The organism is Streptomyces sp. NPDC050085 (assembly GCF_044460595.1).
Lineage (GTDB): Bacteria > Actinomycetota > Actinomycetes > Streptomycetales > Streptomycetaceae > Streptomyces.
The window spans coordinates 470,866-528,536 of the sequence record NZ_JBITJZ010000005.1 but is presented as its reverse complement, the minus strand read 5'-3'; the positions used below and the strand labels follow the sequence as shown (position 1 = coordinate 528,536).

Here is a 57,671-nt window from a genome sequence, read left to right as displayed (position 1 = left end):
GGCCGACCCGGCGCTCGCCGAGCGCACCACCGGCTACGTACGGGGCGGCATCTCCCCGCTCGGCCAGCGCAAGAAGCTGCGTACGGTCATCGACGCGTCGGCCGACGAGCACGCCACGATCTGTGTCTCGGCGGGCCGGCGCGGGCTCGAAGTCGAGCTGGCGCCAAGGGACTTGGCGGCGCTCACCGACGCCGTGCTCGCTCCCGTCGGACGTGCGTGACCCCTCGCCACCCCTCGACGGGGCCCCGCCCTTCGACTAAGCACCAAGGACATGTCGAAGAAGACGCGCAAGCGCAAGTGGCGGATCAAGAAGGGCAAGTCGAATCACGGGCGCAGGCCCGCCTGACAGGCGATCACCGGGGTCCGCCGCACCCTTGACGCCGCTGACCCCGGAGGGAGACGTGGACGTGGCGTCGGTGCGCGCGCTCGCCGAGCACCTCATCGGCGCCGGGGTGCACGGCCTGTTCCTGCCGGGTTCCAGCGGGGAGGCCGCCTGTCTCACGGACGCGCAGCGGCGCTGAAGGCGGGCGCGGACGCGCTCGTGGCGACCGCGCCGTTCTACACGCGCGCACGCATCCGGCCGGGATCGCCGACCACTTCCGGCGGCTGCGGGCGGGCGCCGGCCTGCCCGTGTTCGCGTACGACATCCCGGTCGCGGTGCACAGCAAGCCGAGCCGCGACACGATCCCGACACTGGCCGCCGACGGCACGCTCGCGGACCTGAAGGACTCCAGCGGTGACGAGGGCTCCCTGCGCCGCCTGCTCGCCCCGCTGCGCGCCGCCGCACCCGCCTTCTCGGTCCTCGCGGGGTCCGGACTCACGGTGGACGGCGCCCTGTTGGCGGGTGTCGACGGCGTCGTCCCCGGCCTCTGCAACGTCGACACCCACGGATACGCACGTCTCTACGAGGCCGCGCGCGCCCGTGACTGGGACGCCGGGCGGCGCGAACAGGACCGCCTGGCCTCCCTGTTCGCCCTCGTCGAGGCCGGTGACCCGGCCCGGATGGGCGGCTCGTCCTCGGCACTCGGCGCGTTCAAGGCGGCCGTCCACCTCCAGGGCATCATCGCCTGCCCGGCCACGGCGGTCCCCCAAGTCCCCCTGGGCGAGGCCGAGTTCGCGCACGTGCGGCGCCGTCTCGCCGAGGCGGGGCTCTACCCCTCGGAGCCCGTGCTCCGTACGCCCGGCCCGTAGTACCCGGCGTACGGATCGGGGTCGCGCGGCCCGAACAGGCCGGTGAGCCCCAGGTGGACGACCATCGCGGCCAGGGGCCAGGCAAGCAGCGCGCCCTTGGCCTTCAGCTCGAGGGGCGCGTCGAACACGACGCCCTTGCCGACCTCCTTGGCGTGGGCGGCGACGTCCTTGGTCGGCCCGAGCCAGATCCCGAACCGCCAGGCGATCACGCCGCCGAGCAGCGCGCCCAGGGCGAGCGCGACCACCAGCGGGATCCCGCCGCGCTTGCGCCACAGGAACACGGCGGCCCCGGTGACGACGCCGAACGCGAGCCCGAGCAGGGTGAACGTTCCGTCGACCCCGATCGCCTGCTCCCCCTCGGTGTCCTTGAGGTAGACGGCCGTGCTGTCCGAGATCAGCGGGATCCGCGGTGCGAGCCACAGCCACAGGGCGCCGAGCAGCAGCCCGACGAGCGCGACGCCGACGAACGCGACGGCGGACTCGCGCAGCTCGGTGCCGAGCCCGGGCCCGTCCTCCTGCGGCGCGGGCGGCACGGGCGGCAGCTGCCCGGTCATCGGGTCGGGTGCCTGCCAGGGGTCCCCGTGCCCGTTGTCGTTCGGGGGTTGATGAGGCGGCGGCGTCAGCGGTGCGGTCACCCTGACATCGTGCCAGGCATACCTGTCGGGCGCGTCACCGGACGGCTGCCCGGCGGTACGCCCACGTCGCCACGGCCAGCGAGGCGACCCCGACTCCGGCGCAGACGCCCAGGTCGAGCAGGACCGCGGCCCAGTCCGGGTGGTCCCCGAAGGTCCGCGCGAACGCCTCGACGCCGTAGGTCGAGGGCAGCAGATCACGCGCGTACTGCACGAACCCGGGCATCCGCTCGGCGGGCAGCACACCGAGCAGCAGGGCCGCCGACATGCCCAACTGGCCGAGCAGCGTGGCCAGTTCGGGCCGGGGTGCGAGCAGCCCGAGCGCGGCGCCGAGCCCGGACAGGGCGGCTCCGGCCAGCGGGATCACGGCGCCGAGCACCCACAGGTGCGCGAGCGGCAGATCGAACATGGCGCAGCCGACGACCGCGGTGACCACGGTGCCGGGCACGGTGAAGGAGGCGTACGCCCCGGCCGCGCCGAGCACCACGGACGCGGGCGGCACCGGCAGGGTCGCGTAGTGGTCGAGCCCGCCGGCCGCGCGCAGCTGCCCGAAGTACTGGGCCAGGAGGTTGAGCGCGACGAACGCGACGACGAGCACGGCGGACCCGGCGACGACGGCCTGCGCCTCGCGGCCGCCCTGGTCGACGACGCCCCGCATCAGGATCATGATCCCGATGGACTGGAAGGTCGCCACGAAGAGCAGCGGGATGCGGGCCACGCGGGCCCGCGAGAGCTGGGCGCGGTAGACCGCGGCGAGCGAGGGCAGGAACCGGGCCCGGGGCGCGAGCCCGTCGTCCATCAAGGCCGCCTCCTCGACCAGTCCCCGCATGGGTTCCGCGGATACGACACTCATGCCTTCACCAGGCCCTTCACGCCGCTGCGGCTCCCGCCGAGCGCCAGATACACGTCTTCCAGGCTCGGCGTGGCGAGCGTGAAGTCGTCGAGGAAGTCGAAGGCGGGGCCGCCGGTAACGGCGGCGACGGCGGCCCGGGCCTGGTCGGGTGCGAGCCGCAGCGACCAGCGCCGTCCCGACTCGACGGCGTGCTCGCGCAGGCGTGCCACCTCGGCGAGCTCCATGGGCGCCTTCTCCCGCCACACGAGCTCGACCCGCACCTCACCGGCGATGCGCTCCTTGAGCCCGGCGGGGGTGTCGCAGGCGATGACCCGGCCCTCGTCGAGCACGGCGACCCGGTCGAGCACGGTCTCCGCCTCGATCACGTTGTGGGTGACGAGCAGGACGGTCGTGCCGCGCTCGGCCCTGCGCCGGTCCACGGCCGCCCACACGGCCCGCCGCGCGACCGGGTCCATCCCGGTGGTCGGCTCGTCGAGCACGAGCAGCGGCCGCTCCCCGATGAGCGCGGCGGCGAAGCAGGCCAGGCGCCGCTGTCCGCCGGACAGCTTCTTGAGCGGCCGCCCGGCAAGCTCGGTGAGCCCCAGCTCGTCCAGTACGTCGTCGCGTGCGGCCCGCGCGTCCTTCAGGCTGAGGCCGCGAAGGCGTCCGGTGGTCTCGGCGGCGAGGGACACGGTCAGCTCGTCGAGGGCGGTCGACTCCTGGCCGAGATAGGCGAGGATCCGCGAGGCCCGCTCCGGGTGGCGCACGATGTCGTGGCCGAGGATCTCCACGCTTCCGGCGTCGGGGCGCATCAGGCCGGTGAGCTGGCGCACGAGGGTGGACTTGCCGGCTCCGTTGGGCCCGAGCAGCCCGAAGATCTCCCCGCGCCGGATGTCGAGCCGGACGTCGTCGGTGGCCCGCACCTGCGGCGTCGCGGGCGTCCCGCGGTGCCCTCGCGCGGCGGGATAGGTCTTGCTGAGTCCTCGCACGGCGCAGACGACAGCGTCCCGTCCATGGATCGGGGCGGCCTCGCCGGTGCGCGTACTCACGAGGAACGAGGGTACGGGGTCCGGGCTCCGCGATGTCGCGCGGGGCCGGACAAATGCGGCGCGCGGTGCCGCTGTGCCGGGCGGTTCCGCAGGTCGGGACGGGCGTCCCGACAGACGGAAGCGGGCACGGAAATCTCAGTCCCCCGCGGTGGCGTGCTCCGCGGAGGTCGTCACGTCGATCTCCCGCCAGAACCCGGCCCTGATCGCGTACCGGTCGTGCTCGTCGATCTGGTCGTCCTTGTGGGCCAGCAGCCCGAACCGCGCCGCGTACCGCAGCAGCTCCCCGTCGATCCGGTGCGGCACCCGGGGGTAGAGCGTCGACAGCTTCTGCAGCTGCACCTGGTCGCCGAGCCGCCCCATCCAGCGCCGGGCGAAGACCTGCCCCACCTCGTACGGGTCGCCGCCGACCGCCGTGATGTCCTCCTCGCGGTCGGCCCAGCGCTGCTCGGCCGTGGTGAGCTGCGCCAGCGTCGGCAGGGACGCCGCCTCCGCGGGCTCGGCGGTGCCGCCGGGGCGCTCGACCCAGCCCTTGTCGGAGGACCAGCGCAGCGTCGCGTTCGCCGGGTGCGCTCCCGTCGGCACCTGCTGCGCGCCGGGCCCGCGCAGCGCGGCCAGGTCCTTCGGCGTGGGCACGCCCTTGGCCGCGGCGGCCCGGTCGTCGGCGTCGCTCTCGGAGCGTGCGGCCGGGGCGTGCTGCACGGGCGCTCCCGCCCCGTCCTGGTCGGCGGTGCGGCCCGCGGCGGCGAGCGCCGACTCGGGCAGCGGCGCGGACAGGATCGCGGCGATCTCGGGCCGGGGCGCGGGCGGCGGGGCACAGATCCCGCCGTACTCCTTGGCACGCACGGCCTTGGTGATCCAGGTCCGGTCGAGGACGCGCCGCTCGTCGGCCTCGGCGACCAGGTCCTCGGACTGGTTGTAGTCCCCGTCGGCGGCCTGGACGGCCCACAGGTGGACGGCGACGCCGTGCTCCTTGGCGGCCATCATGCCGGGCAGCAGATCGCCGTCTCCGGTCACCAGGACAACGTCCGAGCAGGCCCGGTTGCGCGCGAGCTCGGTCAGTTCGGCGTGCATCGCGGCGTCCACGCCCTTCTGTGCCCACCGCCCGTCGCTGCGGGTCAGGGCGCCGAGCCGGACGGTGACGCGGGGCATCACGCGCAGCCTGCGGTGCTCGGGCTGCGGGACGCGGTCGGGGGCGCCGTCGAACCAGTAGATGCGCAGCAGCTCGCGCTCGGTCTCGGACTCGGCGCGCTCCCGCAGTCCCTGGATGAGGGCGGTGTGGTCGACATGGATGCGGGAGCGGGAGGGTTCGCCCGCGAGCAGACTCGCGGCGGCCCCCAGCAGATACCCGGCATCCACCAGGACGATGCAACGGTCCACGCGATCCACCCTCTTTCGCCGACGACGGCCGTGCGTTCGCTTCGGGTTTCCTTCGAGTCTGCCCGACGGCGCGGGGGTTAACGGCCCGAACTCGATCTTCGGCGTGGCGGATGCGGTGAAGGCCGGACGAATGCGCGCCGACACCCCTTGTCACGCAGGGTAATTCTCTGAAATGCGACCTTTCGCGCCATATGTGAATCTGAACGCGGCCCTGGCCCCTAGATCCCCCTCAGGAGGCAGATCACCATGGCCAAGAACAAGAACCGCAAGCAGGGCGCCCAGCAGAACCGCGCCTCCGCCGCCGAGCAGGCGTCCGAGCAGGCCAAGTCGGCTGCTTCGGAAGCACAGTCGACGCTGGAGTCGCAGGCACAGGGCAGCCCGGCGGATGTTGCCCGTAAGCACCAGCGCCGCTTCGGCCACAACTGAGGCCTGATGTAAGGCACTTGGCACACAGCGAGGGGCTCACCCGGAATTCCGGGTGAGCCCCTCGCGCGTGTCGGCCGGTGTCGGTCAGCCCGCCAGGCAGGACGGGCCGAGCAGCACCTTCAAGTCACCGAAGAGCGCCGGGTCGGGCTTGACCCGGTGCCGGTCGAGCCGCAGCACCGTGGTCTTGCGCGGGCCCTGGAGCCTGATGCGCACCTCGCTGTCGCCGCGGTGGTGGCTGAGGATCTCGCCGAGACGGCTGACCATCGGCGGAGTCACCTTGAGGGCCGGGATGGTGAGGATCACGGGCGCGTTGGTGCCCGCGTTCGACAGGTCGGGGACCTGCATCTCCATGGCGACCAGACGCGGCACGTCCTCGCGCTTGTCGAGGCGGCCCTTCACGAACACCACGGCGTCCTCGACGAGTTGGGTCGACACCAGCTGGTACGTCGCCGGGAAGAACATGCACTCGATGGAGCCGGCGAGGTCCTCGACGGTGGCAATCGCCCACGCGTTGCCCTGCTTGGTCATCTTGCGCTGCAGGCCCGAAATGATGCCGCCGACGGTGACGACGGCGCCGTCCCCGAAGTCGCCGCCCGTCAACTGCCCGATGCCCGCGTCGGCCTTGTCGCTGAGCACGTGCTCCAGGCCGAACAGCGGGTGGTCGGAGACGTACAGGCCGAGCATCTCCCGCTCCTGGGCGAGGAGGTACGTCTTGTCCCACTCGTCGGTGGAGAACTCGACGTCGAGCCCGAAGCCCGGCTCGTCACCGCCCTCGTCGCCGCCGCCGAAGAGGTCGAACTGCCCTTCCGCTTCCTTCCTCTTGACCGCGACGACGTTGTCGATCATCGGCTCGTACTGCGCGGTGAGGCCCTTGCGGGTGTGCCCCATCTCGTCGAACGCGCCTGCCTTGATGAGGGATTCGGTCGTCCGCTTGTTGCACGCGGCGGCCTCGACCTTGTCGAGGTAGTCGGGGAACGAGACGTACTTCCCCCTGGCCTTGCGCGAGCGGATGATCGCGTCCACCACGTTCGTACCGACGTTGCGGACGGCCTCCAGGCCGAAGAGGATCACGTCGTCGCCCTGGGCGGCGAAGTTGTGCACCGACTCGTTGACGTTCGGCGGGAGCACCTTGATCTTCATGCGCCGGCACTCGTTGAGGTAGACGGCCGACTTGTCCTTGTCGTCCTTCACGGAGGTGAGCAGCGCCGCCATGTACTCGGCCGGGTAGTTGGCCTTCAGGTAGGCGGTCCAGTAGGTGACCAGTCCGTACGCGGAGGAGTGCGCCTTGTTGAACGCGTAGCCGGCGAACGGCACCAGGACGTCCCACAGGGCCTGGATCGCCGCGTCGCTGAACCCGTTCTTCCGGGCGCCCTCCTGGAAGATGGTGAAGTTCTTCGCCAGTTCCTCGGGCTTCTTCTTGCCCATCACGCGGCGCAGGATGTCGGCCTCGCCGAGCGAGTAACCGGCGACGATCTGCGCGGCCTTCTGCACCTGCTCCTGGTACACGATGAGGCCGTAGGTGAGACCCAGCGTCTCCTTCAGGGGCTCTTCGAGCTCCGGGTGGATCGGCGTGATCTCCTGCCGGCCGTTCTTGCGCTCGGCGTAGTTCGTGTGCGAGTTCATGCCCATCGGGCCCGGCCGGTACAGGGCCGAGACGGCGGAAATGTCCTCGAAGTTGTCGGGCTGCATCTGGCGCAGCAGCGAACGCATCGGGCCGCCGTCGAACTGGAACACGCCCAACGTGTCGCCACGGCACAGGAGTTCATACGTCTTGGGGTCGTCCAGCGGGACGGACAGGAGCTCCAGCTTGACGCCCTTGTTGGACTCCACCATCTTCACGGCGTCGTCCATGATCGTCAGGTTCCTGAGGCCCAGGAAGTCCATCTTGATCAGGCCGAGCGACTCGCACTGCGGGTAGTCCCACTGCGTGATGGTCACGCCGTCGGTGTGCCGCGTCCACAGCGGGGCGTGCTCGACGATCGGCTCGCTGGACATGATGACGCCGGCGGCGTGCACGCCCATCTGCCGGACCAGGCCCTCGACGCCCTTGGCGGTGTCGATGACCTTCTTGACGTCCGGCTCGTTCTCGTACATCCCCCGGATCTCGCCGGCCTCGCTGTAGCGCGGGTGCGAGGGATTGGTGATGCCGTCGAGGTCGATGCCCTTGCCGAGGACGTCGGCGGGCATGGCCTTGGTGAGGCGGTCGCCCATCGCGTACGGGTAGCCGAGCACGCGCGCGGAGTCCTTGATCGCGTTCTTGGCCTTGATCTTTCCGTACGTGCCGATCATGGCGACCTTGTCGGCGCCGTACTTCTCGGTCACGTACCTGATCACTTCGACGCGCCTGCGCTCGTCGAAGTCGATGTCGACGTCGGGCATGGAGACGCGCTCGGGGTTGAGGAACCGCTCGAAGATCAGCCCGTGCTCGATCGGGTCGAGGTCGGTGATGCCCATGGCGTACGCGACGATCGAACCGGCCGCGGAACCACGGCCCGGGCCCACCGCGATGCCGTTGTTCTTCGCCCACATGATGAAGTCGGCGACGACGAGGAAGTACCCCGGGAACCCCATCTGGATGATGATGTCCATCTCGTACTCCGCCTGCTTCTGGCGGTCCTCGGGCACCCCGTTCGGGAAGCGGCGGAGCATGCCGCGGCGCACTTCCTCCTTGAACCACGTGGTGTTCGTGTAGCCCTCTTCGGGGATGTCGAACTTCGGCATGAGGTTCTTGGCCTCGAACATGCCGGTCGTGTCGATCTGCTGCGCCACCAGGAGGGTGTTGCGGCAGCCCTCCTGCCAGGCGTCCGAGGAGTCGACGGCGTACATCTCGTCCGTGGACTTCAGGTAGTAGCCCGTCCCGTCGAACCGGAAGCGGTCCGGGTCGGAGAGGTTCTTGCCGGTCTGGATGCAGAGCAGGGCGTCGTGCGCGGTCGCCTCGTGGGCGTACGTGTAGTGCGAGTCGTTCGTCACCAGCGGCGGGATGCCGAGCTTCTTGCCGATCTCGAGCAGGCCGTCGCGGACCCGGCGCTCGATCTCGATGCCGTGGTCCATCAGCTCCAGGAAGTACCGGTCCTTGCCGAAGATGTCCTGGTACTCGGAGGCGGCCTTGAGCGCTTCGTCGAACTGGCCGAGCCGCAGGCGGGTCTGGAGCTCACCGGAAGGACAGCCGGTGGAGGCGATGAGTCCCTCGCTCCACTGGGAGATCGTCTCCTTGTCCATGCGCGGCCACTTCTGCAGCCAGCCCTCGGCGTACGCGTCCGAGGACAGCTTGAAGAGGTTGTGCAGGCCCGTCTTGTTCGCCGCCCAGATCGTCTTGTGCGTGTAACCACCCGAACCGGACACGTCGTCGCGCTTCTGGTGCGGCTGGCCCCACTGGATCTTCCGCTTGTTGCGCCGCGACTCGGGGGCGACGTACGCCTCGATGCCGATGATGGGCGTGACGCCCGCCTTCTGCGCCGTGTGGAAGAAGTCGTACGCCCCGTGCAGGTTGCCGTGGTCGGACATCGCGATGTGGGTCATGCCCATCTCGTTGCACGCGTTGAACATGTCCTTCAGCCGCGCGGCACCGTCCAGCAGCGAGTACTGGGTGTGGACGTGCAGGTGCGTGAAGGGCGGCTTTGACACGGTGAGGGCCTCCATTGGCAAACGCGCGGCGACAGGTCGGGGACAGCTTGGAAGTCTACGACCGACCGCTGACAACCCGCGGGCACTCCGCTGTACGGTCGAGCGTTGGACAGGTCAGAACATCTGTCCTTCATGTCACACAAGCCCACGCACCACCCGCACCAGGAGGCACCCAGCGATGTCGGTCCCGCAGCCCACCGCTGAGCAGCGCGGCGAGGAGATCCTCGCCGTCTTCGACACCGCGTTCGGCGAGCTCCTTGCCGCGGACCCCGCCGCGTTCCGGGTCAAGTTCCGCAAGATGGCGGCCTCGGCGTTCGCGTTCTACCGGGGCACGGCCTGCCTCTTCTACAGCGACGTGGAGCGCGAGCAGCACGGCGGCCCGTACCTGGACGACCGCACCAGCCGGGTCTGGATCCACGGCGACCTGCACGCGGAGAACTTCGGCACGTACATGGACGCGACGGGCCGGCTGATCTTCAATGTGAACGACTTCGACGAGGCGTACGTCGGCCCGTTCACCTGGGACCTCAAGCGCTTCGCCGCCTCCGTGGCCCTCATCGGGTACGCGAAGGCGCTGAGCGACGACCAGATCACCGACCTGGTGCGCACGTACGCGGAGGCCTACCGCGAGCGCATCCACGCGCTCTCCACCGGCGCCAAGAGCGACGAGGTGCCGCCCTTCACGCTGGACACGGCCGAGGGCCCGCTCCTGGACGCGCTGCGCGACGCCCGCTCCCTGACCCGCTTCTCGCTGCTCGACTCCATGACGGAGATCCGCGACTTCGAGCGCCGCTTCGCGGCGGGCGGCGGCTCCATCGAGCTGGACGCGGCGACGCGCTACAAGGTGCTGGCGGCGTTCGACGGCTACCTGGAGACGCTGCCCGAGTCGTCCCTCACGCGCCCCGACTCGTACCGCGTGAAGGACGTGGTCGGGCGCCGCGGCATCGGCATCGGTTCGGCGGGCCTGCCGTCGTACAACATCCTTCTGGAGGGCAACAGCGACGCCCTCGAGAACGACGTGGTGATCTACATGAAGCAGGCCCAGACCCCCGCGGTCTCCCGGCACATCACGGACGCGGCGATCCAGGACTACTTCCAGCACGAGGGGCAGCGCACGGTCATCTCGCAGCGCGCCCTGCAGGCGCACGCGGACCCGTGGCTGGGCTGGACCGAGCTGGACGGCTCCGGGCAGCTGGTCGCCGAGGTGTCGCCGTACGCGGTGGACCTGGACTGGGGCGACATCGACGACCTGGAGGAGATCGCGGCGGTCGTCGCCGACCTCGGCCGGGCCACGGCGACCATGCACGCGGCCGCGGACGACCAGTCCGGCGAGTCGCTGGTGCCGTTCTCCACGGAGCGCGCCATCGACGCGGCGATCGCCGCCGACGAGGACGGTTTCGCGGGGGTCCTGATCGACTTCGCGCACGAGTACGGGGCACGCGCGCGTGCGGACCACCAGATCTTCGTGGACCTGTTCCGCAACGGCCGGATTCCGGGCCTGGCTGCATAGTCCCGGGGGACGACCCACGGACCCCCGGCCGGACACCCTCTTCGCAACGGGACGGCCGTCCCGCACTCCGATTCCGTAACGCACAGGCACCCTTTAGGCACCGCTTACAGGGAGCCGTGGGACACTCCTCCGCGATGGACGACATATCCGGGGCCATGTCCGGGGCCCAGCTCAGAGCCGTGCGCGCGGCACTCTTCACGGCACTCGTCGTGACGCTGTCCGCCGCGTCGCACGTCCTGCTGTCCCGGGTCCCGCTGCCGCTGACGACGGTCGCCGCGACCGCCGCGGCCGTCTTCGTGATCGCGTACGCGCTGGCGGGCCGCGAGCGCGGCTTCGGCCGGATCGCGGCGCTGCTCGTCCCGCTGGAGCTGGCGGCCGACACGGTCTTCACCACCGGCCAGCACATCTGTTACGGCGACGCGGGCGGCCCGGTCGCCGGGCCCCTGCGCGCGTTCGGCTTCGACATGCTGTGCGCGGGCAACGTGGGCACGCCGCTCGCCCGCATCGCGAGCGGCACCGACAGGACCGCCGCGCTGTTCGCCCACACCGATCCCGCGGCTCCCTGGCTGCTGCTCGGCGCGCACGTCACGATCGGCCTCCTGGCCGCACTCTGGCTGCGCCGCGGCGAGCAGGCACTGGCCCAACTGCTGCGCGCGGTGGCCGCGTGCACGTTCCGGCCGCTGCTGATCGCCGTTGCCGCGGTCGCGGTCCGCCTGGAGCCGGCCCTCGCCCGGCCGCTCCCCGCCGCCCGCGTGCGGGCGGCCCGCACCCGGCTCTGGGTGCACTCCGTGGGGCGGCGCGGACCGCCGTGCCTGGCTGCCTGAGCCAGCGACACGACAGTCCCCCGATCTTTTCTCACACAGCTACGGAGCACGAACATCATGAGCAAGCGCAACAGCCAGCAGGCGAAGACCGCGGCCCGCGAGCGGCTGCGCATCGAGCGCGAGCGCCAGGCCAAGAAGGACAAGGCGAAGCGGACGGCGATCGTCGCCGGTTCCATCGTCGGCGTCCTCGCGATAGCCGGCGTCGCCAGCTACCTCATCGTGCAGAACAACAAGCCCTCGTACTGGGAAGCCGCCAAGGACGACGCCCTGGTCGCGCCGAAGAACACCACCGGCAAGAACAACACGACGGTGACCCTCGGCAAGGACTCCGCCAAGAAGACGATCATCGCGTACGAGGACTCGCGCTGCCCCGTCTGCGCCGCCTTCGAGCAGACGGTCGGCTCGACGGTGAAGAAGGACCTCGACGACGGCAAGTACAAGATCCAGTACGTCGGTGCCACCTTCCTCGACAACAACCTCCAGGGCGAGGGCTCCAAGAACGCGCTGAGCGCGCTCGGCTCCGCCCTGAACGTCTCCAAGGACGCGTTCTGGGACTTCAAGGAGGCGATGTACTCCACGAAGTGGCACCCGGAGGAGACCGACGACAAGTTCAAGGACGACGCGTACCTCATCAAGATCGCGAACACCGTCCCCGCGCTGAAGAACAACGCCGGCTTCCAGAAGGACGTCAAGGACGGCACCTTCGACAAGTGGGCGCTGGAGATGTCGAAGAACTTCGACGACAACAAGTACGACGTCCAGGGCACCCCGTCCTTCGTCATGGACGGCAAGAAGCTCACCGGCTCCGACGGCAAGAACGCCCCGAGCACGGTCGCCGACTGGAACACGGCGGTGGACAAGGCCCTCAAGGGCTGACGTCCCACGGCGAGTTGAAGAGCGGGCGAACCTTTCGGGTTCGCCCGCTCTTCACATGTACTGATCAGTAATGTTCTCTCCGTGACCAGTCGATTCCTGTCAGAACCCTCAACTCCGCGCCGCCGTACGGTCGTCAAGGCCGCGGCCGCCGGCGCCGTGCTCGCCGCCCCGCTCCTCGCGGCCGCCACCGCCCACGCCGCCGAGGCGCCCGCCTTCCTGCACGGCGTCGCGTCCGGCGACCCCCTGCCCGACGGGGTCCTGCTCTGGACCCGAGTGACCCCCACCGCCGAGGCCGTGCCCGGCTCGGGCCTCGGCCCGGACGTGACGGTGGCCTGGGAGATCGCCGAGGACAAGGCGTTCGGCACGGTCGTCGCCCGGGGCACGACGACCGCGACCGCCGCCTCCGACCACACCGTGAAGGCGGATGTAAGGGGCTTGCACCCGGCGACCGCCTATTACTTCCGCTTCTCTGTGGACACGACGAGCGCCACCAGCACCACCAGCAGCAGCAGCAGCAGCAGCACGAGCGCCACATACTCACCCACAGGGCGCACCCGCACCGCACCCGCCGCCGACGCCTCCGAAGACCTGCGCTTCGGCGTCGTCTCCTGCGCCAACTGGGAGGCCGGCTACTTCTCCGCGTACCGGCACCTGGCGGCGCGCACCGACCTGGACGCCGTCTTCCACCTCGGCGACTACATCTACGAGTACAAGACGGGCGAGTACCCGGCGGCGAAGTACACCGTCCGGCAGCACCGGCCGACGCACGAGATCGTCTCGCTCGCCGACTACCGGATCCGGCACGGCCTGCACAAGACCGACGACGACGTGCGGGCCGTCCACGCCGCGCACCCGCTGATCGCGATCTGGGACGACCACGAGTTCGCCAACGACGCCTGGTCCGGCGGCGCCGAGAACCACACGCCGGGCACCGAGGGCGACTGGGCCGCCCGCCAACAGGCCGCCAAGCAGGCCTACTTCGAGTGGATGCCGGTCCGCGCGTCCACGGCGGGCACCGTCTACCGCCGGCTGCAGTTCGGCAAGCTGGCCGATCTGCACTTGCTGGACCTGCGCACGTTCCGCTCCCAGCAGTCGAGCGTCGGCAACGGGGACGTGGACTCCGCCGGGCGGACGATCACGGGCCGCGCCCAGCTCGACTGGCTGAAGGCGGGGCTCGCCTCCTCCCCGGCGCGCTGGAAGCTGGTCGGCACCTCGGTGATGATCTCCCCTGTCGCGTTCGGCTCACTGCCTGCCCATCTCCTGGGCCCGCTCGCCGAGTTGCTCGGCCTGCCGACCGAGGGTCTCGCGATCAACGTCGACCAGTGGGACGGCTACACGCACGACCGCAAGGAGCTCATCTCCCACCTGCGCGACAAGGGCATCCGCGACACCGTCTTCCTGACCGGCGACATCCACATGGCCTGGGCGAACGACGTCCCGGTGACGGCCGCGACGTATCCGCTCTCCCCGTCCGCGGCCACCGAGTTCGTGGTCACGTCCGTGACGTCGGACAACCTCGACGACATCCTGCACGTCGCCCCCGACACGCTCTCCACGGTCGCCGAGACCGCCGTGAAGGCGGCCAACCGGCACGTGAAGTGGCTCGACATGGACTCCCACGGCTACGGCGTCCTGGACGTCACGGCCGAGCACGCACAGATGGACTACTACGTGATCTCGGACCGCGCCGACAAGAACGCCACCACCTCCTGGGCACGCTCGTACCGCACGCGCACCGGCACCCAGAAGGTCGAGCGGGTGGACGCGCCCGTGCGATGAATGCACGGTGAATTCCGGTCACCGGCAAGGACGTTAAGAGCGGATGACGCCGCTCACGGTGGGTGGTGCGCTCGCGGTCCGACGCGGACCCCAAAGCGGACACACCACCCACCCCGGTAACCCCTGCCGTTACGTCCGTGTCCCAAACTCCGGACGGGCACCGAATTTCTTCTCACGGTTGCCCCGGTATGCCCGGCTCAACTCCGCGATCAACGCGACCAGTTAGCCGCTCTTCCCGGAGTGACATGGGCACGTAATCTCCCCGCGGCGGCGAGGAAATCCCTTCCGCCCGTGTCCGCGAGGAGCACCCCATGAAGACGCCCTCCCCCACGTCCCCGCGCCTGCGTCGCCGGCTGCTCGGCGTCGCCGCACTGGCCGGAACCCTGGCCCTGGTCCCGCTCTCCGCCCCCTCGGGCAGCGCGGCCACGAAGACCACGGCCGCCGCCGAGAAGTGCGCGACGGACACCAATGCCGTGGCCCGCGAGAAGAAGCCGACCGGTGCCGCACACGCCGCCGAGCCCAACGAGCTCAGCGCGGCGCAGGCCAAGTCCATGGACGCGGCGCTGCAGAAGAGACTCGACAGGATGCGCGCGGAGGGCACGCTGCAGCGCGGCCTGAGCGCGGCCGCCTCGACGTCGATCCCGGTGTACTTCCACGTGATCCACAGCGGCACCACCGGCAAGCTCTCGGCGACCTCGATCGCGAACCAGATCAGCGTCCTGAACGCCGCCTACAGCGGCCAGGGCACGGGCAACACGGACTCCGGCTTCCAGTTCACGCTGGCCGGAACCGACTACACGGACAACGCCTCCTGGTACAACGGCATCACCCCGGGCTCCTCCGCCGAGAAGTCCATGAAGTCCACCCTCCGCAAGGGCGGCGCGAACGCACTGAACTTCTACACCGCGAACCTCGGCCAGGACCTCCTCGGCTGGGCCACGTTCCCGTCCTCGTACAAGTCGAACCCGTCCGACGACGGTGTGGTCGTCCTCGACACCTCGCTGCCCGGCGGCTCGGCCACGAACTACAACGAGGGCGACACCGGCACCCACGAGATAGGCCACTGGATGGGGCTGTACCACACCTTCCAGGGCGGCTGTAACGGCAACGGCGACTACGTGTCCGACACCCCGGCCGAGAAGAGCGCCGCGTTCGAGTGCCCGACCGGGCGCGACACCTGCACCAACAAGACCGGTGTCGACCCGATCCACAACTTCATGGACTACACGTACGACTCCTGCATGTACCAGTTCACGGCCGGCCAGGTGCAGCGCATGAAGGACAGCTGGACGGCCTACCGCGGCTGACGGCCACAGGCGCTACAGGCGCTACAGGCGCTACAGAGTCTCCAGGAAGCCGAGTGCCACCCGCCAGGTGGCCTCGGCGGCCTCCTCGTCGTAGTCGGGCAGGTCGGGGTCGGTGTAAAGGTGGCCGGCTCCGGCGTACCGGTAGACCTCGACGTCGGCGCCCGCGCGGCCCATCTGCAGGTACCAGGCGGTCAGCCAGTCGTCCGTCTCGAAGGGGTCGGGCTCGGCCACGTGCAGCTGGACGGGCAGCTCGTCCACGGACGCGCTCTCCGCGATGTCGGACGTGCCGTGCAGGAGCAGCAGCCCCTTCGCCTTCTCGTCCCCCAGGGCCAGCGTCTGGGCCGTCGCGGCGCCGAACGAGAAGCCCGCGTACACGAGCCCCCGCTCGGAGTAGGGCGCCGCGGCGAGCACGGCCCGCTTGAGCAACTCGTCCTTGCCCAGCTCGTCCCGGTACGCCATGCCCTCCTCGACGGTGTCGAAGGTGCGGCCCTCGAAGAGATCGGGGGTCCACACCTCGTGCCCGGCGGCCCGCAGCCGGTCGGCCGCGGCCTCCACCGCGGGCCGCAGACCGTACGTCGAGTGGAAAAGCATGATGTTCATGTGACCCATGGTGCCAGGAACACCGCAGGTTAGAAGCGGCCGATCCCGGTTACCGTCGAGGCATGGAGAACGTACTGCGCCCACTGATCGTCGTCGGTGGCTCGGTCGTGCTCACACTCTTCCTCGGGTGGGCCGTCGACCGACTGCTGCAGCGCGCCGACCGACGCCACCACGAGACCCCCTTGTGGGGCCTGCTGCGCCGCTGTCGCCTTCCCCTCCAACTGGTGCTCTGCACAGCCCTGTTGCGCGGCTCGTACGACCAGGCGAAGATCGCCGAGAAGCACTCCGCGGGGGTCGGCCAGACGCTCAGCCTGGTCCTCATCGGCGCCACCGCCTGGCTGATCGTGCGGATCGCCACCGCGGTCGTCGAGTCGTCCTACGCCCGCTATGCCACCGTCCATCGCGACCAGGCCCGGGTCCGCCGGGTGCGCACCCAGGTCACCCTCATCCAGCGGGTCGTCATCGCGGTCGTCGGCGTGGTGGCGGTGGCCGCGATGCTGCTGACCTTCCCCGCCTTCCGCACCGCCGGGGCCTCGCTGCTCGCCTCGGCCGGCATCCTCGGCATCGTCGCCGGTGTCGCCGCGCAGTCCACGCTGGGCAACCTCTTCGCCGGGCTGCAGATCGCGTTCGGCGACATGGTGCGGATCGGGGACACCGTCGTCGTGGACGGCGAGTGGGGCACGGTCGAGGAGATCACGCTCACCTTCCTCGCCGTGCGCACCTGGGACGAGCGCCGGATCACGATGCCCGTCTCGTACTTCACCTCGAAGCCGTTCGAGAACTGGTCGCGCGGCGGCGCCCAGATGACCGGCACCGTCTTCTTCCACCTCGACCACAGCGCCCCGGTGCCCGCGATGCGCGAGAAGCTGCACGACATCCTGCGGGACTGCGCGGCCTGGGACGGCCGCGACTGGAGCCTGGCCGTCACCGACACGACACCGAGCACGATGCAGGTGCGCGCCGTGGTCACGGCCAAGGACGCGGACGACATCTGGACAGTCCGGGTCACGGTCCGCGAGCAGCTGATCGCCTGGCTGACCGAACAGCACCCCTACGCGCTGCCCCGCATCAACACGGCCACGGCCCTGATCGCCCCCGACGACGCGGCGACGACCCTCCCGGACCACGTGATCACCCGCAACGGCCGGGCACCACGCACGGGCCGCGGCTAGGACCGACCGGCCCTATCGCCCGAGCACCTCTCCCCCGTTGACCTGCACGATCTGCCCGGTGACGTGCCCGCCGCCCGGCGACGCCAGCCACAGCAGCGTGGCGGCGATGTCGTCGGGCGTGCCGGCCCGTCCGGTGGGGATGGCACCGACCCGGCGCCGGTACTCCTCCTCCGGCATGGCGGGCCCGAAGAACTCGGTGTCCTCGACGTAGCCGGGCGCGACCGCGTTCACGGTGATGCCGCGCGGCCCGAGCGCCTTGGCGAGGTCGAAGGTGTACGGGTGCAGGGCCGCCTTGGCGCCCCCGTACGCGCCGCCCCCGCCCGAGCCGCGCAGGGCGGCGATCGAGGACAGGAACAGGATCCGGCCGCCGGGTGCGGCGAGGTGCTCGCGCAGCGCCTCGGTGAGCAGCACCGAAGTGAGCGTATTCATACGGAAGTTGGCGTTCCAATCGTGCGCGACGGCGTCCAGCGGATCGTCCCCGCCCTCGGCTGCCACCATCCGCCCGCCGATCCCGCCCGCACTGTGCACGAGCACGTCGACCGTCCCGCCGAACGCGTCGAGTGCGAACTCGGCGGCGCCGCGCGCCCCTTGGACCGTGCTGAGATCGGCGGCGTACGTCAGCGCGCCCGGCACATCGGCCTTCTCCAGGACCTCGGCCCGCCGCCCCAGGATCAGCACCCGATCCCCCTCGGCGGCGAACGCCCGCGCCGCCGCAAGACCGATTCCCGTACCGCCACCGGTGATCACCACGTTGCGTGTCATGCGCCCGAGCGTAGATCGCGAAGCGCGCTCCTGGCCATGCCCGCCTAGCGCAGACTCCGTACGTCCAGCTGCCGCAGCACCCGGTCGACGACCTCGGGATCCGCTCCGGGCTCGCTCCTCGCCGCCAGCACCTCGTGCCGCGCGGCCGACATCATCTCGCCCTGGATGCGCCGGATCCGCTTGATCCGGGCGAAGCGTTTCGCCTGGGACTCGCGCCGCTCCTCCGCCCCCAACTCGGGGTTGATGCGAAGGCCGATGTCGTACGCCCGCCGCACCAGCTGCTCCTGCACCTCCTCCGGCAGCTCCTCGACCTCCTCGATCTCCTTGAGGCGCCGCTTCGCGGCCTTCGCGGCACGCAGCGCGAGCTCCTTCTCGTACTCCTGCTCGGCCTCCGTGTCGGCGCGCACCTTCAGCCTCTTCACCAGCCACGGCAGGCTGAGCCCCTGCAGCACGAGGGTCGCCATGATGACCCCGAAGGCGATGAACACGAGCTCGTCGCGGTCGGGGAAGCGCGAGCCGTCCTCCGTGGTGAGCGGGATGGCGAGGGCCAGCGCGACGGAGGCCACCCCGCGCATCCCCGACCACCACATGACGACGGTCTCGCGCCAGCTGACCGGGATCTCCTCCTCCAGGTCGCGGCGCGCGTGCAGCCGCTTCGTCACCCAGGTCATGGGCAGCAGCCAGAGCAGCCGTACGACGATGACGACCCCCACGACCGCCGCCGACCAGCCGAGCATCTCGCCCCAGCGGCCCGACGCGGTGCGTACGACGTTGTGGACCTCGAGGCCGATGAGCCCGAACGCGACCCCGGTGACCAGGGTGTCGACCACGTCCCAGAAGGCACGTCCGGTCAGCCGCGTCAGCACGTCGTCCGCGTCGAAGGCGCGCTCGGCGAGGAACATCGCCGTGGTCAGCACGGCGAGCACGCCCGAGCCCTTGAGCTCTTCGGCCAGTACGTAGGAGGCGTACGGGACGAGGAGCGTCAGCCCGATCTGGAGCGTGGCGTCGCCGAGATAGGACATGAGCCGGTTGGCGGCCCAGCCGAGCCCGACCCCGACGGCGACGGCGACGACCGCGGACAGGACGAGTTCCAGCGCGGCCTGCGGCAGCGAGAAGCTGCCGCTGACGGCGGCGGCGATCGCGACGTGGTAGAGCACGATCGCGGTCACGTCGTTGAACAATCCCTCGCCCTCCAGGATCGACACCAGGCGCCGGGGAAGCCCGAGTTGACCGGCGACGGCGGTCGCGGCGACCGGGTCGGGCGGCGCCACGAGCGCGCCGAGCGCGACGGCGGCGGCGAGCGGCAGGCCCGGCACGATCGCGCCCGCGACGACGGCGACCGCGGCCGTGGTGACGAAGACGAGGGCGACGGCCAGCAGGAAGATGGGCCGTCTGTTGGCCGCGAACTGCCGCCACGACGTGCGGTGCACGGCCGCGTAGAGCAGCGGCGGCAACACCAGCGGCAGGATCAGATCGGGCTGGATGTCGACATTCGGCACGGCTCTGATCAGGGCGAGGACGATGCCGAGCAGCGTCATGAGCACCGGCGCGGGCAGCCCGAGCCGGTCGCCGAGCGGCACGCTCAGGACGGCCCCGAGCAACAGCACGAACAGCAGGGCCAATTGATCCACGAGTGCTCCGACCAGGCTCGACATTCAAGGACGCTCAAGGAAGCTCAAGCCCCAAGAGTGCCACGCAGATCCGGGCAAACCACCCTCAGCCCTCTCCAGCCCATCCGATGTCTGCGGCTTTTGTGACACCAGAAGTCACGCGAGAGGTCTTCCGGTACGGGCGGGGCGCGGGCACTATGCGGGGTGCACGGATTCAGGGACCGGAACAACTGCCACGTATCTGACCCACCTTCTGTCCACCCCTCTGTCCGACTGTCCGCCCCCCTGTCCGACTGTCCGACTGTCCGACCCTCTGTCCGACCTTCCGCCTGCCTTCCTGCACGCCTGCTCCTCCTTCGCACCTACGCCCTTCCGCCTGCGCCCCGTCCGGAGAGGACCCCGTATGCCCCGCCTGACCCGCAGACACTTCCTGGCCGCCACGGCAGCAGGATCGGCGGCCGCCGCCTGGACCGCGGCCTCCCCCACGGCCTGGGCCGCCCCCTCGTCCGGGCCCGCCCCCGACCCGTACGAACGGACCGCGCGGGCCGCGGCCATGAACTGGCGCCGCCTGCCGACCGGTTGGCAGGACGCCCCGTTCCTCGCCAACGGCCGCCTCGGCGCCCAGCTGTACAAGGGCACCGCGGCGAACACCCTCAAGCTGATGCTCAGCCACACCGAGGTCCAGGACCAGCGCGGCCAGTGGCGCGGCGGCATCGGCTACTCCCGCCTCCCCCTCGGCCACTTCACGCTCACGCTCGCCGGTGACGTCACGGCCGTCGACTGGACCCTCGACCCCTACGACGCCGAACTGCGCGGCACGGTCACCACCACCCGCGGCAGCCTCGCCTTCACGGCCCTGGTCCACAACGACACGTCCACGCTGCTCGTCTCGACCCGGCCGAGCCAGGGCGAGGAGGCCGCGGCCTGGACGTTCCAGTGGCTGCGGGCCGCGACCACGCGCACGTCCGGCAAGCCCGAGGACTACACCGCGAACCCGGACCCCGCGGTCACCGACACCCACGTCCAGCAGCCGCTCCTCGCGGGCGGCGGCTGGACCACGGCCTGGCGCGAACGCCGCGCCGGCACCGGCAGGTTGCTCGCCGCGCACGTCGCGTACAGCGCGAGCGGCGAGGTCATACGTACAACGGAGGCCGCGCACGCCGCGGTGGACCGCGCGCTCACCACGGACCCGGACGAGCAGATCGCCCGCCACCGCCACTGGTGGCACCGCTACTACCACCGCAGCTTCCTCTCGGTCCCCGACAAGCGCCTGCAGTCCTTCTACGTCCTGCAGCTCTACAAACTCGCGGCCTCCACGCGCGCGGGCGGGCCGACGATCTCCGAATGGGGCCCGTGGTTCCCGGAGGTGGGCAACAACTGGACCGCGGTCTGGTGGAACCTGAACGTCCAGATCGGTATGGCCCCGATCCACGGCTCCAACCACCCCGAACTCGACTCGGTGACCAGCACGTTCGCCAAGTACGAGAAGAACCTGCCCACTTCGGTCCCCGCCGCGTACCGCGACGGCGAGAGCTACGCCCTCGGGCACCCCTCGGACTGGCAACTGCGGGCAGGTGATACGTATGACGTCGGTGCCCCCGGCAGCGACCACGTCTCCGACAACTTCGGCAACCTCACCTGGGCGATGCACAACGTCTGGCAGTCCTACGCCCACTCGCTGGACCGGTCGATCCTGCGGGACACCCTCTTCCCGATCCTCACGAACGCGATCAACTTCTACGCGCACTTCCTGCACGAGGGCCCCGACGGAAAGCTCCACCTCCTGGAGACCCGCTCCCCCGAGTACGCGAACGCCGCCGACTGCACGTACGACCTGTCCCTGATCCGCTGGGGCGCCCGTACGCTCCTGGAGACGGCCCGCATCCTGCGCACCAGCCACCCCAAGGAACCGCTCTGGCGGGACATCACGGCGCGTCTGACGCCGTACGCCGAGGACCCGGCGAACGGGGTGCTGATCGGCAAGGACGTCCCCCTGGCGGACTCCCACCGCCACCACTCCCACCTGCTGTGGCTGTACCCGCTGCGCGAACGCAGCTGGGACCGCCCCGCCGACCGCGACGTCATGGCGCGCAGCATGGCCCACTGGACCTCGATGCAGTCGGCCTGGCACGGCTACAGCTACGCGACGGCCTCGTCCATGTACGCGGTCATGAACGACCCCGAGAGGGCGCTCGACTTCTTGACCTTCTTCACGGACCTCGGCGTCGTGGCGGACTGCGCGATGACGCCGAACACCATGTACCGCGAGGGCAAGAACTTCGCCCTGGAGAGCCCGCTGTCGGCCGCCCAGTCAATGTTGGACATGGCGGTGCAGAGCCACGAGGGCGTGCTGAAGGTCTTCCCGTCCGTCTCGACGCGCTGGCCGGACGCGTCGTTCGCGTCGCTGCGCACCCAGGGCGCGTTCCTGGTGGACGCGGACCGCGAGGCCGGGGCGACGCGCTGGATCCGCGTGCACAGCGAGGCGGGGGCACCGCTGACGCTGGAGCACGGGATGCGCGGCGACCTGTCCGTACGGGACGAGCGGGGCAGGCCTGTGCGGTGGCGGGAGTCGACCCCCGGCCGCATGACGATCCAACTCCCGCGCGGGGCAACGGCGTTGATCACAAACAAGGGATCGTCCGGCGCAGGCCCCAGAGACGTCCCATCGCTAGGTGACCGGCCTGGGTGGGGACTTCCCTAAAGAGGCGCGGGGAACGGCGCGAGCACCCACGAAGCACGCGCACTCCGCGACGAATCAGTCGAGGATCTTCCGCATCGCGCGGTGCGGAATCCCGGCGTCAGGGAACTCGGGCCCGTACGCGACATACCCAAGCCGCTCGTAGAACCCCAGCGCATGCGTCTGGGCATGCAGATCGACCGCGGAGAGCCCCCGGTCCCGCGCGGCGTCCTCGATGGCGAGCACCAGCGCGGCCCCGACCCCCAGACCCCGGGCGGCCTTGGCCACGGCCAACCGCCCGAGCGCGCCGACGTCCGCGGCGCCGCCGTTCTTCACCGCGGCGGCGTCGCCGGTCAGCAGCCGCCCGGTGCCGAGCGCCAGTCCGTCGTCCCGGACGGCGAGCACGTGCACCGCCCCGGCGTCGTACTCGTCGTACTCGAGGTCCTCGGGCACGCCCTGCTCGACGACGAAGACCTCGCGCCGCACGGCGAAGCAGGCCTCGCGGTCGGCGTCGGCCTCGGCCACCCGCACCGCGAACCCGGCGGAAGTCACGCGCGCTCCGTCTCCGCACGGACCCGGTCGAGGGCCGTCTGCAGGTCCTCCGGGTACGAGCTCTCGAACTGGACCCACTGCCCGTCGGCCGGGTGCTCGAACCCGAGCCGCACCGCGTGCAGCCACTGCCGCGTGATTCCGAGCCGCTTGGCGAGCGTCGGATCGGCGCCGTACGTCAGGTCGCCGACGCAGGGGTGCCGGTGCGCGGACATGTGCACACGGATCTGGTGCGTACGCCCCGTCTCCAGCTTGATGTCCAGCAGGGAGGCGGACCGGAAGGCCTCGATGAGGTCGTAGTGCGTGACGGACGGCTTCCCGTCCGCCGTCACGGCCCACTTGTAGTCATGATTCGGGTGCCGCCCGATGGGGGCGTCGATCGTCCCGCTCATCGGGTCGGGGTGGCCCTGCACCAGCGCGTGGTAGCGCTTGTCCGGCACGCGCTCCTTGAACTGGCGCTTCAGCGACGTGTATGCCCGCTCGGACTTGGCGACGACCATCAGCCCCGAGGTGCCCACATCAAGGCGGTGCACGATGCCCTGCCGCTCGGCGGCACCGGACGTCGAGATCCGGTACCCGGCGGCGGCGAGCCCGCCGATCACGGTCGTACCCGTCCAGCCGGGGCTGGGGTGGGCGGCGACGCCCACGGGCTTCACGATGACCACGATGTCGTCGTCGTCGTGCACGATCTCCATGCCCTCGACGGGCTCGGCGACGATCTGGACGGGAGCGGGCGCCTGCGGCATCTCCACTTCCAGCCAGGCCCCGCCGTGCACCCGCTCGGACTTGCCCACGACCGAGCCGTCGACCGTGACCTTGCCGGCGGCGGCGAGCTCTGCGGCCTTGGTGCGGGAGAAGCCGAACATGCGGGAGATGGCGGCGTCGACGCGCTCGCCCTCCAGGCCGTCGGGCACGGGCAGGGTTCGGATCTCGGGAATCGTGCTCACCCGTCGAGTATGCAGGAGCGCACCGACAGCCCCGACCACGAGCCCTGCGGCAGCGGCCGCTCAGTCCTTGCGAACTCAGTCCTTGTGAACGGTCCCGTCCGGGTCGATCCCGCGGAAGGACAGCAGCACGATCAGGATGCCGCCGCACACGATGGCGGAGTCCGCCAGGTTGAAGACGGGGTAGTTCTTCGGCGCGATGAAGTCGACCACGGCCCCCTCGAAGACACCGGGGGCCCGGAAGATCCGGTCGGTGAGGTTGCCGAGCGCACCGCCCAGCAGCAGCCCGAGCGCGATCGCCCACGGCGTGCTGTAGAGCTTCTTCGCGAGCCGCGCGATCACGACGATCACCGCCGCCGCGATCAGCGTGAAGACGATCGTGAAGGCCTCGCCGATTCCCCAGGCCGCGCCGGGGTTGCGGATCACCTCGAGCTGCAGCCAGTCACCCAGGATCCGGATGGAATCGCGGTGCTCAAGCTTCGCGACCACGATCAGCTTGCTGACCAGGTCCAGGGCGTACGCGAGCGCGGCCACGGCGAACAGCACGGCGATGCGCCGCCTGCCCTTGGGCCGCTCGGCGACGGCCTCGCCGGCCTCCTCGGCCTCCTGAGCCGGGGCCTCGTCGGCCTTCTCCGGCTCGGCTGCCCCCGCCTCAGGGGATTCCGGCGTACCGATGATGCGCTCCGCCTCTGCCACGTGAGTCCCTCAACCTAGGTACCTGACTGAGGACGAGAGTACGACACACCGGCGCGGCCCCACGTGCTCGGTTCAGTAACGGCGCTCCTGCTTCTGCTTGCACTCCACGCAGAGGGTCGCCCGCGGGAAGGCCTGCATGCGCGCCTTGCCGATGGGGTTGCCACAGTTCTCGCAGAGCCCGTACGTCCCGGCGTCCAGGCGCTCCAGGGCCCGCTCGGTCTGCAGCAGCATCTCGCGCGCATTGGCGGCCAGCGCCATCTCGTGCTCGCGCGTGATGTTCTTCGTGCCGGTGTCGGCGTCGTCGTCACCGGCCCCGTCGCCGGAGTCGCGCATCAGCCCGGCGAGCCCCTCCTCCGCAGCCGCGATCTCGCTGCCGAGGCGCAACACCTCGCTCTGCAGCTCGGCACGCGCCTCCGCGACCTCGTCCGGAGTCCAGGGTTCCTCGCCGGGCCTGACGGCCAGCGCGTCGGGCACAGCACCTCGCGCCGAGGGAACCGCGCCGGGCTTCTTCGCCGCCGTGGCCGTGCCCTGAGTCTTCTTCGCAACCACTGTCGTGGCTCCCGTCGTCTTCGCGGCCTGCGCCGCGCCCTCGGCCGCGGAGGCGACCGCCTTCTTCACCGCGCCCTTGCCTCCGGCGGGCTTCTCCGCGCTCCGTGCGCCCGCCTTCTTGGTCGTACGTTTCCCCGCCACAGCCTCTTCGGCACCCTCGCCCGCATTGTCCCTGGCGACGGCTTTCCGGGCAGCAGCCTTCTTGACACCACCGGCAGCCTCTTCGGCACTGTCGGAACCATCGGCCAGGCCCTTGGAGACGGTCTTCCGAGCCGCAGCCTTCTTGGCAGCACCCGAGGCCTCTCCGGCACCGCCGGAACCACCGGAACCAGCGGCCACGCTCTTGGATGCGGCCTTCTTGGCCGCGCTCTTCTTCGTAGCCGCGCTCTTGGAAGCGGCGCCCTTCTTGGCAACGCCCGGCGCCGCTTCCTCCTCGGCCGAGGAGCTCTTCGCAGCAGCCGCGGTCTTGGCGGCAGCGCTCTTGGCGGCACTCTTCGCCGCCGTCTTCTTGGGCGCCGCGGCGGGCGCCGAGTGAGCCGAGCCCGCCGCCGAGGACGTCGACTTCACTGCCTTAGTGACTGCCTTCGTGACTGCCTTCGTGGCACCGCCGACCGGCTTCCCGGCCCCCTCGGTGCTCTTCTTGCCCCCCACCCCCTTCGCGTCCCCGCCGGAGGCACCCGCGCCCGTGGATCTGCTGGACGCCGAATGCTGAACGGCGGTCTTTTTCGCCACCATGGCCGCGGCCCCTTCACAATTTGTGATCTTGCTCGCGAATCGTGCTGGGACGATAAATCGACTCAGGGCCCGCGGCAACGGCTCGCGCAGCCCTCCCCACCCCGTTTTCGGAACCCCGTGCCCCCCGCCCGTCGAACCTTCAAGCGTTGTGCCCAGCTCCCCGCCCGGTAATCGCCCGAGCGGGGCGGCCGGACGGGACCGGTCGAGATCGGCCGCCGCCCGTATCGCCATTCGGGTCACCGCACACCGCCGCCCACCGGGCACCGCGGCCCCCGCGAAAACCGGTCGGCCGCCCCTTGCCCGGCGCCGTACACTGGGCGGAGCGAGAAGCGTGGATGGGGCCGAGTAGCGGCGTACGCAGCCAAGAGCGATCCGGGGACGGTGGAAGCCCGGAGGCGAGCACGACGTGAAGATCACCCCGGAGCCGCCGGAAGAAAGCCCAGGGCACAGCCACAGGCCAGTAGAACCGGCATCGCGACCCCAATGAGGGGGCTCACCGGAGCAGACGGCGCACCGGAGGGCCAAGGAGGGTGGTACCGCGGGAGCACAGGTGCTCTCGTCCCTCCGACGGAGAGAACCACGTCCGCCGGAGGAAGACTGATGACGCAGTACCGCCAGGTGCCCGCCCAGGTCGACCTGCCCGCCCTCGAGCACGCGGTGCTCGACTTCTGGCGCGAGCAGAAGATCTTCGCGAAGAGCCTCGAGCAGTCCGAGGGACGCCCCGAGTGGGTGTTCTACGAGGGCCCGCCCACGGCGAACGGCATGCCGGGTGCCCACCACATCGAGGCCCGCGTCTTCAAGGACGTCTTCCCCCGCTTCCGCACCATGCGCGGCTACCACGTGGCCCGTAAGGCGGGCTGGGACTGCCACGGCCTCCCGGTGGAGCTCGCGGTCGAGAAGGAGCTCGGCTTCAGCGGCAAGAAGGACATCGAGGCGTACGGCATCGCCGAGTTCAACGCCAAGTGCCGCGAGTCCGTGACCCGCCACACCGACGCCTTCTCCGACCTGACGACCCGCATGGGCTACTGGGTCGACCTCGACGACGCGTACCGCACGATGGACCCGGAGTACGTCGAGTCCGTCTGGTGGTCGCTGAAGGAGATCTTCAACAAGGGCCTGCTCGTCCAGGACCACCGCGTCGCCCCCTGGTGCCCGCGCTGCGGCACGGGCCTGTCGGACCACGAGCTGGCGCAGGGCTACGAGACGGTCGTCGACCCTTCCGTCTATGTCCGTTTCCCCCTCACCTCCGGTCCGCTGGCGGGCCAGGCCGCGCTCCTGGTCTGGACGACGACCCCGTGGACCCTGGTGTCCAACACGGCGGTCGCCGCGCACCCCGAGGTCCGCTACGTCGTGGCGACCAACGGCGAAGAGAAGCTGGTCGTCGCCGAGCCCCTCGCCGAGAAGGCGCTCGGCGAGGGCTGGGAGACGACCGGCGAGTCCTTCACCGGCGCCGAAATGGAGCGCTGGAAGTACCAACGACCGTTCGAGCTCGTCGAGTTCCCGGCCGAGGCCCACTACGTCGTGAACGCGGACTACGTCACGACGGAGGACGGCACCGGCCTCGTCCACCAGTCCCCCGCCTTCGGTGAGGAGGACCTCAAGGTCTGCCGCGCGTACGGCCTGCCGGTGGTCAACCCGGTCCTGCCCGACGGCACCTTCGCCCCCGAAGTCCCCATGGTCGGCGGCGTCTTCTTCAAGAAGGCGGACGAAAAGCTCACGGAGGACCTGAAGGACCGCGGTCTGCTCTTCAAGCACCTCCCGTACGAGCACAGCTACCCGCACTGCTGGCGCTGCCACACGGCGCTGCTCTACTACGCGCAGCCGTCCTGGTACATCCGCACCACCGCGGTCAAGGACCGCCTCCTCCAGGAGAACGAGAAGACCAACTGGTTCCCGGAGACCGTCAAGCACGGCCGCTACGGCGACTGGCTGACCAACAACATCGACTGGGCCCTGTCCCGCAACCGCTACTGGGGCACCCCGCTGCCGATCTGGCGCTGCGAAGAGGGCCACCTCACGTGCGTGGGCTCGCGCGAGGAGCTCTCGCAGCTGACCGGCACGGACCAGTCGGCTCTCGACCCGCACCGCCCCTTCATCGACGACGTCACCTTCACCTGCACCCACGAGGGCTGCTCGGCGACGGCGACGCGCGTGCCCGAGGTCATCGACGCCTGGTACGACTCGGGTTCGATGCCGTTCGCGCAGTGGGGCTACCCGTACAAGAACAAGGAACTCTTCGAGTCCCGCTACCCCGCGCAGTTCATCTCCGAGGCCATCGACCAGACCCGCGGCTGGTTCTACACGCTGATGGCCATCGGCACCCTGGTCTTCGACAAGTCGTCGTACGAGAACGTGGTCTGCCTGGGCCACATCCTCGCCGAGGACGGCCGCAAGATGTCCAAGCACCTCGGCAACACGCTTGACCCGATCCCGCTGATGGACCGGCACGGCGCGGACGCGGTGCGCTGGTTCATGGCGGCCGGCGGCTCCCCCTGGGCGGCCCGCCGCGTCGGCCACGGCACGATCCAGGAGGTCGTCCGCAAGACGCTCCTCACGTACTGGAACACGGTCGCCTTCCAGGCCCTGTACGCCCGTACGTCGAACTGGGCGCCCAGCGAGGCGGATCCGGCCCCGGCCGACCGCACCGTCCTGGACCGCTGGCTCCTGTCCGAGCTGCACCAGCTCACGGACGAGGTCACCAAGTCCCTCGAGGCGTACGACACCCAGCGCGCCGGCAAGCTCCTGTCGGCGTTCGTCGACGACCTGTCCAACTGGTACGTACGCCGCTCGCGCCGCCGCTTCTGGCAGGGCGACAAGGCCGCGCTGCGCACCCTGCACGACGTGGTGGTGACGGTCACTCAACTGATGGCGCCGCTCACGCCGTTCATCGCGGAGCAGGTCTGGCAGGACCTGGTCGTCCCGGTCACCCCGGGCGCCCCGGAGTCGGTGCACCTGTCGTCGTGGCCCGAGGCCGACCGCGCGGCGATCGACCCGAGCCTGTCGACGCAGATGGACCTGGTCCGCCGCCTCGTCGAGCTGGGCCGCGCCACGCGCGCGGAGTCGGGCGTCAAGACCCGCCAGCCGCTCTCGCGCGCGCTGGTCGCCGCATCGGGCTTCGAGACGCTCTCCCCCGAACTGCACGCGCAGATCACGGAAGAGCTGAACGTCTCGTCCCTGGCCTCGCTCTCCGAGGTCGGCGGCTCCCTGGTCGACACGACGGCCAAGGCGAACTTCCGGGCGCTCGGCAAGCGCTTCGGCAAGCGCGTCCAGGACGTCGCGAAGGCCGTGGCCGCCGCCGACGCCGCGGCGCTCTCCCTCGCCCTGCGCGAGGGCACGGCGACGGTGGAGATCGACGGCGAGACGGTGTCCCTCGCCCCCGATGAGGTCATCATCACGGAGACCCCGCGCGAGGGCTGGTCGGTGGCGTCCGACTCGGGCGCGACGGTGGCGCTGGACCTGGAGCTCACGGAGGAGCTGCGTCAGGCGGGCCTGGCCCGTGACGCGATCCGCCTGATCCAGGAGGCGCGCAAGAACAGCGGCCTGGACGTCGCGGACCGCATCGCCCTGCGCTGGACGTCGACGGACCCGGCGGTGATCTCGGCCCTGTCCGAGCACTCCGGCCTGATCGCCGACGAGGTCCTGGCGACGGACTTCGCCCAGGGCGAGGCGGACGACACGTACGGCACCGCGTTCACGGACGAGGGCCTGAGCCTGGTCTTCCGCCTCCGCAAGGCATAGCTGTCCCGCTGTGCCCACCAGCGCCGGGTGCGGACAGAACAGCCCCGCACCAGCACAGCATCGAAGGGCCGCCCCGCCGGAATCTCCGGCGGGGCGGCCCTTCGGCGTTGCATACCCGGGCACACCTGAACACCCGCCCCCAGCGGCGCGAAAAGGCCCTGGCCCGGATCGCAGAAACGATCCGGGCCAGGGCCTGAATGAACGCCGACGCCTTTCTCAGGCGCGCGGGGCGCCGCTTAGTTGTCGTCCTCGTCGATGAGGAACCCGCGCATCGGCGACGGGGCCTGCTGCATCGGCTGCGGAGCCTGCGGCCGCACCGGCGCCATCGGCTGGGTCATCGCGGGCGACATCTGCTGCTGGCCGCCGTAGGACGGACCGCCCTGCTGCTGGTTGCCACCCATGGTCTGGTTGCCACCGTAGGACGGGGCACCCGCACCGGCCGGAGCCATCGAAGGCGCCGGGGACGGCGGCAGCGACGCGGTCGCCGGGGTACGCGGCGGGGCCAGCGAGTCGTCGGCCTGGGTCTCCAGCTGGCGCAGCTGCGACTCCAGGTACGACTTCAGGCGCGTGCGGTACTCGCGCTCGAAGCCGCGCAGGTCCTCGACCTTGCGCTCCAGCGTGGCGCGGGCGGACTCCAGGGAGCCCATCGCGACGCGGTGCTTCTCCTGCGCGTCCCGCTCCAGGGCGTCGGCCTTGGCACGGGCGTCACGCTCGAGACCCTCGGCGCGGCTGCGGGCCTCGCCGACGATCTTGTTGGCCTCGGAGCGGGCCTCGGCGATCGCCTGGTCGGCGGTCTGCTGGGCCAGCGAGAGGACACGGGCGGCGCTGTCGCCGCCGGGGCCCTGACCGGGCTGCGGCATCTGCGGACCGCCGTGGCCCATCGGGCCACCCATGGGACCGCCGAGCTGCGGCTGGCCGCCCATCGGACCCTGACCCATCGGGCCCTGGCCCATCGGACCGGGACCCTGCGGGCCGCCCTGCGGACCGTGTCCACCGGGACCGGCCGGAAGCTGCGGGGCACCGCTCGGCAGCTGCGGCGGACCGCCCATGGGGCCACCCATCTGCTGCGGCGGGCCCGATATTCCGGCGGGCACCGGGGCGCCGGGTCCGCGCATGCCCTGCGGGGGACCCTGCTGGTCCTGCGGACCGCCCGGGCCCTCGGGGCCCTTGCGCATGCCGCCCTGCTGCTGGTTCTGCGCGGCGGCGCGCGTGGCTGCGGCGAGCTTCGCGCGCAGGTCCTCGTTCTCACGAAGGAGACGGGTCAGTTCGGCTTCGACCTCATCGAGGAAGGCATCGACCTCGTCCTCGTCATAGCCTTCTCGGAGGCGGACGGTCGTGAACTGCTTGTTCCGCACGTCCTCGGGGGTCAACGGCATCTCTTCACCTCAACGTTGTCGTCGGCATTCGGCAAGACCGTATCGTTCACAGCCGGCTCACGACGGAGATCAGGATGTAGACGATGATCATCAGTACGAAGAAGGACAGGTCGAGCGCCACGCCCCCGAGACGCAGCGGCGGGATGAACCGCCGCAGAAGCTTGAGCGGTGGATCAGTGACAGTGTAGGTGGCCTCCAGAACGACCACCATCGCCTTGCCGGGTTGCCACGAGCGGGCGAACTGGAAGACATAGTCCATGACCAGCCGGAAGATCAGCACGATGAGGAAACACATCAGCGCGATGTAGACCACATCCAAAACCACGCTCATGATCGGTGGTTCCCTCTCCCCTGTGTCTCGTGCCTCGTGACTAGTAAGTAGCTAGTCGTCGAACTAGTGCTGCGTCTCAGCTCTGGTTGAAGAACCCGCCCTCTGCGATGCGGGCCTTGTCCTCCGCCGTGACATCGACGTTAGCAGGAGACAACAGGAACACCTTCTGGGTCACCCGCTCGATGCTCCCGTGCAGACCGAAGACGAGACCGGCGGCAAAGTCGACAAGTCGCTTCGCATCGGTGTCGTCCATCTCCGTCAGATTCATGATCACCGGAGTGCCCTCGCGGAAGTGTTCCCCGATGGTACGGGCCTCGTTGTAGGTCCGGGGGTGCAACGTGGTGATGCGGTACGGCTCCCGCTCGGACACGACCTTGGGCATGATCACCGGTGCGTTCTTCTCCAGGCTCTGACGTTCAGGTGTGATGGATGCCACGGGGGCGATTCGCGCTGGACGTCCCGATTCAGCGGGGAGCGAAGCGGCCTGGCGCACCGGCTCGCGCGGCGCGGGGGGCTGTACTACTCGTACTGATTCGTCCGCTTCTACCGCGCGGGAGTTGTGTGACTGATGCGACGGTTCGTGCCGCCGCCGGTCACGCTCGGGCTCCGGGTCGAGCTCGGGTTCGAAGTCGTCGTCGGGGTCGAACCCCCGGCCGTCGTACCCATCGTCCTCCACGAGGCCGAGGTAGACCGCCATCTTGCGCATCGCGCCGGCCATTGCTCTGAGTCCTCCGCTCTGTGGTGGATCGGCTGACGTCAACCAAAGTGCCCGCGATCCACGTGATCTCCCCGCCCATCAGCGAGAATGACCATATTTTCTGCTGTGGTCCGACTTCTTGGCGACGTTACCCGAGCCCGGGTCGGACTCCGAGTACCGCCGTACCGACGCGCACATGTGTCGCTCCGGCCGCCACGGCCTGTTCGAGGTCCGAACTCATCCCTGCCGAGACCATGTTCGCAGCCGGATGGGCCGCGCGCAGGACAGTCGACAAATCCATGAGCCGTTCGAACGCCGCCTGTTGCCGCCCCGCGTAGGCCCCGGTGAGCGGCGCGACGGTCATCAGCCCGTCGAGCCGCAGCCCCGGAGCCTCGGCCACGCGTGCGGCCAACTCCTCCACCCCGCCCACTCCTACGCCCCCGCGCTCGCCCCGGCCGGCACCCTCGCCCTCGTCCGCGTCGAGCGCGACCTGGATCAGGCACCCCAGCTCGCGCTCGGCCCGTACGGCATCCTTGGACAGCGCGGTGACGAGCTTCGCCCGGTCCACGGACTGCACCACATCGGCATAACTCACCACGGAACGCACCTTGTTGGTCTGCAACTGACCGACGAAGTGCCACGTGAGGGGCAGATCCGCGCACGCGGCCGCCTTGGGTGCGGCGTCCTGGTCCCGGTTCTCCGCCACGTGCCGCACCCCGAGTCCGGACAGGATCCGTACGTCACTGGCGGGGTAGGTCTTGGTGACCACGATCAGGGTCACGTCCTCGCGCTTGCGTCCGGCGGACGCACAGGCGGCGGAGATACGTTCCTCCACCGCCGCCAGGTTCGACGCGAGTTCTTCCGTACGTCCCTGAAGATCCTGAAGGTCCGTCATGTCGTATCAGTCCAGCCAGACATAGCCCGCGAGCCGGCCTGTGGCCTTGTCGCGGCGGTACGAGAAGTGGTCGTGCGACTCCAGCGTGCACACCGGCGACTGCTGCCGGTCGCGCACCCCGAGGCGCTCCAGTTGCGCGTGCACACCGGCGGTCACATCGACGGCGGGAGTGCCCCAACTGGTCTCGGCGTACGCCGCGGGCTCGACCGCGGCGACCTCGGCGCGCATCTGCTCCGGCACTTCGTAGCAGCGCCCGCAGACCGCGGGTCCGGTGCGGGCCACGATCCGGTCCGGCTGTGCGCCGAGCTTCACCATCGCCTCCACGGCGGCGGGCACGACCCCGGCGACCATGCCGGGCCGTCCCGCGTGTGCGGCGGCAACGACCCCGGCGGCCGGGTCGGCGAGCAGGACGGGAGTGCAGTCCGCGGTGAGCACGGCGAGGGGAAGCCCGCGCCGTGCGGTGACGATCGCGTCGACGGACGGGATGTCGGTGTCGGTGGCCCAAGGGCCGTCCACCACCGCCACGTCGGGGCCGTGCACCTGGTTCATCCAGACGACCCGGGCGGCCGGGAAGCCGAGCGCCTGCGCGGCCGACTCCCGGTTGCGCAGCACGGCTTCGCGGTCGTCGCCGACCGCGCCGCCGAGGTTGAGCTCCTCATACGGAGCGGCGCTCACCCCGCCCCACCGGTCGGTGAAGGCGAAGTGCGCGCCGCGCACGTTGTGTCGCTGTCCTATCACTTCGATGAAGTCCCCGTCGGGCTCAGGAACGTCACTTCAGGAAGTCCGGGACGTCCAGCTCCTCGGCCTGGCTGTCCGGGTAGGACGGCCGGGGAACCTGCGGCGGGGTGACCGGGACCGCGGGGGTCTCGTTCGCCGGCGCGGCCTCGGCCGGCTCCGGCCTGGCCTCCTCGCGCGGCGTCACGCTGCCGAGGCTGCCGAAGGTCGGGCGCGAGGGCTCGGGGGCCGATGCCGCGCGAGCGGCCGCGGCCGGGTCCTCGCGCTTGACCGACGACGAGCTGATGACGTTCTCCCGCTTGGCCGGCGGCTGTCCGCCGTCGAACCCGGCGGCGATGACGGTGACCCGCACCTCGTCGCCCAGGGCGTCGTCGATGACGGCACCGAAGATGATGTTCGCCTCGGGGTGCGCGGCCTCACTGACCAGCTGTGCGGCCTCGTTGATCTCGAAGAGACCGAGGTCCGAGCCACCGGAGATGGAGAGCAGCACACCGCGGGCGCCGTCGATGGACGCCTCGAGCAGCGGCGAGGAGATCGCCATCTCGGCGGCGGCCACCGCGCGGTCGTCGCCGCGGGCCGAGCCGATGCCCATGAGGGCCGAACCCGCCTCGGACATCACGGACTTGACGTCGGCGAAGTCGAGGTTGATGAGACCCGGGGTGGTGATGAGGTCGGTGATGCCCTGGACACCGGAGAGCAGGACCTGGTCCGCCGACTTGAAGGCGTCGAGGACGGAGACCTGGCGGTCCGAGATGGACAGGAGCCGGTCGTTCGGGATGACGATGAGGGTGTCGACCTCTTCGCGGAGCTCGGCGATGCCGTCCTCCGCCTGGTTGGCCCGGCGCCGTCCCTCGAAGGTGAAGGGGCGGGTGACCACGCCGATCGTCAGGGCGCCGAGGGAGCGGGCGATGTTGGCGACGACGGGTGCGCCGCCCGTGCCGGTGCCGCCACCTTCGCCGGCGGTGACGAAGACCATGTCGGCCCCCTTGAGGACCTCCTCGATCTCCTCGCGGTGGTCCTCGGCCGCCTTGCGGCCGACTGCCGGATTGGCTCCGGCGCCGAGTCCGCGGGTGAGTTCACGGCCGACGTCGAGCTTGACGTCCGCGTCGCTCATCAACAGGGCTTGCGCGTCGGTGTTGATGGCGATGAACTCGACGCCCTTGAGACCGACCTCGATCATCCGGTTGATGGCATTGACACCACCGCCGCCGACACCGATGACTTTGATGACTGCGAGGTAGTTCTGCGGTGCTGCCACGTCGAAGGCCTCTCGCCTCGAGTTACGTGTCGCCGCCTCGCGTTGTGCCGATGCGACGACTGATGTCGAATGGGGACGGTCCGGACTACTAGTCGACTGCCGACCCGAACCCTAACGCTGAAGTTTAGGGTTACCAGTGTGTCTGTTTCCTGGACTCTTCCGAACCTGACACTAAGTCGACAAGTGGCGCCCGTTCAACGAACACGCCGAACCTCCCGTTTTTCTTTTCACCCTATGTGATCAGCCGTAGCGCTGCCCAACCAGGGTGCTGGCCTGCGCCGATGTGCGTCAACTCCCCACTGACGCAGGGGCGGTGGGAACACTCACGTCGAAGTGCCGGGCCTTCGGGGCGGCTTTCATCAAGGCCACGAGGACGCGCGCCTTCATGTCACCCTTCTCGCCGCTTCCCCATACGACGACGCGTCCGCCCGTGAGCTCCAGCGAGATCTCGTCGTACGAACGGACCTTGACGGTACGGGTGTCGCGGGCGACCGCCTTCGGGAGCTGCCCGGCGACGCGGACCGCCTCACGGGTCAGCCGGTCGGGACCGAAGCGGCGCAGGCTCGCCGCCGCGCCCGTCTGATCCGGCGTCAATTCCAGCCGGGGAACGGCCTTCGGGGCCTTGTCGACCGTCGCAAAACGCACACCGTCATGGTCGACTTCGACGAACTTGCCCGAATTTCCGCCGTCTTCGACAATCAGGACCGGCTTACGTTCTGTCACTTTCAACCCGATTCCATGCGGCCAGGAACGCACCACGTCAACCGAGTCGATTCGGGGCAATTTCCGCCGCAATCGGTCCGCAATGGCATCCGTGTCGACGGAAATCATCGGGGCACCGACCGGTGCGGCGGCGGCCTCGTGCACCTGATCCGGCGTCAGTACGTCGGTACCGGACACCGTGACGCGTTCCAGGCGCAGCCACTGCGATCCGTACAGGAGCCAGGTGCCGCCCGCCCCGATCAGGACGAGCAGCACTCCGGTCACGACGAGGGTGCGTACGCGCGGCACCCGGAAGCGGGGCGGGGGCGGGCCCGGCTCGGCTGCCTCGGCGGCGTCTTCCCTCTCGCCGCGGTCCGCAGTGGTAGGTCCGGCCACGCGCTCCCCTGCCTTCGTCTCGTACGCGCCTAATGGCGTGAGTTGATCGCCTCGTAGACCATCCCGACGAGCAGGTCGTCGGCGTCCCTGCGGCCGAACTCCGAGGCGGCGCGGGACATCTCGTACAGCCGGTGCGGGTCGGCGAGGACGGGCAGGACGTTGCCCTGGACCCACTCGGGAGTCAGTTCCGCGTCGTCGACCAGCAGGCCGCCACCGGCCTTGACCACCGGCTGGGCGTTGAGCCGCTGTTCGCCGTTGCCGATGGGCAGCGGGACGTACGCGGCCGGGAGCCCGACGGCGGAGAGTTCGGCGACGGTCATCGCGCCCGCGCGGCAGAGCATCATGTCGGCCGCGGCGTACGCGAGGTCCATCCGGTCCACGTACGGTACCGGGATGTACGGGGGCATCCCCGGCATCTGCTGTACCTGCGGCAGTTCGTTCTTCGGGCCGACCACGTGCAGGATCTGGATGCCGGACTGCTGGAGCAGCGGCGCGACGCGCGTGACGACCTCGTTCAGGTGCCGGGCGCCCTGCGAGCCGCCGGAGACGAGGAGCGTCGGCAGGTTCGGGTCGAGGCCGAACGCGGCGCGGGCCTCGGGGCGCACCGCGGCCCGGTCGAGCATGGCGATGGTGCGGCGCAGCGGGATGCCGATGTAGCGGGCGTTGCGCAGCTTGCTGTCCGGGGTAGAGACGGCGACCCCGGCGGCGTACCGCGAACCGATCTTGTTCGCCAGGCCGGGCCGCGCGTTGGCCTCGTGCACGACGATGGGCACGCCGAGCCGCTTGGCGGCGAGGTAGCCGGGCAGCGCCACGTACCCGCCGAAGCCGACCACGGCGTCGGCCTTGGTGCGCTCGAGGATCTGCTCCGCGGCCTTGATGGTGCCGCGCAGCCGCCCGGGCACGGTGATCAGCTCAGGGGTGGGCTTGCGCGGCAGCGGGACGGCGGGGATCAGCGCGAGTTCGTATCCGCGCTCCGGGACGAGCCGCGTCTCGAGCCCCTTCTCCGTACCGAGGGCCGTGATGCCCACGGTCGGGTCCTGCCTGCGCAGGGCATCCGCGAGGGCGAGGGCCGGCTCGATGTGGCCGGCGGTCCCCCCACCGGCGAGTACGACATGCACCGAAATTCACCGCTCTCCGGACGTGCGCGCCGAGGCGCGCCGTCGCATCGTGTTCCATCTCATCCGCGGCTCGGCCGTGGCTCGCCGCATGGCGAGGGCCGCCCGTGCCGCCGGTTCGTCCCGCGCGAACGCGATCAGAAGTCCGACGGCGAACATGGTCGGCAGCAGCGCGGACCCCCCGTACGAGAACAGCGGGAGCGGGACACCGGCGATCGGCAGCAGGCCGAGCACCGCACCGATGTTGACCACGGCCTGCGCCGTGATCCAGGTCGTCACGCCACCCGCGGCATAGCGAACGAAGGGGTCCTCCGTGCGTCCGGCCACGCGGATACCCGCATAGCCTAGAGCCGCGAACAGGGCGAGCACCGACAGCGTCCCCGCCAGGCCCAGTTCCTCACCGGTGATGGCGAAGATGAAGTCGGTGTGCGCTTCGGGAAGTTGACCCCATTTTTCCACACTCGCACCGAGGCCGGAACCGAAGAGTCCGCCGGACGCGAGGGCGTAGATGCCGTGCAGTCCCTGCCAGCACATGTCGTCGGGGCCCGCGTCGGCGCGGCCCAGGCAGGCGAGCCGCGCCATCCGGTTCGGGCTGGTCTTGATCAGCATGATGCCGATCGCGCCGGCCACCGACAGGACCCCGACGAAGAGCCGGGTCGGCGCCCCCGCGAGCCACAACAGGCCGAAAAGAATCGCCGTCAGCAGGATCGCCGTGCCCATGTCGCCGCCGAGCATGATCAGGCCGAGCAACAGGAACGCCATCGGGACGAGCGGCACCAGCATGTGCTTCCACTGGGTCAGCAGCCGCTTGTCGTGCTTGCGGGCGAGGAGGTCGGCGCCCCACAGGATCAACGCCAGCTTGCCGAACTCGCTGGGCTGCAGCATGAAGGGGCCGCCGAGCGAGATCCAGTTCTGGTTGCCGTTGATCGACACTCCTATCCCCGGCACCTGCACCAGGACCATCAGGAAGACGCTGACGGCGAGGATCGGGTACGCGAGCGCGCGGTGCAGTTTGACCGGCATGCGCATCGCGAGCAGGAGCAGGATCGTGCCGAGGACGGCCGCGACGAACTGCTTGCGGAAGAAGTACGAACTGGGCAGGCCCATCTGCAGGGCCGTGATCATCGACGCCGAGTAGACCATCACCAGGCCGAGGACCGTGATCAGCATCGCGGACCCGAGGATCAGGTAGTACGCGGTGAGCGGCCGGTCCCAGGCGCGGCGGGCCTGTGCGTACAGGCGGCGCAGCGGATTGGCGCGCGCCCGGTAGACCTTGCTGGTCCTGCGGGGCGGCGCCGCCGGGCGCTTGGTGGTGCGGGCGCTGCTACCGGCCATTGCCGCTCCCCGACGGTGAACCGTACGGCTGTACCTGTTGCGCTGCCACGTCCCCTCCCAAGGGTGCCCGGCGTCACCGGGCACCTCGCGGGTCCCCTCAGACGCTGGTGGCGCCGAGTTCGCGGACCGCTTCCGCGAACGCCTCGCCACGCTTGTTGTAGTTGGTGAACATGTCCATCGACGCACAGGCCGGGGCCATCAGCACGGTGTCCCCCGGGCGGGCGAGCCGTGCCGCCTCCTGGACCGCCGCCGACATCGCCCCAGTGTCGGTCCGCGCGAGGTCGACGACCGGTACTTCCGGGGCGTGTCGCTCCAGGGCTTCACGGATCAGGCCACGATCGGCACCGATCAGGACGACGCCCCGCAGCCGCCCGGCCGCGGCCGTGACGAGCTCGTCGAAGGACGCTCCCTTGGCGAGTCCGCCAGCGATCCACACGATCGACTCGTACGCCGCCAACGAGGCCTGTGCGGCATGGGTGTTGGTGGCCTTGGAGTCGTCGACGTACGCGACCTCGGCGACCTCGGCGACGTGCGCGATGCGGTGCGCGTCGGGCGTGAAGTTCCGCAGTCCGTCGCGTACGGCCGCGGGCTCCACGCCGAAGGCGCGGGCGAGGGCGGCCGCGGCGAGGGCGTTGGCGATGTTGTGGGGCGCCGGCGGATTGACGTCCGACACCTCGGCGAGTTCCTGAGCGTTCTTCTGCCGGTCCTCGACGAAGGCGCGATCGACCAGGATGCCTTCGACGACGCCGAGTTCGGACGGCCCGGGCGTGCCCAGCGTGAAGCCGATGGCGCGGCAGCCCTCCGCCACGTCGGCCTCGCGGACGAGGTTCTCGGTGGCCTTGTCCGCGACGTTGAAGACGCAGGCGACCTGATTGCCTTCGTAGATACGGCCCTTGTCGGCGGCGTACGCCTCCATGGAGCCGTGCCAGTCGAGGTGGTCGGGCGCCAGGTTCAGGACGGCGCCGGAGTGCGCGCGCAGCGAGGGCGCCCAGTGCAGCTGGTACGAGGAGAGCTCGACGGCGAACACGTCGTACGCGTCGTCGCCCTCGAGGACGACGTCGATGATCGGCGTCCCGATGTTGCCGACGGCGGCCGTGCGCAGGCCCGCCGCCTTCAGGATCGACGCGAGCATCTGCGTCGTCGTGGTCTTGCCGTTCGTGCCGGTGATGGCGAGCCAGGGTGCGGCGTTCGGGCCGCGCAGGCGCCAGGCGATCTCGACGTCGCCGACGACGTCCACACCACGCGCGCGTGCCGCCTCGAACAGCGGGGAGGAAGGCTTCCAGCCCGGCGACGTGACGACCATTTCCGTGCCCTCGGGCAGCGTGGTCGCGTCCCCGAGGCGTACGGACATGCCCTCCTCCTTAAGGAGGGCTGCCTTTTCGCGGTGGGCCGGGCCGTCGCCGCCGTCCACGACGGTGACCGACGCGCCGAGGCCGGCCAGGGCGCGGGCGGCGCTGAGGCCGCTCACGCCGAGACCGGCGACGGTGATGTTCATCCCCTGCCAGGAACCCTGACCAGATGTCACTTCTTGGCTGCCCATCCTGCGTAGAAGAGGCCGAGTCCGACGATCACGCACATGCCCTGGATGATCCAGAAGCGGACCACCACAAGGACTTCGGACCACCCCTTGAGTTCGAAGTGGTGCTGCAGTGGCGCCATGCGGAAGACGCGCTTGCCGGTCATCTTGAAGGAGCCGACCTGGATGACCACGGACATCGTGATCATCACGAACAGGCCGCCCAGGAGGGCGAGGAGCAGCTCGGTGCGCGAGCAGATCGCGAGACCGGCCAGGGCGCCGCCGAGGGCGAGCGAGCCCGTGTCACCCATGAAGATCTTGGCGGGCGAGGTGTTCCACCACAGGAAGCCGAAGCAGGCGCCCATGAGGGCCGATGCCACGACTGCCAGGTCGAGTGGGTCTCTGACCTCGAAACAGGCGGCCGGGTTGGTGAGGGTCTGCGCGTTGGCGCAGGACTCCTGGAACTGCCAGACACCGATGAAGGTGTACGCGCCGAAGACCATCACGGAGGCGCCGGTGGCGAGGCCGTCGAGGCCGTCGGTGAGGTTCACGCCGTTCGACATCGCGAGGATCATGAACAGCGCCCAGACCACGAAGAGCACCGGGCCGATCGTCCAGCCGAAGTCCTCCACGAAGGAGAGCTTGGTGGAGGCCGGGGTGTTCCCGCGGGCGTCCGCGAAGGACAGGGACAGCACCGCGAAGGCGATGCCGACGATCAGCTGTCCCGCCATCTTCGCCTTGGCCCGCAGACCGAGCGAACGCCGCTTGACGATCTTGATGTAGTCGTCGAGGAAGCCGACCAGGCCCATGCCCGCCATCAGGCCGAGCACGAGCAGACCCGACAGGGTCGGGGCCGCGCCGGTGATCAGCTTGCTGAGGAAGTACGCGATGAGGGTCGCCAGGATGAAGGCGATGCCACCCATGGTCGGCGTACCGCGCTTGGCGTGGTGCTCGCGCGGGCCGTCGTCACGGATGTACTGGCCGTAGCCCTTGCGCGCAAGGAGCTTGATCAGCAGGGGCGTTCCGATCAGGGTCAGGAAGAGCCCGATCACACCCGCGAAGAGGATCTGCTTCATCATCGGGCATCAGCCCCGGCCTGAACGTCGTCGATCAGCGCCTGTGCGACGCTCTCCAGGCCCACCGACCTGGAGGCCTTCACGAGCACGACGTCTCCCGGGCGCAGCTCGCTGCGCAGCAGGTCGACAGCCGCCTGTGCGTCGGACACGTGCACCGACTCCTCACCCCACGAACCCTCGTTATAGGCGCCCAGTTGCAGCCAGGACGCTTCCCTGCCCCCGACTGCCACGAGCTTGCTGACGTTGAGCCGGACGGCGAGCCGTCCGACCGCGTCGTGCTCGGCCAGCGCCTCATCGCCGAGCTCGGCCATGTGCCCGAGCACCGCCCACGTACGCCGCCCCTTGCCCATGGCCACCAGGGCGCGGAGAGCCGCGCGCATGGACTCGGGGTTCGCGTTGTAGGCGTCGTTGACGATCGTGACGCCGTCCGGGCGCTCGGTGACCTCCATGCGCCAGCGGGACAGGGTGCCCGCCTCGGAGAGCGCGCGGGCGATCTCTTCTACGGACATGCCAAGGTCATGGGCGACGGCGGCCGCGGCGAGCGCGTTCGACACGTGGTGCTCACCGTACAGGCGCAAGGTCACCTCGCTGCACCCGGAGGGTGTGTGGAGGCTGAAGGCCGGCTGTCCGTTCTCCGTGAGCCGGACATTCTCGGCACGTACGTCGGCGTCGGCCGCCTCTCCGAAGAGGAGCACCTTCGCCTTCGTGCGCGAGGCCATGGCCCGTACGAGAGGATCGTCCGCGTTCAGGATCGCGGTGCCCTCGGCGGGCAGCGCCTCGACCAGCTCGCCCTTGGCCTCCGCGATCTGCTCGCGGCCGCCGAACTCGCCGATGTGCGCGGTCCCTACGTTGAGGACGACGCCGACCTTCGGGGGCGTCAGGCCCGTCAGGTACCGGATGTGGCCCTTGCCGCGGGCGCCCATCTCCAGGACGAGGAACCGCGTCTCGTCGGTGGCGGTCAGCGCGGTCAGCGGCAGGCCGATCTCGTTGTTGAACGAGCCCGGCGTGAAGACCGTCGGCGCCGTGCGCTGCAACACCTGCGCGATCAGGTCCTTGGTGCTGGTCTTGCCGGCCGAGCCGGTCAGCGCGACGAGGGTGGCGCCCAGCCGCTCGACGACGTGCCGGGCGAGCGCGCCGAGCGCCGTCCGAACGTCGTCGACGACGATCGCGGGCACGCCGACGGGGCGGGACGCCAGGACGGCGGCCGCACCCTTTTCGACGACCTCGCGCGCGTAGTCGTGGCCGTCCACCCGCTCGCCCACAAAGGCGGCGAACAGGCTGCCGGGCTCGACCTTGCGCGAGTCGATGACGACAGGACCGGTGATCCGGACCTGCTCATCCGGTATGTCGTACGTCTGCCCGCCGACGACTGAGGCGATCTCGGCGAGGGAGAGGGCGATCACAAGTTCATCCCTGGGTCTTCTGGATAGCTTCGCGAAGCACCTGGCGGTCGTCGAAGGGACGGACCACCCCGGCGATGTCCTGGCCCTGCTCGTGGCCCTTGCCCGCGACGAGCACGGTGTCGCCGGGCTCGGCCCGGGCCACGGCGGCGGCGATGGCGGCGGCCCGGTCCTCGAAGACCTGGACCTCGCCGCGCTCGTGCGCGGGCACGTCGGCCGCGCCCGCGAGCATCGTGGCGAGGATCGCGAGGGGGTCCTCGGAGCGGGGGTTGTCGGAGGTGAGGATGGCCGTGTCGGCGAACCGCGCGGCGGCGGCGCCCATCGGCATCCGCTTGGTCTTGTCGCGGTCGCCGCCGCAGCCGAGCACGATGTGCAGCTTGTTCTCGGTGACCTTGCGCAGGGCCTTGAGCACGGACTCGACGGCGTCGGTCTTGTGCGCGTAGTCGACGACGGCGAGGTAGTCCTGGCCCGCGTCCACGCGCTCCAGGCGGCCCGGCACCCCGGGGACGGCTGCGACGCCGTCGGCGGCGGTCTGCGGGTCGATCCCGGCGACGGCGAGGGCGACGATCGCGGCGAGGGTGTTCGCCACGTTGAAGGGGCCGGGCAGCGGCGCCTTGGCGGAGATGCGCTCGCCCTTGGGGCCGACGACGGTCAACGTCGAGCCCAGCGGCCCCACTTCGACGTCCTCGGCGCGCCAGTCGGCGTCCGGGTGCCCCTCCGCGGAGAAGCTGACGACCGGCACTTCCGAGTCCTGCAGGAGCCGGCGGCCGTACTCGTCGTCGAAGTTCACGACGCCCTGTTTGCTGCGCGCCCGCGTGAACAGCTGCGCCTTCGCCCGGAAGTAGTCCTCCATGTCGGAGTGGAACTCCATGTGCTCCGGGCTCAGGTTGTTGAAGACGGCGACGTCGAAGACGCAGCCGTCGACCCGGCCGAGCACGAGGGCGTGGCTGGAGACCTCCATGGCGACGGCGTCGACGCCGCGCTCGCGCATGACCGCGAACAGGGCCTGGAGATCGGTGGCTTCGGGGGTGGTGCGCTCGGACTTGATGCGCTCGTCGCCGATGCGCATCTCGACGGTGCCGATGAGCCCGGTCGAGCGGACCGCCTTCAGACCGCCCTCCATGAGGTACGCGGTCGTCGTCTTGCCCGACGTGCCGGTGATGCCGAGTTGCAGCAGGTCCTTGCCGGGGTGGCCGTAGATGGTGGCCGCCAGCTCGCCCATGCGGCCGCGCGGGTTCTCCACGACGAGCGGCACGAGTCCGGCCTCCGTGACGCGCTCGGCGCCCGCCGGGTCGGTCAGCGCCGCGACGGCGCCGAGCGAGGCGGCCTGCGCGGCGAAGTCGGCGCCGTGCGCGCGGGCGCCGGGCAGCGCCGCGTACAGGTCACCGGGCCGCACCGCCCGGGAGTCGTGGGTGATGCCGGAGATCTCGACGCCTGCCGCGGGTGTGGGGACACCCAGCTGATCGGCCAGTTCCGCGAGGGGTGTGGCGGAGACCTCGACCGGTCGCGGCGGCCCGGGGTATGTCACGGGTGCGCCCTTCTGGGTGGTTTGGGACTGATCAGCGTGTGGCACGGCGGTGAGCGTACCGGGCGCACCCCCCGGGGAGCGAAGCGAGGGGCGTGGCGCGCGCTGGTTCCCTGGATCGGGGGTGATGGTTGTCACGAGCTCTTCAAGATGTCTTCACTGTGTGGAGGCGATCATGGTCACGGCACGTCACGGCCGGTGTCACGGCTGGTATTCAGTGGGCAGTTTCGCGGACTTGGCGCCCGTGGGCGGCACTTGAAGGGTCTTCAGGGCGAACTCCATGACCTGCTTGTAGATGGGGCCGCAGATCTGGCCGCCGAAGTAGCTTCCCTTCGTGGCGTTCTGGATGGCGCAGTAGACGGTGACGCGCGGCTTGTCGGCGGGTGCGAACCCGGCGAACGACGACGTGTACCCCTTGTAGCGCCCCGTGGCCGGATCCACGCGGTTGGCCGTGCCCGTCTTGCCCGCGACGCGGTAGCCGGGGATGCGGGCCCTGGTGCCGGTGCCCTCCTCGTCGTCGACCACGGACTCCAGCATCTGCGCGACCGTCCTGGCCGTCTTCTCGCTGACGACGCGGGTCTGCTTGGGCTTGGGCGCGGGGGTGAACTTGCCGTCGGCGCCGGTGGAGCCCCGCACGAAAGTCGGCTCGATCCGTACGCCCCCGTTGGCGATGGTCGAATACACGGAGGCCGCCTGCATCGCGTTGAGGGAGAAGCCCTGCCCGAACGGGATCGTGTACTGCTGCGACGTGGACCACGTGTCGGGCGCGGCGAGGATGCCGGAGGTCTCGCCGGGGAAACCGAGACCGCTCTGCCGGCCGATGCCGAACTTGCGCAGGTACGAGTAGAGGGTCTGGTTGGCCTCCGGCTGCGTCTTGCCCAGTTGGCCGGCGGCGAGGATCGTGCCGATGTTGCTGGACCTGGCGAGCACGCCGTTGAGCGTGAGGTACCAGGTCTTGTGGTCGATGTCGTCCTGGAAGAGACGGTCGCCGCGGTGCAGCCTGTTGGGCACGACGACGTGGGTCTCGGGGGTCGCCACGTTCTCCTCGAGCACGGCCGCCATCGACATCACCTTGGCGGTGGAGCCGGGCTCGTAGGCGTCCTGCAGCGCCGCGTTGCCCATGGCCGAGGAGTTGGCCTGCGACAGGTCGTTGGGGTCAAAGCCCGGCGCGTTGGCCATGGCCAGCACCTCGCCGGTCTGCGTGTCCTGCACTATCACGTAGCCACGATCGGCATGGGACTTCTTGACCTGCTCGGTGATCGCGTTCTGCGCGGCCCACTGGATGTCGCGGTCGATGGTCAGCTCGACGTCGGAGCCGGGCACCGCGGGCTGTTCGGTGCTGCCCGCGGTGGGCACCTGCTGGCCGCCGGACTGGGCGTAACGGATCTTGCCGTCCTTGCCCGACAGCTCCTTGTTGAGCTGCTGCTCGACGCCGCCGCCGCCCTTGCCGTCGGCGTTGACCCAGCCCAGTATCCCGGCGGCCAGGTCCCCGTTCGGGTACACGCGCTTGCTGCTGGGGTCGGCGAGGACGCCGGAGAGCACGCTGGCCTCGCGGCCCTCGGCGTTGGCCTTGTCGTTCAGCGTGGACCTGAGGTCCTTGATCTGCTTCCAGACCTGGGGCGTCTGGCGCGAGGCGAGCCGCACGTACCGCGTGTTCTTCGTCTTCAGCTTCTTGGCGAGCGCGTCCGCGTCGACCCCGATGATCGGCGACAGGAGCGCCGCCGCCTGCTCGGGCGCGTCCTTCACCTTGGTGACCTTCTCGGTGAACATCGTCGGGTCCGCCGTGATGTCGTACGCGTCCACGCTGGTCGCGAGGGCGACACCGCTGCGGTCGGTGATGCCGCCCCGCTCGGCCGCGATGGTGTGGCTGACGTACCGATTCAGCTCGGCCTTCGCGGCGTACGCGCTCGCGTCGACGCCCTGCACCTGGAGAAGCCGTACGACGAAGACCATGAGGACGAGCGTGAGGCCCAGGCTCACCATCCGCAGGCGGGGCCGCGGGCTGCCCAGGCGCAGTGGAGTGGCGGCCTTGGCAGGGGCGGGGCGCGGGCGCCGTGCGGCGGGGCGTGCACCGGGACCCGGGCGCCGCTGCGCCGCGGGCCTGCCAGGTCCCGAGGAGCGCGCGGGTCCTGGGACGCGGCGGCGCGGGGGCTCCCTGTCGGTCATGGCGTCACCTGCCGGAGGTCGAAGGAGCAGTGGTCGAGGGAGCGGGGGCCGAGGGCTGTACCGAGCTGTTCGGACTCGGCCGGCCGGTCGGCCTGGCGGAGGGCTTGGCGGACGGCGTCTTCCCCGGTGCAGCACTGCTCGACGGGGCGGAGGGCGTCGTCGTGGTGGTCGTACGCACCGTCTCCGGCGGCCGGGGCGCCTGCTGACGCACCGGCGAGGGCAGCGCGGCCGGGCTCGGCATGCCGCGCACGGTGCCGTTCGGGTTCAGGAACGCGGGGTCGCCGCCGGGGACCATGCCGAGTTCGCGGGCGCGGCGCTGCAGGGCGTCGGGGGCCGAGTACGAGTCGACGTCGCGCTGCAGTTGCTGCTCGTCGTCGGTGAGCTCGGTGGTCTGCTTCTTGAGCCTGCTGAGCTTGAACGATCCTTCGTTGAGGGACGAGTTCAGCAACAGCAGCGTGATGAGTCCGCCGCCGAGCAGCAGCACGACGAGCAGGACGAACGGGGTCCGCGCCGCCTGGGCGCCGCCGGACGGGGCGACCGGGAAGAGCCGCGCCAACCGGGCCGCTCTCCCGCGCCGTTCGCCCGTGGAGCCCTTGGATCCCTGAGAACCTTTCGAGCCGCTCCTGCCGCTCTTCCCGCTCATGACCACCCCTCCACGCGCGCGTGCCTCACTCGATCCTCATCCGATGACGTCCTCGCGGATGCGCTGCGCACCTCGCAGCCGTGCCGGGGCCGCCCGGCGGTTCTCGGCGACCTCTTCCTCCGTGGGGAGTTCGGCGCCGCGCGTGAGCAGCTTGAGCCGCGGCTGGTACTGCTCGGGGACGACGGGCAGGCCGGGCGGCGCCGTGGTGGCGGCGCCGGCCGCGAACACCTGCTTGACCAGCCGGTCCTCGAGCGAGTGGTACGACAGGACGGAGATCCGGCCACCGACGGCGAGCGCCTTCACCGCGGCCGGAATCGCCCGCTCCAGGACGCTCAACTCGCCGTTGACCTCGATGCGCAGGGCCTGGAAGGTGCGCTTGGCCGGGTTGCCTCCGGTGCGCTTGGCGGCCTGCGGCAGGGAGTCGCGGATCAGCTCGACGAGCCGGGCGCTGTTGCTGAACGGCTCCTTCTCGCGCTCGCGCACGACGGCCGAAACGATGCGTTTGGCCTGCTTCTCCTCGCCGTACTGGCGCAGGATCCGCACCAACTCGCCCGCGGGGTACGTGTTCAGGACCTCGGCGGCGCTCATCCCGGTCGTCTGGTCCATGCGCATGTCGAGCGGCGCGTCCTGCGCGTACGCGAAGCCCCGGTCGGCCTCGTCGAGCTGCATGGAGGAGACGCCGAGGTCGAACAGGACGCCCTGGACGCGCGGGATCTCCAACCGGTCGAGGACCTCGGGCAGTTCGTCGTAGACGGCGTGCACGAGGGTGGCCCGGTCACCGAAGGGGGCGAGGCGCTCGCCGGACAGGCGCAGCGCTTCCTTGTCGCGGTCGAGCGCGACGAGGCGGCACGAGGGGAACGTGGAGAGCAGGGCCTCGCTGTGGCCGCCGAGGCCGAGCGTGCAGTCGACGACGACCGCGCCCGGCTGTGCGAGCGCGGGAGCCAACATGTCCAAGCAGCGCTGGAGCATGACCGGGACGTGTCGCTGACTCAAGGGGCCCTCTCAGGTCCGGCGTGGGGGGGCGGACGCACTGCCGGGTCCCCGCCCGCTCGTGAAGGGGATGGTGGTCCGCCGGCGCCGGGGAAGTGACGCCGGCCGACCGGAGCGGGAGGAGGCCGAGCCGTACGTACGCGCCGCGCACGCGGGGAGCGTCCGGCAGTGCCGGGATCTCCGTTGTTGCTTCGATTAATGGGGTTCGGCGTCACTTTAGTCCACGGTGCCCCTCGGTCAATCAACCGGCCTGCGCGTCGCGGGCCGCATCGACGCGAAGCCGCATTTCCGGCGAATTCACCCGTTCGGTCGCGCTCGACCGCCCCTGTGGGTTAGCTCACAACAAGCCGCGATGACGTTCTTTGTCCCGTCTCACAGCGGGCCACGGCCCTGCGTGACCATTACCGTCATATCCATGACGACTTCCGCATCCCTCCCGTCCGAAGACGCCATACCCGTCGCCGGCACCATCACCGACCGCCTCGTCGACGCGAACGCGCGGTACGCCGCGGCCTTCACCGACCCGGGCATGGACGCACGTCCCGTGCTGCAGGTCGCCGTGGTCGCGTGCATGGACGCCCGTCTCGACCTGCACGCCGCGCTCGGGCTCGAACTCGGCGACTGCCACACCATTCGCAACGCCGGCGGAGTCGTGACCGACGACGTGATCCGCTCGCTGACCATCAGCCAGCGCGCCCTCGGCACCCGCAGCGTGGTTCTCATCCACCACAGCGGCTGCGGCCTCGAGGGACTCAGCGAGGAGTTCCGGCACGAGCTGGAGCTCGAGGTCGGCCAGCGCCCGACCTGGGCCGTCGAGGGATTCCGCGACGTCGACCAGGACGTACGGCAGTCGATACAGAAGGTGCGCACCTCGCCCTTCCTGCTGCACACCGACGACGTACGCGGCTTCGTCTTCGACGTGAAGACCGGTCAGCTGCGCGAGATCGCCCCTGCTTGAAGTTTCCGAAAAGGTTCCCGGGCGGGCGGCCGTCCCCTCAAAAGGTTGTAAGCCCCGACATATCGCAGCCAGTTATCCACAGGCGAGTGACACGAACCGGTAACGCCAACAAGAATGCGTGTGTGGCACCTCGCGCGATCGATGGAACTTTTCGCGCGTGGTGTCCGTGTTTCGGGGTGGGCCGGTCCGCGTCACAGAGCGTCGGCCCGGAAAGTACGGGCCGAGGAGGGCCGGGTGACGACCTATGACGATCGAGCGAGCCTCACTGATCTGACCACCACTGCGGAGCGTGTGCGCAGGTCGGTGGAGGGTGTGATCGAGGGCAAGCCGGAGGTCGTACGGCTTTCGCTGACAGTGCTGCTCGCTGAGGGGCACCTGCTCATCGAGGATGTACCGGGCGTCGGCAAGACGATGCTCGCGAAGGCGCTGGCGCGGTCCATCGACTGCTCGGTGCGCCGCATCCAGTTCACGCCCGACCTGCTGCCGTCGGACATCACCGGTGTGTCCATCTGGGACCAGCAGCGTCGGGACTTCGAGTTCAAGCCGGGGGCGATCTTCGCGCAGATCGTGATCGGCGACGAGATCAACCGCGCGTCTCCGAAGACGCAGTCGGCGCTGCTCGAGTCCATGGAGGAGCGCCAGGTCACCATCGACGGGCAGACCTACGAACTGCCCAGCCCCTTCATGGTGGTGGCGACGCAGAACCCGGTCGAGATGGAGGGCACGTACCCGCTGCCCGAGGCCCAGCGCGACCGCTTCATGGCGCGCGTGTCCATCGGCTATCCGAACCCGGAGGCCGAGCTGCAGATGCTGGACGTCCACGGCGGTGTCTCGCCCCTGGACGACCTGCAGCCGGTGGCGCACGCGCACGACATCGTGAAGCTGGTCGAGGCGGTGCGCACGGTCCACGTCGCCGACGCCGTACGGCGCTACGCGGTCGACCTGGTGGCCGCCACGCGCACGCACCCGGACCTCAGACTCGGTGCGTCCCCGCGCGCGACGCTGCACCTGCTGCGGGCGGCCAAGGCCTCGGCGGCCCTCAGCGGTCGTGAGTACGCACTGCCGGACGACATCCAGGCGCTGGCCGTCGCGGTCCTGGCGCACCGTCTGCTGCCCACCGCTCAGGCTCAGTTGAACCGGCGCACGGCCGAGCAGGTCGTCCTCGACATCCTGCAGCGCACCCCGGTCCCGGCCGCCGAGCCGCGCGCGCCCCAGAGTTACCCGTCGGCGCCTCCGATGTACGGCCAGCAGCCGCCCGGCACGCGGGGTATGTGATGGCGGCTGGGGGGTACTACGGGGCGGACTCCGGGGGCGGGGACGGCACGGCTGACGACAAGGGCGACAAGAGCGGCCTGCGGACCGCGCTCGCCGGCCTGACCACGCGCGGCCGCTCGTTCCTGGCCGCGGGTGTCGCCGCGGCCGTCTGCGCTTACGTCCTGGGGCAGAGCGATCTGCTCCGGGTCGGGCTGCTGCTCGCGGTGCTTCCGCTGGTGTGCGCGGCCGTCCTGTACCGCACGCGCTACCGGGTCGCGGGCAGCCGCCGCCTCTCCCCCGCGCGCGTGCCCGCCGGTTCGGAGGCGCGCGTGCACCTGCGGATGGACAACATCTCGCGGCTGCCGACCGGCCTGCTGATGCTCCAGGACCGCGTGCCGTACGTGCTCGGGCCGCGCCCCCGCTTCGTCCTCGACCGGGTCGAGGCGGGCGGCCGCCGCGAGGTGTCCTACCGGGTCCGCTCGGACCTGCGCGGCCGCTATCCGCTGGGCCCGCTGCAGCTGCGGCTCACGGACCCGTTCGGCATGTGTGAACTGACCCGGTCCTTCTCGACGTACGACACCCTGACGGTGATCCCGCGCGTGGAGCCGTTGCCCGCGGTGCGGCTCTCCGGTGAGGCCAAGGGGTACGGCGACGGGCGGCAGCGGTCGCTCGCGCTGGCCGGCGAGGACGACGTGATCCCGCGCGGGTACCGCTACGGCGACGATCTGCGCCGCGTCCACTGGCGCTCGACCGCGCGCTACGGCGAGTTGATGGTGCGCCGCGAGGAGCAGCCGCAGCGGGCCCGCTGCACGGTGCTGCTCGACACGCGCGGCCCCGCCTATCAGGGCGCGGGCCCCGACTCGGCCTTCGAATGGGCGGTGTCCGGGACGGCCTCCGCCCTGGTGCACATGCTCGAACGGGGCTTCTCCGTCCGTCTGTTGACGGACACGGGCAGCGCGGTGCCGGGCGAGGGCACGGACGGTTTCGCGGGCGCCAGCCAGGAGTCGGCGGACGCGGCGGGCCTGATGATGGACACGCTCGCAGTCGTCGACCACTCCGACACGTACACGCTCTCGGCCGCGTACGACGTGCTGCGCAGCGGGAACGAGGGACTACTGGTGGCCTTCTTCGGCGACCTCGACGAGGAGCAGGCGGCGGTGGCCGCCAAGATGCGCCAGCGCAGCGGCGGCGCCGTCGCCTTCGTGCTGGACAGCGCCTCCTGGATCCACGGTCCGGGGGCGCCGCTCTCGCAGCAGTGCGCGGAGCGGCTGCGCATGCTGCAGGAAGCGGGCTGGACGGCGGTGGCCGTACCACCGGGCGCCGCGATGACAGAGGTGTGGCGGCAGGCGGACCGGGAGCGTTCCGGCACCGTGTCGGCCCCGCACAGCGGCGCGGGGGGTTGGTCATGAGCGGCGGTGCCCGTCTGTCGATCTGCGCGACGCTGGCCACGTTCCTGGCCTCGTGCTCGCTGCTCCCGTTGGTCGACAAGTCCTCGTGGATCCTCCAGGCGGCCATCCTGCTGGTGATCCAGGCGGCGGTGGGCGCCGCGGCCCGCCGGATCCCGCTGGCGCGGCCGCTGACGATCGCGGCGCAGGCCGTGGTCTCCCTGCTGCTGCTCACCCTCGTCTTCGCGAACCAGCAGGCGCTGGGCGCGGTGATCCCGGGTCCCGAGGCCTTCCGGCACTTCGGGGTGCTGCTGCAAGCGGGCGGTGACGACGTCGGCCGGTACATGATCCCGGCGCCGCTGTCCGACGGCATCCGGCTGATGCTGGTCGGCGGCGCGCTGGTGATCGGCCTCGCGGTGGACGCGCTCGCCGTGACGTTCCGCAGCGCGGCCCCGGCCGGACTGCCGCTGCTCGCCCTGTACTCGGTCGCCGCGGGGCTGTCCGACGGCGGCACCGACTGGCTGTGGTTCCTGCTGGCGGCCGGCGGCTATCTGCTGCTGCTCCTCGCCGAGAGCCGGGACCGCCTCTCGCAGTGGGGCCGGGTCTTCGGTGGCACCGGGCGCGCCCCCGGCGGGATGCAGCGCCAGGACGGTCCGGGCGGCGCGGTCGCCCCGGTCCGCACCGGCCGCCGCATCGGCGTCCTCGCGCTGGGCATCGCCCTCGTCGTGCCGCTCGCCCTGCCCGCCCTGAACGACGGCCTGCTCGGCCCCTCCGGCACGGGCGTGGGCAACGGGTCGGGCGGTGGCGGCACCATCTCCGCGATCAACCCCCTGGTCTCGCTGCAGAACAGCCTGAACCAGCCGGAGGACCGGACGGTGATGTCGTACAAGACGAACACCGACCAGACCACCGACATGTACCTGCGGATCGTGGCGCTCGACGAGTTCGACGGCACCACCTGGCGCCCCTCGGTGCGCAGCATCACCGATGTGCCCTCCCCGCTGCCGAGTCCGCCCGGGCTCGGCGCCGACGTCGGCAGGACCGAGGTCACCACCCGGATCTCGGCAGCGGACTGGTACGCGCAGGACTGGCTGCCGATGCCGTACCCCGCGACGAACGTGTCGATCAACGGACGCTGGCGGTTCGAACAGGTCGGCCGCACCCTGGTCGGCGATCACGGGCAGACGACGCGCGGCAAGTCGTACACCGTCAAGAGCCTGCTCGTGCAGCCGACGGCACAGCAGCTGGCCAACGCGGGACAGCCGCCGGCCGACATGCTCCGCGAGTTCACGAAGGTCCCCGAGTCGCTGCCCGAGGTGGTGCGCTCGACCGCGCGCAGGGTCACGGCCGGCGCGGCGAACAACTACGAGCGGGCGGTCAAGCTCCAGGACTACTTCGCGGTCAACGGCGGCTTCTCGTACGACACTGAGGTGCAGGCCGGCAGCGGTTCCGCCGCCATCGCGCGCTTCCTGAAGCAGAAGCGGGGCTTCTGCGTCCACTTCTCCTTCTCGATGGCGGCGATGGCCCGGAGCCTCGGCATCCCGGCGCGCGTCGCGGTCGGCTTCACCCCGGGCTCGCCCGCGGGCGACGGCAGTTACGCGGTGGGCCTGCGGGACGCGCACGCCTGGCCGGAGCTGTACTTCGAGGGCGTGGGCTGGACCCGCTTCGAGCCGACGCCGACGCGTGGCACGACCCCGTCGTACACGCAGGACACCACCCCGAGCGACAGCTCGAGCGACCCGGCGGCGCCGAGCACGTCCGCCTCCGCGGCTCCCTCGGCCGCCCAGCCCTCCGCCTCGGAGAGCTGCTCGGCGGCACAGCGCAAGGAGGGCGCCTGCGGCAGCGCCGCTCCGGCGCTCGTCACCGGCTCGACGGACGACGGCCCGCCGATCGGCACGATCCTGCTGGTGACGCTGGCTGCCCTGCTGGTCCTCGTGGTGCCTCTGCTGCCGATGCTGTGGCGCAAGCGGCTGCGGGCGGTGCGGCTCGGTTCCTCCGGTCGTACGGACGCCGATGCCACCGCGCGCACCCTGGCGGCCTGGCGCGAGGTCACCGACACGGCGTGGGACCACGGCATCGCGCCGGACGACTCACAGACCCCGCGCAAGGCGGCGGCCCGCATCGTGCGGATCGGGCAGCTCGATCCACCGGCCGCCGATGCCGTGCACCGGGTGGCGGCAGCGGTGGAGCAGGTGCTGTACGCGCCACGGCCCGCGCCCGCCTCGGGCCTGGGCGAGGACGTGCGCCACCTGTACGACGGCCTGCGCGCGAAGGCCGGCCGCACGACCCGGCTGCGCGCGACGCTCGCGCCGCGCTCGGCCATCCGGGTGGTGTGGGCGGCGTCGCAGCGCTGGGAGTCGTTCACGGTGCGGCTGCGGGCCCGCTGGTCGTCGTTGCTCGACCGGTCGTCCCGCTCCCGCCCGTCGAGCCAGGAGAGTTGAGTCCCGTACGTCGATGAAGGCTCCGGCCACCGCTGAGGCGGCCGGAGCCTTCGTCCGTTCTCGGAGCACGCGCCGACGCCGCTCAGTGCTCAATACTCAGTAGTCAGTGCTCCATGCCGACGGTGTCTCTACGCACAAGACGGTGTCTCTACGCACAAAGGGTGACCACCTCAGGTGGTCACCCTTCACGTACGTGTGGACTGCGTCAGCGGCCGCCGCCCTGCTCGTCACGGCGACGCTGCCAGCGCTGCTCGATCCGGTCCATCATCGAGCGCTTCGGCTTGCTCTGCCGTCGGGCGGCAGACGCACCGGGCACCGCGCCCGCCGGCTGTTCGCCCGGCTTGGGAGCCTTGCGCCAACCGGTGACGGCGAGCACCGCACAGCCCAGCATGACGAGGAATCCCACCACGCTGATCCAGATCTGCTGCGCGACCATTCCTGCCATGAGGAGCGCGATACCCACCAGGAAGCCCGCGACTGCCTGGTAGACCCGACGTCGGGTGTACGTACGCAGCCCGCTTCCCTCAAGCGCTGTCGCGAACTTGGGATCTTCGGCGTACAGCGCTCGCTCCATCTGCTCGAGCATTCGCTGCTCGTGCTCCGAGAGCGGCACGGAGTCCTCCTCATCGTGCAGTCGCCGGGGCGACCGGGGGTCCCCTTCAGGATAGGCAGGGAATCGCCCCCGTGAAACCCGCCCCTCTACGCCAACTTCACCATTCCGGACCGCGTCACGCCGCTCCGGCTCACTGAGGCGTCATTCCCCGGTGGCCGACCCGTCATGCCGGACGGTCTACCCCGATCATACGGCGACCGGCGCCCGATCGGGGGGCCTGTGGCGTACTCCATCTGCCGCTGCGTCGCTGATCAGCGGCGGCTCACGGGAGTCGCTCAGGTCCCGTCGACCGCTCGCTTCTCCCCCAGCACGTGCAGTTGCGTCGCCACGGCGTGGAACGCGGGCTGCTCGGCGGCGGCGGCCTCCAGCTTCAGGAGCTCCTGGAAGGCGCCGGGTTCGGTGTCGACGAGGACGCCGGGAACGAGGTCGGCGAAGACCCGCACCCCGTGCACCGCGCCGACGTCCACGCCCGCGTCACCGACCAGCTGGGAGAGCTGCTCGGCGGTGAAACGGCGCGGTACGGGGTCGCCGTCGCCCCAGCGTCCGGCCGGATCGTCGAGCGCCTGCCGTGCCTCCTTGAAGTGACCCGCGAGCGCCCGGGCGAGGACGGCGCCGCCGAGGCCCGCCGCGAGCAGGCTGAGCACGCCGCCGGAGCGCAGCGCGCCCACCGCGTTGCGCACGCCCTCCGCCGGCTCCTCCACGTACTCGAGGACGCCGTGGCACAGCACCGCGTCGTAGCCGTCCCGCTCGACCACGTCGAACAGTCCGGAGATGTCGCCCTGGACGCCGCGCACCCGGTCGGCCACTCCGGCCTCGGCGGCGCGGCGCTCGAGCGCGAACAGCGCGTTCGGGCTGGGGTCCACGACCGTGACGTGGTGGCCGAGACGGGCGACCGGCACCGCGAAGTTGCCGCTGCCGCCTCCGGTGTCGAGGACGTCCAGCGCCTGGCTCCCCGCGGCTTTGGCGCGACGGTCGAGGGCGTCCTTCACGACCTCCCAGACCACGGCTGTACGGAGAGAGGCTCGAGGGCGGGACGGGTCCGACACGGCAGCTGGCTCCTCGGCGTGAACAGGTTCGGGCGACTCCACCCTAATGGGCGCGGCCGGGCCGCCATGCCATCCGCGTACGCCACCCCGATCGCCGGTCACCCCGCGTCGGGCACCCCCCTGTCGGCGGTGCGCTCGTCGTCCTCCTGGCGCGGCTGGGGCAGCACCGGCTGCAGGACGAGCATGCGCTCGACCAGGCGCAGGAACATCGCCACGTCGCGCAGCAGGTCGTCGGCGTCGCGGGCGCTGGCCGCGCCGCGTATGCCCGCTTCCGCGCGCGCCCTGCGGGTGGCTCCGGCAGCGAACAGGGCGCTCCACTCCGCCAGTTCGGGCGCTATCTCCGGGAGCACTTCCCAGGCGCTCCGGATCCGGGCGCGGCGCTTGGGCGTCGGTTCGGGACGGCCGCGCGCGGCGAGGACGGCCGCGGCGGTGCGCAGGGCGGCGAGATGGGCGGTCGCATACCGCTCGTTGGCCGTTTCGAGGACGCCCGCCTCGTCGAGTCCGGCGCGGGCCTGGGCAAGCAGATCGAGGGCGGCGGGCGGGGCGCTCGATCGGCGCAGCACCGGGTGGACGTCGTTCGATGGTCCGGTCAGTGAGGGGGCAGGGCCGGTGGTGGCGCGGCGGCGTGCGGCGGCTGCGGGGTACCTGGCCATGACGAACCTCCTGTCGTCTGTGTGACGGCGCAGTGGCCGTATGTGCCCATCGTGGGGTACGCCACTGACAATCGGCTCTGACCTGGGCTTTTGCTTCGATCGAAGGTTCGGGCTAACTTTTGCACTGACCAGTCAGTTCAAAAGGTGTCGAGGGGGGACCATGGTCGGTCCGGAGGGCGGAGCGGGCGTGCGCGCCGCGGGGTTCGGGGTGAAGGGCCCGCGCGGCTGGGCGTTCCGCGGCGTCGACATCGAGGCGGCGCCCGGCTCGCTCGTCGCGGTCGAGGGGCCCTCCGGCAGTGGCCGCACCTGTCTGCTGCTCGCGCTGACGGGCCGGATGCGCTCCAGCGAGGGGACCGCGGCGGTCGGCGCGTTCCGGCTGCCGAAGCAGATGGCCGCCGTACGCCGGGTGAGCGCACTCGCGCACGTGCCCGGGGTGACCGACCTCGATCCGGCACTCACCGTGGCCGAGCACCTGCGGGAACGGGCGCTGTTGCAGCGCCGGTTCGACGGCTCCCTGCGCGGGCTGCTGCGCACCCGCACGGAGCGGGTGACCGAGGCGAGGCTGCGGATCGACGCGGCGCTGGCCGCCGCGGGGCTCGACCGCGAGGCCCTCCCGAAGGGTTCCCGGACGGCCGTGCGCGACCTGGAGCGCGTCGAGGCGCTGCGCCTGTCCCTGGCCCTCGCCCTCATCGGCCGGCCCCGGCTGATCGGCGTCGACGACACCGACCTGAAGCTCTCGGACGCCGAACGGGCCGATGTCTGGGACCAGTTGAGGACGATCGCCGCGTCCGGCACCACCGTCGTCGCCGTGTGCAGCGAGGCACCGGACGACGCCGTCGTCGTACGGACCACTGCCACGCCGGCTGATGCCACCACCGAGAAGGAGACGGCCGATGCGCTCGCCGAAGCTGGCCGCGCTTGAGCTCAGGCGCTTCGGCAGGGGCAAGCTGCCGCGCGCCGCGCTCGTCGCACTACTGCTGCTGCCGCTGCTCTACGGGGCGCTGTACCTGTGGTCCTTCTGGGATCCCTACGGGCGGCTCGACAAGATCCCCGTGGCACTCGTCAACGACGACCGGGGGGCGAGCGCCGCAGGCAAGAAGGTCACCGCGGGCGACGACATCACGAAGGGGCTGTACGACAGCGACACCTTCCAGTGGCACGAGGTCAGCGCGGCGCAGGCCGCACAGGGCGTGGAGGACGGCACGTACTACCTGTCGCTGACCATGCCGGAGGACTTCAGTGCGCGCATCGCGTCCAGTTCCGGGAACTCCCCCGAGACCGGCGCTCTTCAGGTGCGTACGAACGACGCGAACAACTACATCGTCGGCCAGATCTCGCGGACGGTCTTCTCCGAGGTGCGCTCCGCGGCGTCCACGAACGCGTCGCGGTCCTTCCTCGACAAGATCTTCATCTCCTTCTCCGACATCCATGACGCGACCAAGAAGGCGGCGCAGGGAGCGGACGAGCTCGAAGGCGGCATCGGCAAGGCCAAGAAGGGTTCGAAGGACCTGGCCGACGGCCTGAAGGACGCCAAGAAGGGCAGCGGCGACCTGTCGAGCGGCCTGAAGAAGCTCGACAAGGGGGCCGGTGACCTGGAGACCGGGTCCCAGCAGGTCGCCGCCGGTACGCAGTCGCTCGCCGACAAGGTGAACGGCGCCGCCGACCAGGTGGTGCCCTTCCTGAAGGGCAACAAGAAGCAGATCGGC

Annotated in this window: 47 protein-coding genes and 1 pseudogene (2 of these 48 only partly in view); 17 read left to right on the top strand and 31 right to left on the bottom strand. The window is 70.6% G+C overall.

Features of this window, described 5'->3' with window-relative positions; all coding sequences use genetic code 11:
- Nucleotides 1-220: the final stretch of a Cys-tRNA(Pro) deacylase gene (ybaK, locus tag ACIBUY_RS22030; protein WP_365564331.1), read on the top strand. 284 nt of this gene lie to the left of the window's left edge; 220 of the gene's 504 nt are visible here — the last part of the coding sequence; the start codon falls outside the window, past its left edge; its stop codon occupies nucleotides 218-220.
- 103 nt (nucleotides 221-323) lie between these two features.
- A pseudogene (locus ACIBUY_RS22025) lies at nucleotides 324-1,191 on the top strand (dihydrodipicolinate synthase family protein).
- On the opposite strand, the gene ACIBUY_RS22020 reads toward ACIBUY_RS22025, so the two are convergent.
- From ACIBUY_RS22020 to ACIBUY_RS22005, 4 genes are all read right to left on the bottom strand, one after another.
- Nucleotides 1,152-1,826 carry a DUF2567 domain-containing protein gene (locus ACIBUY_RS22020; RefSeq protein ID WP_365564333.1) on the bottom strand — a complete coding sequence of 225 codons (675 nt, stop codon included), beginning with the start codon at nucleotides 1,824-1,826 and terminating at the stop codon, nucleotides 1,152-1,154. The pseudogene ACIBUY_RS22025 and the gene ACIBUY_RS22020 overlap by 40 nt on opposite strands.
- Nucleotides 1,827-1,860: 34 nt before the next feature.
- Nucleotides 1,861-2,676: an ABC transporter permease gene (locus ACIBUY_RS22015; protein ID WP_399153395.1), complete on the bottom strand. Its 816-nt coding sequence runs from the start codon at nucleotides 2,674-2,676 to the stop codon at nucleotides 1,861-1,863.
- Complete coding sequence (locus ACIBUY_RS22010) at nucleotides 2,673-3,704, bottom strand: ABC transporter ATP-binding protein (RefSeq protein WP_365564336.1); 1,032 nt, start codon at nucleotides 3,702-3,704, stop codon at nucleotides 2,673-2,675. The genes ACIBUY_RS22015 and ACIBUY_RS22010 overlap by 4 nt, the downstream gene beginning before the upstream one ends.
- 135 nt (nucleotides 3,705-3,839) lie before the next feature.
- Nucleotides 3,840-5,081, bottom strand: a complete 1,242-nt coding sequence (locus ACIBUY_RS22005) for an NYN domain-containing protein (RefSeq protein ID WP_399153394.1) — start codon at nucleotides 5,079-5,081, stop codon at nucleotides 3,840-3,842.
- 246 nt (nucleotides 5,082-5,327) lie between these two features.
- Here ACIBUY_RS22005 and ACIBUY_RS22000 point away from each other — a divergent pair, with 246 nt between their 5' ends.
- On the top strand, nucleotides 5,328-5,507 hold the full coding sequence (locus tag ACIBUY_RS22000) for a hypothetical protein (RefSeq protein ID WP_365564341.1): 180 nt from the start codon (nucleotides 5,328-5,330) through the stop codon (nucleotides 5,505-5,507).
- A gap of 84 nt (nucleotides 5,508-5,591) precedes the next feature.
- Here the strand turns inward: ACIBUY_RS22000 and dnaE are convergent, their stop codons facing one another.
- On the bottom strand, nucleotides 5,592-9,131 hold the full coding sequence (gene dnaE, locus ACIBUY_RS21995; RefSeq protein ID WP_365564343.1) for a DNA polymerase III subunit alpha: 3,540 nt from the start codon (nucleotides 9,129-9,131) through the stop codon (nucleotides 5,592-5,594).
- A gap of 178 nt (nucleotides 9,132-9,309) precedes the next feature.
- Between dnaE and ACIBUY_RS21990 the strand changes: the two genes are divergently transcribed.
- The 5 genes from ACIBUY_RS21990 to ACIBUY_RS21970 all read left to right on the top strand — a co-directional run bounded on the left by ACIBUY_RS21990 (nucleotide 9,310) and on the right by ACIBUY_RS21970 (nucleotide 15,427).
- The gene (locus tag ACIBUY_RS21990; protein ID WP_399153393.1) at nucleotides 9,310-10,641 is read left to right on the top strand and encodes a DUF2252 domain-containing protein; all 1,332 of its coding nucleotides are present in this window, start codon (nucleotides 9,310-9,312) and stop codon (nucleotides 10,639-10,641) included.
- Between the two features lie 134 nt (nucleotides 10,642-10,775).
- Nucleotides 10,776-11,465: a hypothetical protein gene (locus ACIBUY_RS21985; protein ID WP_365564347.1), complete on the top strand. Its 690-nt coding sequence runs from the start codon at nucleotides 10,776-10,778 to the stop codon at nucleotides 11,463-11,465.
- Nucleotides 11,466-11,522: 57 nt separating this feature from the next.
- A complete protein-coding gene (locus ACIBUY_RS21980; protein WP_365564349.1) occupies nucleotides 11,523-12,341 on the top strand; it encodes a thioredoxin domain-containing protein in 819 nt (272 codons plus the stop codon).
- Between the two features lie 81 nt (nucleotides 12,342-12,422).
- Entirely contained in the window at nucleotides 12,423-14,120 is a 1,698-nt protein-coding gene (locus tag ACIBUY_RS21975; protein ID WP_399153392.1) for an alkaline phosphatase D family protein, read from the top strand.
- Nucleotides 14,121-14,431: 311 nt separating this feature from the next.
- Nucleotides 14,432-15,427 (top strand): zinc metalloprotease, encoded by a 996-nt coding sequence (locus ACIBUY_RS21970; protein WP_365564354.1) that lies wholly within the window; start codon nucleotides 14,432-14,434, stop codon nucleotides 15,425-15,427.
- A gap of 30 nt (nucleotides 15,428-15,457) precedes the next feature.
- On the opposite strand, the gene ACIBUY_RS21965 is transcribed toward ACIBUY_RS21970, so the two are convergent.
- Nucleotides 15,458-16,027, bottom strand: a complete 570-nt coding sequence (locus ACIBUY_RS21965; RefSeq protein WP_399153391.1) for a dienelactone hydrolase family protein — start codon at nucleotides 16,025-16,027, stop codon at nucleotides 15,458-15,460.
- Nucleotides 16,028-16,089: 62 nt separating this feature from the next.
- Here ACIBUY_RS21965 and ACIBUY_RS21960 point away from each other — a divergent pair, with 62 nt between their 5' ends.
- Complete coding sequence (locus tag ACIBUY_RS21960; RefSeq protein ID WP_365564357.1) at nucleotides 16,090-17,199, top strand: mechanosensitive ion channel domain-containing protein; 1,110 nt, start codon at nucleotides 16,090-16,092, stop codon at nucleotides 17,197-17,199.
- A gap of 12 nt (nucleotides 17,200-17,211) precedes the next feature.
- Here ACIBUY_RS21960 and ACIBUY_RS21955 read toward each other — a convergent pair whose 3' ends face one another.
- On the bottom strand, nucleotides 17,212-17,961 hold the full coding sequence (locus ACIBUY_RS21955) for an SDR family NAD(P)-dependent oxidoreductase (RefSeq protein WP_399153390.1): 750 nt from the start codon (nucleotides 17,959-17,961) through the stop codon (nucleotides 17,212-17,214).
- Between the two features lie 44 nt (nucleotides 17,962-18,005).
- Entirely contained in the window at nucleotides 18,006-19,592 is a 1,587-nt protein-coding gene (locus tag ACIBUY_RS21950; protein ID WP_365564614.1) for a Na+/H+ antiporter, read from the bottom strand.
- A gap of 382 nt (nucleotides 19,593-19,974) precedes the next feature.
- Here ACIBUY_RS21950 and ACIBUY_RS21945 point away from each other — a divergent pair, with 382 nt between their 5' ends.
- Nucleotides 19,975-22,272 (top strand): glycosyl hydrolase family 95 catalytic domain-containing protein, encoded by a 2,298-nt coding sequence (locus ACIBUY_RS21945; RefSeq protein ID WP_399153389.1) that lies wholly within the window; start codon nucleotides 19,975-19,977, stop codon nucleotides 22,270-22,272.
- A 54-nt stretch (nucleotides 22,273-22,326) separates the two neighbouring features.
- On the opposite strand, the gene ACIBUY_RS21940 is transcribed toward ACIBUY_RS21945, so the two are convergent.
- The 4 genes from ACIBUY_RS21940 to ACIBUY_RS21925 all read right to left on the bottom strand — a co-directional run bounded on the left by ACIBUY_RS21940 (nucleotide 22,327) and on the right by ACIBUY_RS21925 (nucleotide 25,721).
- The gene (locus ACIBUY_RS21940) at nucleotides 22,327-22,800 is read right to left on the bottom strand and encodes a GNAT family N-acetyltransferase (protein WP_399153388.1); all 474 of its coding nucleotides are present in this window, start codon (nucleotides 22,798-22,800) and stop codon (nucleotides 22,327-22,329) included.
- Nucleotides 22,797-23,744, bottom strand: a complete 948-nt coding sequence (locus ACIBUY_RS21935; protein WP_365564368.1) for an RluA family pseudouridine synthase — start codon at nucleotides 23,742-23,744, stop codon at nucleotides 22,797-22,799. Before ACIBUY_RS21935 ends, ACIBUY_RS21940 begins: the two co-directional genes overlap by 4 nt.
- 75 nt (nucleotides 23,745-23,819) lie before the next feature.
- Nucleotides 23,820-24,437: a signal peptidase II gene (gene lspA / locus ACIBUY_RS21930; RefSeq protein WP_399153387.1), complete on the bottom strand. Its 618-nt coding sequence runs from the start codon at nucleotides 24,435-24,437 to the stop codon at nucleotides 23,820-23,822.
- A gap of 72 nt (nucleotides 24,438-24,509) precedes the next feature.
- Nucleotides 24,510-25,721: a TraR/DksA family transcriptional regulator gene (locus ACIBUY_RS21925; RefSeq protein ID WP_399153386.1), complete on the bottom strand. Its 1,212-nt coding sequence runs from the start codon at nucleotides 25,719-25,721 to the stop codon at nucleotides 24,510-24,512.
- Nucleotides 25,722-26,321: 600 nt separating this feature from the next.
- On the opposite strand from ACIBUY_RS21925, the gene ileS reads away from it, so the two are divergent.
- Nucleotides 26,322-29,459 carry an isoleucine--tRNA ligase gene (ileS, locus tag ACIBUY_RS21920; RefSeq protein WP_365564375.1) on the top strand — a complete coding sequence of 1,046 codons (3,138 nt, stop codon included), beginning with the start codon at nucleotides 26,322-26,324 and terminating at the stop codon, nucleotides 29,457-29,459.
- 236 nt (nucleotides 29,460-29,695) lie between these two features.
- Here the strand turns inward: ileS and ACIBUY_RS21915 are convergent, their stop codons facing one another.
- The 16 genes from ACIBUY_RS21915 to rsmH form a co-directional block, all read right to left on the bottom strand.
- Entirely contained in the window at nucleotides 29,696-30,835 is a 1,140-nt protein-coding gene (locus ACIBUY_RS21915) for a DivIVA domain-containing protein (protein WP_365564377.1), read from the bottom strand.
- A 46-nt stretch (nucleotides 30,836-30,881) separates the two neighbouring features.
- Nucleotides 30,882-31,166, bottom strand: a complete 285-nt coding sequence (locus ACIBUY_RS21910; protein ID WP_033318070.1) for a YggT family protein — start codon at nucleotides 31,164-31,166, stop codon at nucleotides 30,882-30,884.
- 76 nt (nucleotides 31,167-31,242) lie between these two features.
- A complete protein-coding gene (locus ACIBUY_RS21905) occupies nucleotides 31,243-31,884 on the bottom strand; it encodes a cell division protein SepF (protein ID WP_365564380.1) in 642 nt (213 codons plus the stop codon).
- Between the two features lie 127 nt (nucleotides 31,885-32,011).
- A complete protein-coding gene (locus ACIBUY_RS21900) occupies nucleotides 32,012-32,758 on the bottom strand; it encodes a YggS family pyridoxal phosphate-dependent enzyme (protein ID WP_365564383.1) in 747 nt (248 codons plus the stop codon).
- A gap of 6 nt (nucleotides 32,759-32,764) precedes the next feature.
- Entirely contained in the window at nucleotides 32,765-33,496 is a 732-nt protein-coding gene (gene pgeF, locus ACIBUY_RS21895; protein ID WP_399153385.1) for a peptidoglycan editing factor PgeF, read from the bottom strand.
- 31 nt (nucleotides 33,497-33,527) lie between these two features.
- A complete protein-coding gene (gene ftsZ / locus ACIBUY_RS21890; RefSeq protein ID WP_365564388.1) occupies nucleotides 33,528-34,751 on the bottom strand; it encodes a cell division protein FtsZ in 1,224 nt (407 codons plus the stop codon).
- Between the two features lie 288 nt (nucleotides 34,752-35,039).
- Entirely contained in the window at nucleotides 35,040-35,849 is an 810-nt protein-coding gene (locus ACIBUY_RS21885; protein ID WP_365564391.1) for an FtsQ-type POTRA domain-containing protein, read from the bottom strand.
- Between the two features lie 29 nt (nucleotides 35,850-35,878).
- The gene (gene murG / locus ACIBUY_RS21880; RefSeq protein ID WP_365564394.1) at nucleotides 35,879-36,967 is read right to left on the bottom strand and encodes an undecaprenyldiphospho-muramoylpentapeptide beta-N-acetylglucosaminyltransferase; all 1,089 of its coding nucleotides are present in this window, start codon (nucleotides 36,965-36,967) and stop codon (nucleotides 35,879-35,881) included.
- A gap of 6 nt (nucleotides 36,968-36,973) precedes the next feature.
- A complete protein-coding gene (gene ftsW, locus ACIBUY_RS21875) occupies nucleotides 36,974-38,299 on the bottom strand; it encodes a putative lipid II flippase FtsW (protein WP_399153384.1) in 1,326 nt (441 codons plus the stop codon).
- 97 nt (nucleotides 38,300-38,396) lie between these two features.
- Nucleotides 38,397-39,839 (bottom strand): UDP-N-acetylmuramoyl-L-alanine--D-glutamate ligase, encoded by a 1,443-nt coding sequence (murD, locus tag ACIBUY_RS21870; RefSeq protein WP_365564399.1) that lies wholly within the window; start codon nucleotides 39,837-39,839, stop codon nucleotides 38,397-38,399.
- Nucleotides 39,821-40,894, bottom strand: coding sequence for a phospho-N-acetylmuramoyl-pentapeptide-transferase (gene mraY / locus ACIBUY_RS21865; RefSeq protein WP_365564402.1), 1,074 nt, complete (start codon nucleotides 40,892-40,894; stop codon nucleotides 39,821-39,823). Before mraY ends, murD begins: the two co-directional genes overlap by 19 nt.
- A complete protein-coding gene (murF, locus tag ACIBUY_RS21860) occupies nucleotides 40,891-42,294 on the bottom strand; it encodes a UDP-N-acetylmuramoyl-tripeptide--D-alanyl-D-alanine ligase (RefSeq protein WP_365564405.1) in 1,404 nt (467 codons plus the stop codon). The genes mraY and murF overlap by 4 nt, the downstream gene beginning before the upstream one ends.
- A gap of 4 nt (nucleotides 42,295-42,298) precedes the next feature.
- Complete coding sequence (locus ACIBUY_RS21855; RefSeq protein ID WP_365564407.1) at nucleotides 42,299-43,954, bottom strand: UDP-N-acetylmuramoyl-L-alanyl-D-glutamate--2,6-diaminopimelate ligase; 1,656 nt, start codon at nucleotides 43,952-43,954, stop codon at nucleotides 42,299-42,301.
- Between the two features lie 63 nt (nucleotides 43,955-44,017).
- Nucleotides 44,018-45,982, bottom strand: coding sequence for a peptidoglycan D,D-transpeptidase FtsI family protein (locus ACIBUY_RS21850; RefSeq protein ID WP_399153383.1), 1,965 nt, complete (start codon nucleotides 45,980-45,982; stop codon nucleotides 44,018-44,020).
- A gap of 4 nt (nucleotides 45,983-45,986) precedes the next feature.
- Nucleotides 45,987-46,625 (bottom strand): septum formation initiator family protein, encoded by a 639-nt coding sequence (locus tag ACIBUY_RS21845; RefSeq protein ID WP_399153382.1) that lies wholly within the window; start codon nucleotides 46,623-46,625, stop codon nucleotides 45,987-45,989.
- Between the two features lie 36 nt (nucleotides 46,626-46,661).
- Nucleotides 46,662-47,618, bottom strand: coding sequence for a 16S rRNA (cytosine(1402)-N(4))-methyltransferase RsmH (gene rsmH / locus ACIBUY_RS21840; protein WP_365564414.1), 957 nt, complete (start codon nucleotides 47,616-47,618; stop codon nucleotides 46,662-46,664).
- Between the two features lie 412 nt (nucleotides 47,619-48,030).
- On the opposite strand from rsmH, the gene ACIBUY_RS21835 reads away from it, so the two are divergent.
- The 4 genes from ACIBUY_RS21835 to ACIBUY_RS21820 all read left to right on the top strand — a co-directional run bounded on the left by ACIBUY_RS21835 (nucleotide 48,031) and on the right by ACIBUY_RS21820 (nucleotide 53,653).
- Nucleotides 48,031-48,573: a carbonic anhydrase gene (locus ACIBUY_RS21835; protein ID WP_365564417.1), complete on the top strand. Its 543-nt coding sequence runs from the start codon at nucleotides 48,031-48,033 to the stop codon at nucleotides 48,571-48,573.
- A 234-nt stretch (nucleotides 48,574-48,807) separates the two neighbouring features.
- Nucleotides 48,808-49,848 (top strand): MoxR family ATPase, encoded by a 1,041-nt coding sequence (locus ACIBUY_RS21830; RefSeq protein WP_365564419.1) that lies wholly within the window; start codon nucleotides 48,808-48,810, stop codon nucleotides 49,846-49,848.
- Complete coding sequence (locus ACIBUY_RS21825; RefSeq protein WP_365564422.1) at nucleotides 49,848-51,236, top strand: DUF58 domain-containing protein; 1,389 nt, start codon at nucleotides 49,848-49,850, stop codon at nucleotides 51,234-51,236. The genes ACIBUY_RS21830 and ACIBUY_RS21825 overlap by 1 nt, the downstream gene beginning before the upstream one ends.
- Complete coding sequence (locus tag ACIBUY_RS21820; RefSeq protein WP_365564424.1) at nucleotides 51,233-53,653, top strand: DUF3488 and transglutaminase-like domain-containing protein; 2,421 nt, start codon at nucleotides 51,233-51,235, stop codon at nucleotides 53,651-53,653. Before ACIBUY_RS21825 ends, ACIBUY_RS21820 begins: the two co-directional genes overlap by 4 nt.
- 205 nt (nucleotides 53,654-53,858) lie before the next feature.
- On the opposite strand, the gene ACIBUY_RS21815 is transcribed toward ACIBUY_RS21820, so the two are convergent.
- The 3 genes from ACIBUY_RS21815 to ACIBUY_RS21805 form a co-directional block, all read right to left on the bottom strand.
- Complete coding sequence (locus ACIBUY_RS21815) at nucleotides 53,859-54,266, bottom strand: DUF3040 domain-containing protein (protein ID WP_399153381.1); 408 nt, start codon at nucleotides 54,264-54,266, stop codon at nucleotides 53,859-53,861.
- A gap of 275 nt (nucleotides 54,267-54,541) precedes the next feature.
- Complete coding sequence (locus tag ACIBUY_RS21810; RefSeq protein ID WP_365564428.1) at nucleotides 54,542-55,312, bottom strand: methyltransferase; 771 nt, start codon at nucleotides 55,310-55,312, stop codon at nucleotides 54,542-54,544.
- Nucleotides 55,313-55,410: 98 nt separating this feature from the next.
- Nucleotides 55,411-55,965, bottom strand: coding sequence for an SAV_6107 family HEPN domain-containing protein (locus tag ACIBUY_RS21805; RefSeq protein ID WP_399153380.1), 555 nt, complete (start codon nucleotides 55,963-55,965; stop codon nucleotides 55,411-55,413).
- A 160-nt stretch (nucleotides 55,966-56,125) separates the two neighbouring features.
- On the opposite strand from ACIBUY_RS21805, the gene ACIBUY_RS21800 reads away from it, so the two are divergent.
- Complete coding sequence (locus ACIBUY_RS21800) at nucleotides 56,126-56,887, top strand: ATP-binding cassette domain-containing protein (RefSeq protein WP_365564433.1); 762 nt, start codon at nucleotides 56,126-56,128, stop codon at nucleotides 56,885-56,887.
- Nucleotides 56,859-57,671, top strand: partial view of a YhgE/Pip family protein gene (locus ACIBUY_RS21795; protein WP_399153379.1) — the 5' end (the start) only. Its footprint extends 1,272 nt past the window's final position; the window shows 813 of its 2,085 coding nt (coding positions 1-813); it begins with the start codon at nucleotides 56,859-56,861; its stop codon lies beyond the right edge, outside the window. The genes ACIBUY_RS21800 and ACIBUY_RS21795 overlap by 29 nt, the downstream gene beginning before the upstream one ends.

What these genes read in the sequence shown, in the direction of transcription:
- ACIBUY_RS21805 (WP_399153380.1), bottom strand. Translation starts at nt 55,965, where the DNA reads ATGGCCAGGTACCCCGCAGCCGCCGCACGCCGCCGCGCCACCACCGGC.
- ACIBUY_RS22000 (WP_365564341.1), top strand. Translation starts at nt 5,328, where the DNA reads ATGGCCAAGAACAAGAACCGCAAGCAGGGCGCCCAGCAGAACCGCGCC.
- ACIBUY_RS21910 (WP_033318070.1), bottom strand. Translation starts at nt 31,166, where the DNA reads ATGAGCGTGGTTTTGGATGTGGTCTACATCGCGCTGATGTGTTTCCTC.
- ACIBUY_RS21845 (WP_399153382.1), bottom strand. Translation starts at nt 46,625, where the DNA reads ATGAGCGGGAAGAGCGGCAGGAGCGGCTCGAAAGGTTCTCAGGGATCC.
- ileS (WP_365564375.1), top strand. Translation starts at nt 26,322, where the DNA reads ATGACGCAGTACCGCCAGGTGCCCGCCCAGGTCGACCTGCCCGCCCTC.
- ACIBUY_RS21965 (WP_399153391.1), bottom strand. Translation starts at nt 16,027, where the DNA reads ATGAACATCATGCTTTTCCACTCGACGTACGGTCTGCGGCCCGCGGTG.
- ACIBUY_RS21905 (WP_365564380.1), bottom strand. Translation starts at nt 31,884, where the DNA reads ATGGCCGGCGCGATGCGCAAGATGGCGGTCTACCTCGGCCTCGTGGAG.
- ACIBUY_RS21825 (WP_365564422.1), top strand. Translation starts at nt 49,848, where the DNA reads ATGGCGGCTGGGGGGTACTACGGGGCGGACTCCGGGGGCGGGGACGGC.
- ACIBUY_RS21990 (WP_399153393.1), top strand. Translation starts at nt 9,310, where the DNA reads ATGTCGGTCCCGCAGCCCACCGCTGAGCAGCGCGGCGAGGAGATCCTC.
- ACIBUY_RS21850 (WP_399153383.1), bottom strand. Translation starts at nt 45,982, where the DNA reads ATGACCGACAGGGAGCCCCCGCGCCGCCGCGTCCCAGGACCCGCGCGC.
- mraY (WP_365564402.1), bottom strand. Translation starts at nt 40,894, where the DNA reads ATGATGAAGCAGATCCTCTTCGCGGGTGTGATCGGGCTCTTCCTGACC.
- murD (WP_365564399.1), bottom strand. Translation starts at nt 39,839, where the DNA reads ATGGGCAGCCAAGAAGTGACATCTGGTCAGGGTTCCTGGCAGGGGATG.
- ACIBUY_RS22015 (WP_399153395.1), bottom strand. Translation starts at nt 2,676, where the DNA reads ATGAGTGTCGTATCCGCGGAACCCATGCGGGGACTGGTCGAGGAGGCG.
- ACIBUY_RS21835 (WP_365564417.1), top strand. Translation starts at nt 48,031, where the DNA reads ATGACGACTTCCGCATCCCTCCCGTCCGAAGACGCCATACCCGTCGCC.
- ACIBUY_RS21820 (WP_365564424.1), top strand. Translation starts at nt 51,233, where the DNA reads ATGAGCGGCGGTGCCCGTCTGTCGATCTGCGCGACGCTGGCCACGTTC.
- ACIBUY_RS21970 (WP_365564354.1), top strand. Translation starts at nt 14,432, where the DNA reads ATGAAGACGCCCTCCCCCACGTCCCCGCGCCTGCGTCGCCGGCTGCTC.
- ACIBUY_RS21945 (WP_399153389.1), top strand. Translation starts at nt 19,975, where the DNA reads ATGCCCCGCCTGACCCGCAGACACTTCCTGGCCGCCACGGCAGCAGGA.
- ACIBUY_RS21925 (WP_399153386.1), bottom strand. Translation starts at nt 25,721, where the DNA reads ATGGTGGCGAAAAAGACCGCCGTTCAGCATTCGGCGTCCAGCAGATCC.
- ACIBUY_RS21960 (WP_365564357.1), top strand. Translation starts at nt 16,090, where the DNA reads ATGGAGAACGTACTGCGCCCACTGATCGTCGTCGGTGGCTCGGTCGTG.
- ACIBUY_RS21955 (WP_399153390.1), bottom strand. Translation starts at nt 17,961, where the DNA reads ATGACACGCAACGTGGTGATCACCGGTGGCGGTACGGGAATCGGTCTT.
- ACIBUY_RS21985 (WP_365564347.1), top strand. Translation starts at nt 10,776, where the DNA reads ATGGACGACATATCCGGGGCCATGTCCGGGGCCCAGCTCAGAGCCGTG.
- ACIBUY_RS21800 (WP_365564433.1), top strand. Translation starts at nt 56,126, where the DNA reads ATGGTCGGTCCGGAGGGCGGAGCGGGCGTGCGCGCCGCGGGGTTCGGG.
- ACIBUY_RS21980 (WP_365564349.1), top strand. Translation starts at nt 11,523, where the DNA reads ATGAGCAAGCGCAACAGCCAGCAGGCGAAGACCGCGGCCCGCGAGCGG.
- ACIBUY_RS21900 (WP_365564383.1), bottom strand. Translation starts at nt 32,758, where the DNA reads ATGACGGACCTTCAGGATCTTCAGGGACGTACGGAAGAACTCGCGTCG.
- ftsW (WP_399153384.1), bottom strand. Translation starts at nt 38,299, where the DNA reads ATGGCCGGTAGCAGCGCCCGCACCACCAAGCGCCCGGCGGCGCCGCCC.
- ACIBUY_RS21915 (WP_365564377.1), bottom strand. Translation starts at nt 30,835, where the DNA reads ATGCCGTTGACCCCCGAGGACGTGCGGAACAAGCAGTTCACGACCGTC.